53 protein-coding genes (1 of these 53 running past the window's edge) are annotated in these 56,906 nt (G+C 67.4%); 40 read left to right on the plus strand and 13 right to left on the minus strand.

Going from position 1 to position 56,906, the window contains the following annotated elements:
* A protein-coding gene (locus AC5RUO_RS11495) for a heparan-alpha-glucosaminide N-acetyltransferase domain-containing protein (RefSeq protein WP_494010429.1) crosses the window boundary here: on the minus strand, positions 1 to 980 show its 5' portion. It extends 256 nt beyond the left edge of the window; only the first 980 of its 1,236 coding nucleotides appear in the window; the start codon lies at positions 978 to 980; the stop codon falls past the left edge of the window.
* 143 nt (positions 981 to 1,123) lie between these two features.
* Between AC5RUO_RS11495 and AC5RUO_RS11500 the strand changes: the two genes are divergently transcribed.
* The 8 genes from AC5RUO_RS11500 (at position 1,124) to AC5RUO_RS11535 (ending at position 9,940) form a co-directional block, all read left to right on the plus strand.
* A complete protein-coding gene (locus tag AC5RUO_RS11500; protein WP_494010428.1) occupies positions 1,124 to 1,468 on the plus strand; it encodes a hypothetical protein in 345 nt (114 codons plus the stop codon).
* Between the two features lie 104 nt (positions 1,469 to 1,572).
* Positions 1,573 to 2,385: a carbon-nitrogen hydrolase family protein gene (locus AC5RUO_RS11505; RefSeq protein WP_494103556.1), complete on the plus strand. Its 813-nt coding sequence runs from the start codon at positions 1,573 to 1,575 to the stop codon at positions 2,383 to 2,385.
* Positions 2,386 to 2,443: 58 nt separating this feature from the next.
* Positions 2,444 to 3,352, plus strand: coding sequence for a 4-hydroxy-tetrahydrodipicolinate synthase (dapA, locus tag AC5RUO_RS11510; protein ID WP_494010426.1), 909 nt, complete (start codon positions 2,444 to 2,446; stop codon positions 3,350 to 3,352).
* 40 nt (positions 3,353 to 3,392) lie between these two features.
* The gene (locus AC5RUO_RS11515; protein ID WP_494010425.1) at positions 3,393 to 5,084 is read left to right on the plus strand and encodes a ribonuclease J; all 1,692 of its coding nucleotides are present in this window, start codon (positions 3,393 to 3,395) and stop codon (positions 5,082 to 5,084) included.
* Between the two features lie 159 nt (positions 5,085 to 5,243).
* Positions 5,244 to 8,144: an FtsK/SpoIIIE family DNA translocase gene (locus AC5RUO_RS11520; RefSeq protein WP_494103557.1), complete on the plus strand. Its 2,901-nt coding sequence runs from the start codon at positions 5,244 to 5,246 to the stop codon at positions 8,142 to 8,144.
* A gap of 22 nt (positions 8,145 to 8,166) precedes the next feature.
* Positions 8,167 to 8,811, plus strand: coding sequence for a CDP-diacylglycerol--glycerol-3-phosphate 3-phosphatidyltransferase (gene pgsA, locus AC5RUO_RS11525; protein ID WP_494103558.1), 645 nt, complete (start codon positions 8,167 to 8,169; stop codon positions 8,809 to 8,811).
* Positions 8,808 to 9,287, plus strand: a complete 480-nt coding sequence (locus AC5RUO_RS11530; protein WP_494051577.1) for a CinA family protein — start codon at positions 8,808 to 8,810, stop codon at positions 9,285 to 9,287. The genes pgsA and AC5RUO_RS11530 overlap by 4 nt, the downstream gene beginning before the upstream one ends.
* A 200-nt stretch (positions 9,288 to 9,487) precedes the next feature.
* Positions 9,488 to 9,940, plus strand: a complete 453-nt coding sequence (locus tag AC5RUO_RS11535; RefSeq protein WP_494010421.1) for a helix-turn-helix domain-containing protein — start codon at positions 9,488 to 9,490, stop codon at positions 9,938 to 9,940.
* Positions 9,941 to 10,041: 101 nt separating this feature from the next.
* Here the strand turns inward: AC5RUO_RS11535 and AC5RUO_RS11540 are convergent, their stop codons facing one another.
* Positions 10,042 to 10,569: a MarR family winged helix-turn-helix transcriptional regulator gene (locus AC5RUO_RS11540; protein WP_494010420.1), complete on the minus strand. Its 528-nt coding sequence runs from the start codon at positions 10,567 to 10,569 to the stop codon at positions 10,042 to 10,044.
* Positions 10,570 to 10,610: 41 nt separating this feature from the next.
* On the opposite strand from AC5RUO_RS11540, the gene AC5RUO_RS11545 reads away from it, so the two are divergent.
* The 6 genes from AC5RUO_RS11545 (at position 10,611) to dapF (ending at position 16,250) form a co-directional block, all read left to right on the plus strand.
* Positions 10,611 to 10,835, plus strand: coding sequence for a DUF3046 domain-containing protein (locus AC5RUO_RS11545; protein ID WP_494010419.1), 225 nt, complete (start codon positions 10,611 to 10,613; stop codon positions 10,833 to 10,835).
* Positions 10,836 to 11,045: 210 nt separating this feature from the next.
* Entirely contained in the window at positions 11,046 to 12,101 is a 1,056-nt protein-coding gene (recA, locus tag AC5RUO_RS11550) for a recombinase RecA (RefSeq protein WP_494010418.1), read from the plus strand.
* 144 nt (positions 12,102 to 12,245) lie between these two features.
* Complete coding sequence (locus AC5RUO_RS11555; protein ID WP_494103586.1) at positions 12,246 to 12,731, plus strand: regulatory protein RecX; 486 nt, start codon at positions 12,246 to 12,248, stop codon at positions 12,729 to 12,731.
* 41 nt (positions 12,732 to 12,772) lie between these two features.
* Positions 12,773 to 14,332, plus strand: coding sequence for a tRNA (N6-isopentenyl adenosine(37)-C2)-methylthiotransferase MiaB (miaB, locus tag AC5RUO_RS11560; protein WP_494010417.1), 1,560 nt, complete (start codon positions 12,773 to 12,775; stop codon positions 14,330 to 14,332).
* A 3-nt stretch (positions 14,333 to 14,335) separates the two neighbouring features.
* Positions 14,336 to 15,232 (plus strand): tRNA (adenosine(37)-N6)-dimethylallyltransferase MiaA, encoded by an 897-nt coding sequence (miaA, locus tag AC5RUO_RS11565; RefSeq protein WP_494010416.1) that lies wholly within the window; start codon positions 14,336 to 14,338, stop codon positions 15,230 to 15,232.
* A gap of 73 nt (positions 15,233 to 15,305) precedes the next feature.
* The gene (gene dapF / locus AC5RUO_RS11570; protein ID WP_494010415.1) at positions 15,306 to 16,250 is read left to right on the plus strand and encodes a diaminopimelate epimerase; all 945 of its coding nucleotides are present in this window, start codon (positions 15,306 to 15,308) and stop codon (positions 16,248 to 16,250) included.
* Here the strand turns inward: dapF and AC5RUO_RS11575 are convergent.
* Entirely contained in the window at positions 16,231 to 16,845 is a 615-nt protein-coding gene (locus AC5RUO_RS11575; RefSeq protein WP_494010414.1) for a class I SAM-dependent methyltransferase, read from the minus strand. The two genes, dapF and AC5RUO_RS11575, sit on opposite strands and share 20 nt — an antisense overlap.
* Positions 16,846 to 17,294: 449 nt before the next feature.
* On the opposite strand from AC5RUO_RS11575, the gene hflX reads away from it, so the two are divergent.
* Together hflX and AC5RUO_RS11585 are read left to right on the plus strand one after the other, a co-directional pair.
* The gene (gene hflX / locus AC5RUO_RS11580) at positions 17,295 to 18,875 is read left to right on the plus strand and encodes a GTPase HflX (protein WP_494051583.1); all 1,581 of its coding nucleotides are present in this window, start codon (positions 17,295 to 17,297) and stop codon (positions 18,873 to 18,875) included.
* Complete coding sequence (locus AC5RUO_RS11585) at positions 18,868 to 20,925, plus strand: ATP-dependent DNA helicase (protein ID WP_494010412.1); 2,058 nt, start codon at positions 18,868 to 18,870, stop codon at positions 20,923 to 20,925. The genes hflX and AC5RUO_RS11585 overlap by 8 nt, the downstream gene beginning before the upstream one ends.
* A gap of 72 nt (positions 20,926 to 20,997) precedes the next feature.
* On the opposite strand, the gene lexA is transcribed toward AC5RUO_RS11585, so the two are convergent.
* Positions 20,998 to 21,732, minus strand: coding sequence for a transcriptional repressor LexA (lexA, locus tag AC5RUO_RS11590; RefSeq protein WP_494010411.1), 735 nt, complete (start codon positions 21,730 to 21,732; stop codon positions 20,998 to 21,000).
* Positions 21,733 to 22,204: 472 nt separating this feature from the next.
* Between lexA and AC5RUO_RS11595 the strand changes: the two genes are divergently transcribed.
* From AC5RUO_RS11595 to AC5RUO_RS11630, 8 genes are all read left to right on the plus strand, one after another.
* Complete coding sequence (locus AC5RUO_RS11595) at positions 22,205 to 22,618, plus strand: LysM peptidoglycan-binding domain-containing protein (protein WP_494103559.1); 414 nt, start codon at positions 22,205 to 22,207, stop codon at positions 22,616 to 22,618.
* 113 nt (positions 22,619 to 22,731) lie between these two features.
* Positions 22,732 to 23,850: a histidinol-phosphate transaminase gene (locus AC5RUO_RS11600; protein ID WP_494103560.1), complete on the plus strand. Its 1,119-nt coding sequence runs from the start codon at positions 22,732 to 22,734 to the stop codon at positions 23,848 to 23,850.
* A 63-nt stretch (positions 23,851 to 23,913) separates the two neighbouring features.
* Entirely contained in the window at positions 23,914 to 24,540 is a 627-nt protein-coding gene (hisB, locus tag AC5RUO_RS11605; protein WP_133349866.1) for an imidazoleglycerol-phosphate dehydratase HisB, read from the plus strand.
* Positions 24,537 to 25,301: an imidazole glycerol phosphate synthase subunit HisH gene (gene hisH, locus AC5RUO_RS11610; protein WP_494010408.1), complete on the plus strand. Its 765-nt coding sequence runs from the start codon at positions 24,537 to 24,539 to the stop codon at positions 25,299 to 25,301. The genes hisB and hisH overlap by 4 nt, the downstream gene beginning before the upstream one ends.
* Positions 25,302 to 25,460: a hypothetical protein gene (locus tag AC5RUO_RS11615; protein ID WP_494010407.1), complete on the plus strand. Its 159-nt coding sequence runs from the start codon at positions 25,302 to 25,304 to the stop codon at positions 25,458 to 25,460. It abuts the gene before it with no gap.
* Positions 25,461 to 25,501: 41 nt separating this feature from the next.
* The gene (gene priA / locus AC5RUO_RS11620) at positions 25,502 to 26,248 is read left to right on the plus strand and encodes a bifunctional 1-(5-phosphoribosyl)-5-((5-phosphoribosylamino)methylideneamino)imidazole-4-carboxamide isomerase/phosphoribosylanthranilate isomerase PriA (protein ID WP_494051589.1); all 747 of its coding nucleotides are present in this window, start codon (positions 25,502 to 25,504) and stop codon (positions 26,246 to 26,248) included.
* Between the two features lie 26 nt (positions 26,249 to 26,274).
* A complete protein-coding gene (locus AC5RUO_RS11625; RefSeq protein ID WP_494103561.1) occupies positions 26,275 to 27,153 on the plus strand; it encodes an SseB family protein in 879 nt (292 codons plus the stop codon).
* A gap of 56 nt (positions 27,154 to 27,209) precedes the next feature.
* Positions 27,210 to 28,511, plus strand: coding sequence for an MFS transporter (locus AC5RUO_RS11630; RefSeq protein ID WP_494010404.1), 1,302 nt, complete (start codon positions 27,210 to 27,212; stop codon positions 28,509 to 28,511).
* A gap of 157 nt (positions 28,512 to 28,668) precedes the next feature.
* On the opposite strand, the gene AC5RUO_RS11635 is transcribed toward AC5RUO_RS11630, so the two are convergent.
* A complete protein-coding gene (locus AC5RUO_RS11635; protein ID WP_009358637.1) occupies positions 28,669 to 29,055 on the minus strand; it encodes a DUF1844 domain-containing protein in 387 nt (128 codons plus the stop codon).
* A 388-nt stretch (positions 29,056 to 29,443) separates the two neighbouring features.
* Here AC5RUO_RS11635 and infC point away from each other — a divergent pair, with 388 nt between their 5' ends.
* The 4 genes from infC to AC5RUO_RS11655 all read left to right on the plus strand — a co-directional run bounded on the left by infC (position 29,444) and on the right by AC5RUO_RS11655 (position 32,274).
* Complete coding sequence (infC, locus tag AC5RUO_RS11640; protein WP_494010403.1) at positions 29,444 to 30,481, plus strand: translation initiation factor IF-3; 1,038 nt, start codon at positions 29,444 to 29,446, stop codon at positions 30,479 to 30,481.
* Between the two features lie 120 nt (positions 30,482 to 30,601).
* On the plus strand, positions 30,602 to 30,796 hold the full coding sequence (rpmI, locus tag AC5RUO_RS11645) for a 50S ribosomal protein L35 (RefSeq protein ID WP_009358635.1): 195 nt from the start codon (positions 30,602 to 30,604) through the stop codon (positions 30,794 to 30,796).
* A 115-nt stretch (positions 30,797 to 30,911) separates the two neighbouring features.
* On the plus strand, positions 30,912 to 31,304 hold the full coding sequence (gene rplT, locus AC5RUO_RS11650; RefSeq protein WP_009358634.1) for a 50S ribosomal protein L20: 393 nt from the start codon (positions 30,912 to 30,914) through the stop codon (positions 31,302 to 31,304).
* Between the two features lie 61 nt (positions 31,305 to 31,365).
* On the plus strand, positions 31,366 to 32,274 hold the full coding sequence (locus tag AC5RUO_RS11655; RefSeq protein WP_494010402.1) for a TrmH family RNA methyltransferase: 909 nt from the start codon (positions 31,366 to 31,368) through the stop codon (positions 32,272 to 32,274).
* Between the two features lie 113 nt (positions 32,275 to 32,387).
* Here AC5RUO_RS11655 and AC5RUO_RS11660 read toward each other — a convergent pair whose 3' ends face one another.
* Positions 32,388 to 32,663: a GlsB/YeaQ/YmgE family stress response membrane protein gene (locus AC5RUO_RS11660; protein WP_258805493.1), complete on the minus strand. Its 276-nt coding sequence runs from the start codon at positions 32,661 to 32,663 to the stop codon at positions 32,388 to 32,390.
* Between the two features lie 232 nt (positions 32,664 to 32,895).
* The gene (locus AC5RUO_RS11665) at positions 32,896 to 34,104 is read right to left on the minus strand and encodes an MFS transporter (RefSeq protein ID WP_494103562.1); all 1,209 of its coding nucleotides are present in this window, start codon (positions 34,102 to 34,104) and stop codon (positions 32,896 to 32,898) included.
* A gap of 164 nt (positions 34,105 to 34,268) precedes the next feature.
* Between AC5RUO_RS11665 and AC5RUO_RS11670 the strand changes: the two genes are divergently transcribed.
* Positions 34,269 to 34,718 (plus strand): (deoxy)nucleoside triphosphate pyrophosphohydrolase, encoded by a 450-nt coding sequence (locus tag AC5RUO_RS11670; protein ID WP_494010400.1) that lies wholly within the window; start codon positions 34,269 to 34,271, stop codon positions 34,716 to 34,718.
* Positions 34,719 to 34,788: 70 nt separating this feature from the next.
* Here the strand turns inward: AC5RUO_RS11670 and AC5RUO_RS11675 are convergent, their stop codons facing one another.
* Genes AC5RUO_RS11675 through AC5RUO_RS11685 form a run of 3 tightly spaced genes read right to left on the minus strand, consistent with a single transcriptional unit; the run spans position 34,789 to position 37,107 of the window.
* Complete coding sequence (locus AC5RUO_RS11675; protein ID WP_494103563.1) at positions 34,789 to 35,889, minus strand: Rv2578c family radical SAM protein; 1,101 nt, start codon at positions 35,887 to 35,889, stop codon at positions 34,789 to 34,791.
* 46 nt (positions 35,890 to 35,935) lie between these two features.
* Positions 35,936 to 36,616, minus strand: coding sequence for an SIMPL domain-containing protein (locus AC5RUO_RS11680; protein WP_494103564.1), 681 nt, complete (start codon positions 36,614 to 36,616; stop codon positions 35,936 to 35,938).
* Positions 36,613 to 37,107, minus strand: a complete 495-nt coding sequence (locus AC5RUO_RS11685) for a hypothetical protein (RefSeq protein ID WP_494103565.1) — start codon at positions 37,105 to 37,107, stop codon at positions 36,613 to 36,615. The genes AC5RUO_RS11680 and AC5RUO_RS11685 overlap by 4 nt, the downstream gene beginning before the upstream one ends.
* Positions 37,108 to 37,304: 197 nt before the next feature.
* Here AC5RUO_RS11685 and pheS point away from each other — a divergent pair, with 197 nt between their 5' ends.
* From pheS to AC5RUO_RS11700, 3 genes are all read left to right on the plus strand, one after another.
* Entirely contained in the window at positions 37,305 to 38,366 is a 1,062-nt protein-coding gene (pheS, locus tag AC5RUO_RS11690; RefSeq protein WP_494010396.1) for a phenylalanine--tRNA ligase subunit alpha, read from the plus strand.
* Between the two features lie 2 nt (positions 38,367 to 38,368).
* The gene (gene pheT / locus AC5RUO_RS11695; protein WP_494010395.1) at positions 38,369 to 40,912 is read left to right on the plus strand and encodes a phenylalanine--tRNA ligase subunit beta; all 2,544 of its coding nucleotides are present in this window, start codon (positions 38,369 to 38,371) and stop codon (positions 40,910 to 40,912) included.
* Positions 40,913 to 40,977: 65 nt separating this feature from the next.
* Positions 40,978 to 41,646 carry a 4'-phosphopantetheinyl transferase family protein gene (locus tag AC5RUO_RS11700; RefSeq protein ID WP_494103566.1) on the plus strand — a complete coding sequence of 223 codons (669 nt, stop codon included), beginning with the start codon at positions 40,978 to 40,980 and terminating at the stop codon, positions 41,644 to 41,646.
* Here the strand turns inward: AC5RUO_RS11700 and AC5RUO_RS11705 are convergent.
* The 3 genes from AC5RUO_RS11705 to AC5RUO_RS11715 all read right to left on the minus strand — a co-directional run bounded on the left by AC5RUO_RS11705 (position 41,643) and on the right by AC5RUO_RS11715 (position 48,066).
* Positions 41,643 to 43,016: a M1 family metallopeptidase gene (locus AC5RUO_RS11705; RefSeq protein ID WP_494103567.1), complete on the minus strand. Its 1,374-nt coding sequence runs from the start codon at positions 43,014 to 43,016 to the stop codon at positions 41,643 to 41,645. The two genes, AC5RUO_RS11700 and AC5RUO_RS11705, sit on opposite strands and share 4 nt — an antisense overlap.
* A gap of 17 nt (positions 43,017 to 43,033) precedes the next feature.
* The gene (locus tag AC5RUO_RS11710) at positions 43,034 to 46,921 is read right to left on the minus strand and encodes a Pls/PosA family non-ribosomal peptide synthetase (RefSeq protein ID WP_494103587.1); all 3,888 of its coding nucleotides are present in this window, start codon (positions 46,919 to 46,921) and stop codon (positions 43,034 to 43,036) included.
* A 179-nt stretch (positions 46,922 to 47,100) separates the two neighbouring features.
* A complete protein-coding gene (locus AC5RUO_RS11715; RefSeq protein ID WP_494103568.1) occupies positions 47,101 to 48,066 on the minus strand; it encodes a quinone oxidoreductase family protein in 966 nt (321 codons plus the stop codon).
* A 133-nt stretch (positions 48,067 to 48,199) separates the two neighbouring features.
* Here AC5RUO_RS11715 and argC point away from each other — a divergent pair, with 133 nt between their 5' ends.
* From argC to argH, 8 genes are read left to right on the plus strand one after another with little or no spacing between them, the layout of a single operon-like run.
* Positions 48,200 to 49,231, plus strand: a complete 1,032-nt coding sequence (gene argC / locus AC5RUO_RS11720) for an N-acetyl-gamma-glutamyl-phosphate reductase (RefSeq protein WP_494010391.1) — start codon at positions 48,200 to 48,202, stop codon at positions 49,229 to 49,231.
* On the plus strand, positions 49,228 to 50,394 hold the full coding sequence (gene argJ, locus AC5RUO_RS11725) for a bifunctional glutamate N-acetyltransferase/amino-acid acetyltransferase ArgJ (protein ID WP_494103569.1): 1,167 nt from the start codon (positions 49,228 to 49,230) through the stop codon (positions 50,392 to 50,394). Before argC ends, argJ begins: the two co-directional genes overlap by 4 nt.
* A gap of 40 nt (positions 50,395 to 50,434) precedes the next feature.
* Positions 50,435 to 51,394 carry an acetylglutamate kinase gene (gene argB / locus AC5RUO_RS11730; protein WP_494103570.1) on the plus strand — a complete coding sequence of 320 codons (960 nt, stop codon included), beginning with the start codon at positions 50,435 to 50,437 and terminating at the stop codon, positions 51,392 to 51,394.
* Positions 51,391 to 52,644, plus strand: coding sequence for an acetylornithine transaminase (locus AC5RUO_RS11735; RefSeq protein ID WP_494103571.1), 1,254 nt, complete (start codon positions 51,391 to 51,393; stop codon positions 52,642 to 52,644). The genes argB and AC5RUO_RS11735 overlap by 4 nt, the downstream gene beginning before the upstream one ends.
* Positions 52,641 to 53,642: an ornithine carbamoyltransferase gene (gene argF, locus AC5RUO_RS11740; RefSeq protein WP_494103572.1), complete on the plus strand. Its 1,002-nt coding sequence runs from the start codon at positions 52,641 to 52,643 to the stop codon at positions 53,640 to 53,642. The genes AC5RUO_RS11735 and argF overlap by 4 nt, the downstream gene beginning before the upstream one ends.
* Positions 53,642 to 54,172: an arginine repressor gene (locus tag AC5RUO_RS11745; RefSeq protein ID WP_009359387.1), complete on the plus strand. Its 531-nt coding sequence runs from the start codon at positions 53,642 to 53,644 to the stop codon at positions 54,170 to 54,172. The genes argF and AC5RUO_RS11745 overlap by 1 nt, the downstream gene beginning before the upstream one ends.
* 44 nt (positions 54,173 to 54,216) lie before the next feature.
* Positions 54,217 to 55,422 (plus strand): argininosuccinate synthase, encoded by a 1,206-nt coding sequence (locus AC5RUO_RS11750; RefSeq protein ID WP_493974002.1) that lies wholly within the window; start codon positions 54,217 to 54,219, stop codon positions 55,420 to 55,422.
* The gene (gene argH / locus AC5RUO_RS11755) at positions 55,419 to 56,894 is read left to right on the plus strand and encodes an argininosuccinate lyase (RefSeq protein WP_494103573.1); all 1,476 of its coding nucleotides are present in this window, start codon (positions 55,419 to 55,421) and stop codon (positions 56,892 to 56,894) included. Before AC5RUO_RS11750 ends, argH begins: the two co-directional genes overlap by 4 nt.
* The last annotated feature ends 12 nt before the right edge of the window (positions 56,895 to 56,906 follow it).

Genomic DNA, 56,906 nt, shown 5'->3' on the forward strand with positions numbered 1-56,906 from the left:
AGGTCCACCCATTCGGCCAGCCGTCCCAGCAGCAGGCAGGCGCCGATGACGGCCGCTGCCACGGCTGAAGTGTGCAGCAGGTCCAAGGTAGTTGCCGAGTGCGGCGCAGCGGACGCCAGCCACCACCACGATCCTTCCTGCGGGATGCCCGTCAGGTTCACCTGGAGCACGCTGTCCAGCGGGTAGCCGGGCGAATTGAGGACCTGCTCAAGCGCGGCCCGCCCGCCCCAGCTTTCCATCGCCGTCACACCCAGGGCCTTGGCTGCCACGGCCACTGCCGACCCCAGCACCAGGAGCGCCACCGGGACCACCGCCTTGTGGAGCATGAGGCGGCCGATCACCAGGCCCACCAGCAGGTAGGAAAGCCACTGGAACACCGGGTAATAGCCGGTGAAGAACAGGTCCGCGAGCAGGCGGCCGGGTGTGCCGAGGTCTTCCCATTTCGGGTTGTGGCCCAGCCTTAGCGGCGGTTCGGCGGCAAGCAGCCAGGGCCGCAGCAGGTAGGCGAGTACGGGGGACGCCAGGATCCAAGCCGCGGCCCAGGCGCAGAGATGCTTCAGCCGCAGGCCCAGGAAGGGCAGGACACAAAGGAACAGCACGGCGTAATGGACCAGGATGATCGCAAGGCTTACTTCCACCCCGCCCAGCGTGAGTCCGACGGCGGCAATCACCAGGGCGCGCAGGGCAACGCCCCGGCGCGCGGCTGAGAGTTCGCCGCCGTCCAGGGGCTTGTGCTTTCCGGTGGACAGGGCGAGCCCCACCCCCGCCAATACAGCGAACAACGCGGCGGCCCGGCCCGAAAACGTCAGGCCGATCCAGGTGGGCGTGAGGTCCGCATTCGACTCGAAGGTGGGCAGCAGGTGCGTGGCCATCATTCCCAGCAGTGCCAGGCCGCGGGCAGCGTCGATGCCGTAGAGCCGTGCGGGAACGGACGCGCCCCGGGTCTTCCTGGAGGCTTTGGCCGGGGTGCGGGAGCTCATGAGCCGATCGTCTCACACCTGCCTTTGAACTAGCTGTCAAGTGCCAAGGCGCAACAACGTTTGCAGCGGCGCGCAGGGGGAGTGGAAATGGCAGGCCCGGCGGAGCCTTGTATTCGAATATATGTTCGAATACGATGGGCCGCATGCACACCCCAATGCGCGGTATTCCAGGAGATGGACCAGAAGGCATCGAGTCCGGGAGTGCCGGCGTCCTCAAAGCCATGAGTCCGGGAGTGGTGGATTTCCTCTTCCGGCAGATGGTCGCCGGTCGGCCGGCCGAAGATGTCCAGTGGGAACAGGAAGGCATCAGCCTTTCCAGCCAGCCGGAGGGGGCCGAGCTGGCCCGCCGCCTCGCCGAGACTGACATTGAGGCACTGACGCCCCTGGAATTGTTCCATTACGTCAGGGCGGCCCAGCGGCTTGCCTCCTGGGCGGAGGGCCTCCGGCAGGCAGCTGTGGGACGCTACTGCGGTTCCCCGCGGGATTAGGCCCGGCCGGGGGGTCCCGGCGTCCCGGGAAGGGCAGCGGGTCCCGGCGCAGAATGCCTGCCGGAGCCCGGCGACAGGTTTCAGACCGCGCCTAGGATGGGAACGTGACTGAGCTGCCATCCGTCTTCATGGAACCTGCCGGGACCCTGACCGTGGCCACCGTCCAGTACGAGGCCGTGGAAGGCGTGGCCGAGAATGTGGGCCAGCATGTGCGCCTCATTGAAGACGCCGAAGCGCACGGTGCCCGGCTGGTCTTGTTCCCGGAGCTGTCGCTGACCGGCTACCGCCTGGACCTGCTGTCCCGGAACGAAACCTGGATCGCTCCCGAAGACGCCCGGCTTGGCCCCATCCGTGAAATCTGCAGGCGGACTGGAATCACGGCCGTGGTCGGCGCCCCCTGCCGGGAGGCGGGCGGTACGCCCCGCCTGGCCTCGCTGGTTCTGCATCCGGACGGCAGTACACAAAGTGCCTTCAAGTCCCATCTTCACGGCCAGGAAAAGGAGCTGTTCGTGCCGGGGGACGGGCCGCACGTCATGGTCCTCGACGGCTGGCGGATTGCCCTCGCGTTGTGCTTTGACGCCGCTTTCCCGGAGCATGCCGGCGCTGCCGCTGCGGGGGGAGCGGACGCCTACTGCATTTCCGCGCTGTACACCCGCGGTGAAGAGCGCCGGCTCGACCTCCACCTTGGGGCACGCGCGATGGACCACCGGATGTTCACCCTGCTGGCCAACCTCGCCGGCAAAACCGCGCTGGGCGAGTCGTGCGGGCTGAGCGGAATCTGGAGCCCGGACGGGATGCCGTTGAAGCGTGCTTCAGGAAACCGGACCGAGGTGGTCGCCGGCCTCCTGCAGCGCAGCACCCTCCTGCGCCTCCGGCATGGTGAACGGGCATTCGGCGGCGGGCCGCACGACATTTGACGTGCATCACGCCCGTGGCATTGTCCTAACCAGCGGGGGACAGGGTAACGTTTTTTCCATGGCTGACTCTTCCGCGCACATCCCTGCCCTCGGTACCCTCCTGACCGCCATGGTCACGCCGTTCACCAAGGACGGCGCAGTGGACTACGAGCAGGCGGCTGCGCTGGCCACAAAGCTCGTGGACGACGGCTGCGACGGCCTGGTGGTCACCGGAACCACCGGCGAGACCTCCACCCTCACGGACGAAGAGAACCTCGGCATGTTCCGCGCCGTCAAGGAAGCCGTGGGCGGACGTGCGGCCATCATCGCCGGCACCGGCACCAACGACACAGCGCACTCGGTCCACCTTTCCCAGCAGGCTGCAGCCCTCGGCGTCGACGGACTCCTGCTGGTCACCCCGTACTACAACAAGCCCAGCCAGGCAGGCGTGCGCGCCCACTTCGAAACCATCGCCTCCGCCGTCGACGTCCCGGTGATGCTGTACGACATCCCGGGCCGCTCCTCCATCGCGATCGAGCCGGACACCATGATCCGCCTGGCGCAGCACCCCAACATCGTGGCCGTGAAGGACGCCAAGGCCGACCTCGTCGCCGCCACCCGCGTCATGGCCGAAACCGACCTCCTCTTCTACTCCGGCGACGACGGACTGACCCTGCCCTGGATGGCGCTGGGCGCCGTCGGCCTGGTGGGCGTCACCACGCACGTGGCAACCCGCCGGTTCCGCGAGCTCATCGATGCCGTCAACGCCAACGACCTCGGCACCGCCCGGAAGATCAACTTCGAGCTCCAGCCGGTAGTCCGCGCCACCATGACCCGGGTCCAGGGTGCCGTTGCGGCCAAGCAGATTCTTAAATGGCAGGGAGTCCTGCCCAACTCGATTGTCCGTTTGCCCCTCGTGGAGCCGGACGAAGCCGAGATCGAAACCATCCGCGGGGATTTGGCGGAAGCGGGGCTGGTCTACTCCTGAAGGTGAAGACCGGCACCCTTCCCCTGGAAAGTAGTGCAATATGACCCAAACCGCCCTAACCGGCCTTGTCACCCCTCCCCGCCTGCCTGCCGGCACGCTGCGGATCGTTCCGCTCGGCGGCCTGGGGGAGATCGGCCGGAACATGGCCGTGTTCGAAATCGACGGCAAACTGCTGGTCGTGGACTGCGGCGTCCTCTTTCCGGAGGAGACCCAGCCTGGCGTGGACCTGATCCTCCCCGACTTCTCCTACATTGAGGACCGGCTGGACGATATTGTGGCCGTTGTCCTCACTCACGGCCACGAGGACCACATCGGCGCTGTCCCGTACCTGCTGAAGCGACGGAGCGACATTCCCCTGGTGGGCTCGCAGCTGACCCTCGCCCTGATCGAGGCCAAGCTTCAGGAGCACCGCATCCGGCCTTACACCCTCACGGTGGAGGAAGGCCAGGTGGAGAAATTCGGGCCGTTCGAGTGCGAATTCGTCGCCGTCAACCACTCCATTCCCGATGCCTTGGCCGTGTTCATCCGCACCGCGGGAGGCACCGTCCTGCATACCGGCGACTTCAAGATGGACCAGCTCCCGCTGGACGGCCGCATCACTGACCTGCGGCATTTCGCCAAGCTCGGCGAAGAGGGCGTGGACCTGTTCATGTCCGACTCCACCAACGCGGACATCCCCGGCTTCACGACGGCGGAAAAGGAAATCGGCCCCACGCTGGAACGGCTCTTCGCCCAGGCCAGCAAGCGGATCATCGTGGCCTCCTTCTCCTCCCACGTCCACCGGGTCCAGCAGGTCCTGGATGCGGCGGCGAAGCACAACCGCAAGGTCGCGTTCGTGGGCAGGTCCATGGTGCGGAATATGGCCATTGCGGAGAAGCTCGGCTACCTGGATGTGCCGCCAGGCCTGATCGTGGACATCAAGAACATCGACAACCTGCCGGACAACCGCGTGGTGCTCATGTCCACCGGGTCCCAGGGCGAGCCCATGGCTGCCCTGTCCCGGATGGCCAACGGCGACCACCGCGTGGTGGTGGGTGACGGCGACACCGTCATCCTGGCCTCCAGCCTGATTCCGGGGAACGAGAACGCCGTGTTCCGGATCATCAACGGCCTCCTTAAGCTGGGCGCCGACGTGATCCACAAGGGCAACGCCAAAGTCCACGTTTCAGGGCATGCCGCGGCGGGTGAGCTGCTGTACTGCTACAACATCCTCGAGCCCTTGAACGCCATGCCCGTGCACGGCGAAACCCGGCACCTGCTGGCCAATGGCAAGATCGCCATCGAGTCCGGCGTGCCGGAAGCCAGCGTCATCCTCGCGGACAACGGCACCGTGGTGGACCTCAAGGACCACCGGGCGGACGTCGTGGGCCAGGTGGAGGTCGGCTTCGTGTACGTGGACGGTTCCAGCGTTGGCGAAATCACTGACGCCGACCTCAAGGACCGGCGGATCCTGGGCGACGAAGGGTTCATTTCCATCATCACCGTGATCCACCGCGCCACAGGCAAGGTGGTGTCCGGGCCGGAAATCCACGCCCGCGGCGTTGCCGAGGACGATTCCGTCTTTGACGACATCATTCCCAAGATCAACGCTGCGCTGGAGGAAGCCGTCCTCAACCACGCCGACCACACCACGCACCAGCTCCAGCAGGTGGTCCGGCGGGTGGTGGGCACATGGGTCAACCGCAAGCTGCGCCGCAAGCCCATGATCATTCCGGTGGTGCTCGAGGCCTGATTGGCCCTGGCACGGCAGCGCCACCTGACGTGCCCGTCCAACTCATTGCCCGCAGGGCCCGGTTCAAGGAACCGGGCCCTGCGGCGTCCTCGGCAGGCATGGGCGGCCCCGGCCCTGATATCCCCGGAAAACCGGCCTTGCTCCGGTAGCGTGGCTACTATGGCCACACGTACTACCTCCGCGCGCAGCGGAACAGCCAGGGGCAGCTCCAGCAGTAAATCCGGCAGTTCCACGGGCCGCGGTTCCGGCTCGGCCGCAGCCAAGTCCGGCCGGGGTGGAGGCTCCACCAGCACGGCCCGCACGCGGCAACTCCCCGCCGTCGAACACCACCAGCCGTGGCTGCTGCGGGTGGTGGGGGGCGCGTGGCTCGGCGTGGGCCACCTGGTGGGCGGGGGAGTGCGGCGGATCGGCCACGACGTCAGCGACCTCCCCGCCGAAGAGCGGCGCGACGGCGCAGCCCTGTTCAACCTTGCCCTCGGCGTCTTCATCGCCACCTTTGCCTGGTGGGGGCTGACCGGCTGGTTCCCGGATACCGTCCATGCCGTGGTCAACGGCACCTTCGGCTGGATGTCCCTGTTGCTCCCGCTAATGCTCTTCGCCTGCGCCTTCAGGCTCTTCCGCCAGCCCACCGACGGCCGCGGCAACAACAGGGTGGGCATTGGCTTCCTCATCATGACCTTCGCCGGCTGCGGGCTTGCCCACGTCCTGGGCGGGCAGCCGACGGTGGCGCAGGGTTTCGACGGCCTGCGCCAGGCCGGCGGCATGCTGGGTTTCCTGGCGGCCACCCCGCTGGCAGCCATCCACCCGGCCGTGCCGCTGGTCCTCTACGGGCTCCTGGCATTCGTATCGCTGCTGATCATCACCGCCACGCCTTTCACCGCCATCCCCCGGCGGCTGCGCGGTGCCTACGAGCACCTGATGGGCATCGACCTGATGGACCAGGACCAGCAGGACAAGCACGACCGCAGCTACCTTGAACGCCCGGCGCCGGCTGCGCCTAAGAAGAAGAAACGGCGCCTTTTCGGCAAGGACGAGGAGCCAGACGCCGGCCTCGACGGCTACGTGGGCGACGAAGCGTTCGAACACGCCGTGATCGATGACGACGAAGGCGATTCCCCGGCTCCACGCCCCGCCCCCGGCGTCCGCCGGCCCACCCAGGCCGAGATCGCCGTCGAGAAGATCAAGGCCGCCCAGGGCTTGGGTGCGGCCGGCGCTGCAGCTCCCGCGGATGCCACCGAAGCCATCCCGATGATTACCCCGGGTATGGCGGCCGGTGCTGCGCCGGCACCCGCGAACGCACCCCAGGTTCCCTCCACCCCGGTGGCGCCTGCGCCGCCACCCACCCCGATTCCACAGCGCACGGAACAGCTGTCCTTGGCCGGGGACGTGACGTACACGCTTCCGGCGTCGGACTTCCTGACACCCGGCTCCATTCCCAAGGAGCGCACGGAAGCCAATGACGCCGTCGTGGCAGCCCTCACCGACACCCTCCAGCAGTTCAACGTGGACGCCACCGTCACCGGCTTCAGCCGCGGCCCCACCGTCACCCGCTACGAGATCGAGCTGGCGCCAGGCACCAAGGTGGAGCGGGTCACCGCCCTGTCCAAGAACATCTCCTACGCAGTCGCCTCCAGCGACGTGCGGATCCTGAGCCCGATCCCCGGCAAGTCCGCCATCGGCATCGAGATCCCGAACACGGACCGCGAAACGGTCTCCCTGGGTGACGTCCTCCGCAGCCAGAACGCCCGGCGCACCGACCACCCCATGGTGATGGGCGTGGGCAAGGACGTGGAGGGCGGTTATGTGGTGGCCAACCTCGCGAAAATGCCCCATCTGCTGGTGGCGGGCGCCACCGGGGCCGGCAAGTCGTCCTTCGTGAACTCCATGATCACGTCCATTCTCATGCGGGCCACCCCGGACGAGGTCCGAATGGTGATGGTGGACCCCAAGCGCGTGGAACTGACCGCCTACGAGGGCGTACCCCACCTCATCACCCCTATCATCACCAACCCGAAGAAGGCCGCCGAGGCACTCCAATGGGTAGTGCGCGAGATGGACGCCCGCTACGACGACCTCGCCAACTACGGGTTTAAGCACATCGACGACTTCAACAAGGCCGTCCGCGCGGGCAAGGTCCAGCCGCCGCCGGACTCCAAGCGCGTCATCCGGCCCTACCCCTACCTGCTGGTGATCGTGGACGAGCTCGCGGACCTCATGATGGTGGCACCGCGGGACGTCGAAGACTCGATCGTCCGCATCACCCAGCTGGCGCGCGCCGCCGGCATCCACCTGGTCCTGGCCACTCAGCGTCCGTCCGTGGACGTGGTGACCGGCCTCATCAAGGCCAACGTGCCCTCCCGCATGGCCTTCGCAACCTCGTCCGTCACGGACTCCCGCGTGGTGCTGGACCAGCCCGGCGCGGAGAAGCTCATCGGCCAGGGCGACGCGCTCTTCCTGCCCATGGGCGCCTCCAAGGCCATGCGCGTCCAGGGCGCCTGGGTCTCCGAGTCCGAGATCCACAAGGTGGTGGAACACGTCAAGACACAGCTGCAGGCCGTGTACCGCGACGACGTTGCCCCCGAGGCGGAAAAGAAGCAGATCGACGACGACATCGGAGACGACCTCGAGGTGCTGCTGCAGGCCACTGAACTCGTGGTCACCACGCAGTTCGGCTCCACGTCCATGCTCCAGCGCAAGCTCCGTGTCGGTTTCGCCAAGGCGGGCCGCCTCATGGACCTGCTGGAATCCAGGGGAGTGGTGGGTCCGTCTGAAGGCTCCAAGGCCCGCGACGTCCTGGTGAAGCCGGACGACCTCGCCGCAGTGCTGGCGGCCCTGAAGGGACAGGAGACTCCTGCCGCCGCAGACTCCCAGACTGCCGCCCTCAGTGACAACGCCAACGCAAACATCGCCCAGGGCGGCTACGCCGAGGACCTGGTGGCCGCGGACCTGGACCAGCGGAAGCAGAAGGCTCAATATTACGACGGCTCCGATACCGCGCCGGGAGGCTACGGCGATGACGACGACGGGTCCGAAGACGCATGGTCCCTCACCGGGCGCTAGCCGGGGAATGTAGCCTAGACAAGTGACTAGCACCGATGCAACCGCCGCCGGCCCTGGCCGTGCCGGGGTCTGGAACCTTCCCAACGTCCTGACCATGATCCGCATCGCGCTGGTGCCGTTCTTCGTCTGGTTCCTGGTCGCCGACGCGCCAGGACTCCGCAGCGAGTCCGGGCTGTGGCGCTGGGCGGCGGTGCTGGCGTTCGCCGTCGCGATCTATACAGACAAGCTCGACGGCGATATCGCAAGGAGCCGGAACCTCGTCACCGATTTCGGCAAGATCGCCGATCCCATCGCCGACAAGCTGCTCATCGGCTCGGCGCTGGTCATGCTGTCCCTCCTTGGTGAGCTGCCCTGGTGGGCAACGCTCGTAATCCTGGTCCGGGAGTGGGGGATTACCGGGTTGCGGTTCTTCGTGATCCGCTACGGCGTGATCCCCGCATCGCGCGGGGGCAAGCTCAAGACCGTGGTGCAGACCGCCGCCATCTTCCTCTACCTCCTGCCGCTGGGGGCCTTCGCGCCCTGGCTGGCCTGGGTTGCGTTCGCCGTGATGATGGCGGCCGTGGCCATCACGGTCTGGACCGGCGTCGAGTATGTCGTTCAAGCGCTCCGCCTCCGGTCCCGGGGCAGGAAGCAGGCCCGCGCCAACCTTGGACAGGAAAAGCCATGACCAACCTCCATCACCTCGCGGCGCAGGCAGTCCGGCAGGCACTCGAAGAGGGGCGCACAGTAGCCACTGCGGAATCACTGACCGCAGGCATGGTGACGGCTGTCCTGGCGGATACGCCAGGTGCGTCCGGAATGCTGCAGGGGGGCGTGGTCGCCTACCAGAACTCCGTGAAGGAGTCCGTCCTCAAGGTCCCGTCTGACCTGTTGGCCCGGGCCGGTTCCGTGGACGGGGACGTGGCCCGCGCCATGGCCGAAGGTGCACGGACAGTACTGGACGCGCATGTGGGCCTTGCCACTACCGGTGTTGCGGGGCCGGACGGGCATGACGGGAAGCCGGTGGGCACCGTATACGTGGGGGTGGCCACCGCTGCCGGAACAGCGGCCTTTGAATATTCGTTCGAGGGGAACCGCGCGGAAATCCGCGGACTGGCGTGTGGGGCAGCCCTCGAGCGGCTCCTCGAAGCGCTGTCCGGCTGAGGCGGGGGCGTTCCAAGGCGGCCCAGTTCCATGCCATTGGAACAGGCCAAGTTACCGGACGTAAAGTTACGGGGAACAAAAGCCGGTACCGATTAGTTATTACATTGTGTCGCTTCCGAAGAGCGGAGGCGCCTAGGATGAAATGACCACACGGTTCGCTTCAGGGCGGACCGGACCAATGAGGGAGCAAGGCGATACAGATGGTAAAGCAGCCCGTATCCGTAAACGGCGTTGTCCGCTGGAAGGATGTGGGCCTCGCCGATCAGGGTAAGAGCGAACAGAAGGAGCGCAAGATGGTTGTACTTCGTCACGAAATTGGTGATGTCCTGCGCGATGTCCGCCAGCGTCAGGGGCGTACGCTCCGTGAAGTTTCGCACAGCGCCCGTGTCTCCCTTGGATACCTCAGCGAAGTGGAGCGCGGCCAGAAGGAAGCGTCATCGGAATTGTTGTCCTCGATCTGCTCGGCACTGGACGTTCCGTTGTCCAGCATGCTCCGCGAGGTGAGCGATCGCGTTGCAGTGGCCGAAGGCGTCACCGTGCCGGACACCGTTCCGCAGGAATTCTCGCAGCGTTACGGCCGCGACCTTGAGCGCGACCTCGACACTGAACTTAACGGCGAACTTTCCGACGGTCTGCTCTCCGGCGCCCGCTAAGGGCAGCCCCACCCGTTGGTGGGCCTTGGATTGTTGTGAAGCCCCCGGCCACAGGCCGGGGGCTTCCGTCGTTCACGTGCAAACCCGTACAGGGGGTTCCGTCAGCCTTCCTGGCCGGCTGCTGCGCCGGGAGCGTCCTTGGGGAAGCCGTCCCGCTCGTACGTCGCGTTAAGCTTGGCCATGTACCGAGCCAGTTCCTCGAGGTCCTGGACCGGCCACTCGCCGAGCCGCTCCCGGAAGACCTGCCGCCGGGCATCCTGCACCTGGTGCATCTTCTCCTCGCCCTTCGGCGTCAGCCGGATTGACTGGGCACGCCCGTCGAGCGGGTCGGCTTCCTTGGACACCAGGCCGATGCTCTCCAGGAACGCAATCTGCCGGCTCACCGACGGTTTTCCCACTCCGATGCTCATAGCCAGTTCAGTCAGGCGGATAGGGCCCTCGCGGCGGATCACGGTCAGCAGGCCGTAGGCTGCGGGCTCCATGTCCGGGTGCACCTGCCGGGACAACTGGTTGGTGATGGCCCGGCCCCGCCGCCATAGGAGGGTGAGCTGGTGTTCAACGTTGTTCAGCGCAGCATCTGTGGTGGCGTCGGCGCCGTGGTCCGGCAGGGCGTCGGGGGAGTTGCTCATGGCAACAATTCTAAGGTCCGTAGCCGTGAGAGAATTTTCTGATGCGACTCAGTGACTACTGGCGGCTGATGGATGACGAGTTCGGCGCAGGCTACTCCCGCGTGCTGAGCAGCACCCTGGTCCTGGCGGGCGTTGGCGGCAGGACAGCAGACCAGGCACTAGCTGCCGGCGTCGAACCGCGGAAGGTATGGCTGGCCGTCTGCGACGTCCAGGACGTTCCTGCCGAACGCCGGCTGGGCCGCGACATCAAGCCGCTGCGGGACTGACTGCTCAGCCTCGGTAACCGCCGGTATTTTCCCCTGACACGCCGCCAAGCTGTTCGAATACCTGTTCGGATAAAGCTATGCTTTTTCGAAACGGGTTATCCACATAGCCGCCGTTACCCGGCCGGAATGTCAGTGGGTCCCCCTAGCGTCAGAGATGACCAATAAACGGCCGCGAAGGCCACCATCGAGAAAGCATTAGAGGTGTCAACCATGGCGGCAGCCCCGGATCGTGCAAAAGCGCTGGAAGCAGCGCTGGCCCAGATTGACAAGCAGTTCGGCAAGGGCTCGGTCATGCGCCTGGGCGATGAAGTCCGTGCGCCCATCGAAGTGATCCCCACCGGCTCCATCGCCCTGGACGTCGCCCTGGGAATCGGCGGACTGCCGCGCGGCCGCGTGATCGAGATCTACGGGCCGGAATCCTCCGGTAAGACCACCGTCGCCCTGCACGCAGTGGCCAGCGCCCAGCGCGCCGGCGGCATCGCAGCCTTCATCGACGCCGAGCACGCCCTGGACCCGGACTATGCCGCGAAGCTCGGCGTGGACACCGATGCACTCCTGGTCTCCCAGCCGGACACCGGTGAGCAGGCGCTGGAGATCATGGACATGCTGGTCGGGTCCGGCTCGCTGGACATCATCGTCATCGACTCTGTTGCCGCCCTGGTGCCGCGCGCGGAAATCGAAGGCGACATGGGCGACAGCCACGTCGGCCTGCAGGCCCGGCTCATGAGCCAGGCCCTGCGTAAGATCACCGGCCGGCTGAGCCAGACCAAGACCACCGCCATCTTCATCAACCAGCTGCGCGAAAAGATCGGTGTCTTCTTCGGGTCGCCGGAAACCACCACCGGTGGTAAGGCCCTGAAGTTCTACGCCTCTGTCCGAATCGACGTACGCCGCATCCAGACGCTAAAGGAAGGCGCGGATTCGGTGGGCAACCGGACCAAGGCCAAGATCGTCAAGAACAAGATGGCCCCGCCCTTCAAGGTTGCCGAGTTCGACATCATCTACGGCCAGGGCATTTCCCGCGAGGGCGGCATCATCGACATGGGCGTGGAGCACGGCATCATCAAGAAGTCCGGCTCCTGGTTCACTTACGATGGCGACCAGCTGGGCCAGGGCATGGAGAACTCCCGCCGGTTCCTCCGTGACAACCCGGAGCTGGCAGCCGAACTTGAGCGGCTGATCAAGGAAAAGCTCGGCGTTGGCGTGAAGCCGGCGGAGGCGGAGTCCAAGGACTCCCCGAAACTGAAGGCAGTCGACGGGTTCTAGCAGTTGGCCGGATTTGAACAGGAGCGGCCCCGCAGCAGCCGGGGCCGCCCGCGGCGGGCCCGTCAGGCACCCCCTTCAGTGGGGGAGCAGGGCGGGCCCGGCGACCCCCACGCACCCAATTTCGGCGATTCCGAGCCCGATCCCGTGTCCGTCGCACAGGCCATCGTCTACCGGCAGCTGACAGCCTCTGCAAAGAGCCGGCTCCAACTGGCGCGCAAACTGGCCGAACGGAACATTCCCGAAGACATCGCAGAGGCAGTACTGGACAGGTTCCAGGAAGTCCGGCTCATCGACGACGCCGAATTCGCCGATATGTGGGTCCGCAGCCGTTCCCAGTCCCGGAAACTGGCCAAGGGTGCGCTCCGGCGTGAGCTCACTGAGAAGGGCATCGACCAGGACACGGCCACCGCCGCCCTGGAGCAGCTGACGGACGCCGATGAAGAGGCTGCCGCCCGTTCCCTGGTGGAGCGGAAGATCCGGCCGGGAACGGACCTGACAGACCGCGCCGAACGCGACAAGGCGGTCCGTCGCCTCGCATCCATGCTTGCCCGCAAGGGCTACCAGCCCTCCCAGGCGTTCCGGATCGTGAACGAGGTCCTCGAAGCCCGCGGAGCCCCGGACACCGACTAGGGCCAAGAAACCGTACTTGTAACAGCCGGTACCCTTAATAGGTGAGTTTGACCATTCCTTCCTCCTTTTCCGGTGCCCAGCCCTCCGAAGAGGCCGGGTCCCTGCCGCACGACGCAGCGCCCAAGGCACGCACCTACCAGGTGCGCACTTTCGGCTGCCAGATGAACGTGCACGACTCCGAGCGCATGGCGGGCATGCTCGAGGATGCAGGCTATGTTGCTGCTGACGGCGAGCAGGCGGACGTGGTGGTATTCAACACCTGTGCGGTCCGGGAAAACGCCGACAACAAGCTCTACGGCAACCTCGGGATCCTGGCGCCGGTCAAGGCTGCCAATCCCGGCATGCAGATCGCGGTGGGAGGGTGCCTGGCCCAGAAGGACCGCGAAACCATCCTGAAGAAGGCGCCCTGGGTGGACGCCGTCTTCGGAACCCATAACGTCGGCGCCCTGCCCGCGCTGCTGGACCGCGCCCGGCACAACAACGAGGCGCAGCTGGAGATCCTGGAATCCCTGGACGTGTTCCCGTCCACGCTTCCCGCCAAGCGCGACTCGGTCTACTCCGGGTGGGTCTCCATCTCCGTGGGCTGCAACAACACATGCACGTTCTGCATCGTCCCGGCTCTTCGCGGCAAGGAGAAGGACCGCCGTCCCGGGGACATCCTCGCGGAGATCCAGGCACTTGTGGACGACGGTGCCATCGAAGTCACGCTGCTGGGCCAGAACGTCAACTCCTACGGCGTGGAATTCGGCGACCGGCAGGCATTCTCCAAGCTCCTGCGCGCCTGCGGCCAGATCGAGGGCCTGGAACGCGTCCGTTTCACCAGCCCCCACCCCGCAGCTTTCACCGACGACGTGATCGATGCCATGGCGGAAACACCCAACGTCATGCCGCAGCTGCACATGCCGCTGCAGTCCGGTTCGGACAGCATCCTCCGGGCCATGAAGCGCTCGTACCGGTCCACGAAGTTCCTGGGCATCCTGGACAAGGTCCGGGAGAAGATCCCGCATGCGGCCATCTCGACGGACATCATCGTCGGATTTCCGGGCGAAACCGAGGAAGACTTCCAGGCCACCCTGGACGTCGTGGAACAATCGCGGTTCGCCACAGCCTTCACCTTCCAGTACTCCAAACGCCCCGGCACCCCGGCCGCCGACCTGCCCGACCAGCTGCCGAAGGCCGTTGTGCAGGAGCGGTTCGAACGGCTCACCGCGCTGCAGGACCGAATCGCCGCCGAGGAGAACCGCAAGCAGCTGGGCCGCCGCGTAGAAGTGATGGTCACCGCCCAGTCGGGCCGCAAGGCGGAAGAAACCCACCGGCTGTCCGGCCGGTCCCAGGACCAGCGCCTGGTGCATTTTTCCGTTCCGGACGGTGCGCCCGCACCACGCCCGGGAGACCTCGTTACGGTCACCATCACTGAGGCTGCCGCCTTCCACCTAGTCGCGGACCCCACGCTGGAGGACTACAGCCTGCGGCGCTCACGGGCCGGTGACGCCTGGGACAGGTCGCAGGCAGACTCCTGCGGCGCCCCGGCACCCGCTGCGGGCGCCGGCCGCAAGGGCGTCTCCCTGGGCATGCCCTCACTGCCGCTGCGCACTCCCTGACAGGTGGGCACTCCGCCAGTCATCGCCGTCGTCGGTCCCACCGGTTCCGGCAAATCGGACCTCGCCGTCAGCCTTGCCCTGGAGCTGGACGGCGAAGTCATCAACGCTGACGCCATGCAGTTCTACCGCGGCATGGACATCGGAACGGCAAAAGTCACCGTGGCGGAGCGCAGGGGAGTCCCGCACCATCTCCTGGACATCCTGGAGGTGACGCAGGAAGCGAGCGTCTCGGACTTCCAGCAGCAGGCCCGGCAGCTCATCGACGAAATCCATGCCCGCGGAAAACGGGCCATCCTGGCCGGCGGGTCCGGGCTCTACGTCCGGGCCGCGCTGGATGTCCTGGACTTTCCGGGCACCGACCCACAGCTGAGGCAGCAGCTCGAAGCGGACCTCGCCGCCACCGGCACCGCTGCCATGCTGGCCAGGCTGCGGGCCGTGGACCCGGTCTCGGCAGGCCGGCTCTCCGATGACCGGCGCATCATCCGGGCACTGGAAGTCCACCAGCTCACCGGCCGCCCTTTCAGCTCCTTCATGCCCCGCCGCGAGTACATCCACCCCGCCGTGCAGGTGGGCCTGGCGGTGGACCGGGACATACTCCGGGAACGGCTGGCCCTGCGGGTGCACGCCATGGTGGACAAGGGGCTGCTGGCCGAAGTCCGCCGGTTGGACGCGCAGGGCCTCCGCCATGGCAAGACAGCATCCCGCGCTCTCGGCTACTCCCAGTTCCTGCAGGTTATCGACGGTGAAGCGACCGTCGCAGAGGCAGCGGAAAGCACCATCGTGGCCACCCGCCAGTTCGCCCGCCGCCAGCTCACCTGGTTCGGGGCGGACCCCCGGATCAGCTGGCTGGACTGGCAGGACCCGCAACTGGTGGAGCGTGCCGCCGACCTCTGCCGCTGACGGGTTCCCGCCGGCGCTTCAGTGCCGGCAGCCGGTTTCGGGCCTGCCGCAGCCGGCCGGTAACCTTGGAAGCATGGACGCAACCCTCGCAGAGACCACCGGCCCCGCCTTCCGCACGCTGGGCGGGCTGCGCTTTTCGAAGGGGCATGGTACGGGCAACGATTTTGTCCTGGTGGCCGATCCCGAGGGTGCGCGCACCATCACCGCGGTCCAAGTGGCCGGCCTGTGCGACCGGCACCGCGGCATCGGCGGAGACGGCCTGATCCGCGCGGTTCCCTCCCGCCTGCTCCCCGAAGGCCGCGACCTGCTGGCCACGGTCCCTGAGGCCGAATGGTTCATGGACTACCGGAACGCCGACGGCTCCCTGTCCGAGATGTGCGGCAACGGTGTCCGTGTCTTCGTCCACTTTCTCCGGGCCGAAGGCCTGATTGACCTTCCCGACGGCGGTGCGCTGACCATCGGCACCCGCGGCGGGGCCAAGACCGTGGTCCGTACGGGGGATGAGTACGCCGTGGACATGGGCCCCTGGGAGTTCATCTTCCCCGGTGAAGCCACAGCGAAAGCCATGGATTCGCTGGTCACCGCGGACGGGCTGGAGGTCCCGCGGCCCGCGCTGTCCGTCAGCATGGGCAACCCGCACACCGTTGTGGCCCTCGCAGAACTCTCCGAACTCGCGGGGACCCGGCTCTTCACGGCACCCACCGTCGAACCCGTTCCTGCCAACGGCACCAACGTGGAGTTCGTTGTCCCGGCTGAACCGCTCGTCCACGACGGCGTTGGTTCAGTCACCATGCGCGTCCACGAGCGGGGTGTCGGCGAGACCCAGTCTTGCGGAACGGGAGCCTGTGCTGCCGCCGTCGCCATCCGCCACTGGGCCGGCGCAGAGGCTCCGGACACCTGGCGGGTCCACGTGCCAGGCGGGGTAGTAGGCGTGAAATTCTTCGCCGGACCGGCCGGCCACGAGCATGTGGAACTTAGCGGCCCGGCCGTCATCGTGGCTACCGGGACGCTTTCCTGACTTTCAGGATGCGGAAGGACTTGGACGTGGACTCGCGGGTCACGCTGAAGGAATCGTCCAGCTCCCCGGCGAGCCAGCGCTGGAGGGAATCCGAGCCCAGGTTCTTCTGAACCACCAGCCACGCAGATCCACCGGGCGCGAGCCGCGGCAGCCACAGTTTCAGCAGCGAGTGAAGCTCGTCCTTGCCGATCCTGATAGGCGGATTCGACCAAATCGTGTCAAACCTCAGGTCCGGATCAACTGCCTCGGGCGTGCTGGCCACAACGTTCGCCAGCCCGAGAGCGGCAGCATTTTCATTGGTCAGCGTGATGCAGCGTTCGTTCACGTCCACGGCGTACACATGTGCGTGCGGGGCACGCAGCGCCATGGTGAGCGCGATGGGTCCCCAGCCGCAGCCGATGTCCAGCAGATTGCCGGTGGGCGCGGGCGCCGGAACCTCAGCCAGGAGGACCGCCGTCCCCTTATCGATGCCGTCAGGGCTGAAGATGCCGCTGGAAGTCTGCAGCCTGCGTGTTTCGCCGGCGAGCTCTACTGTGAGGGGCTTTCTGGTGAAGGGGCCGGCGGGGGATGCGCTGAAATAGTGTGCGGACTCCATAACTGGCCAGAGTAGTTCCCCTTGCGGCGTAAAGGGAAACTGCGGACGCGGGGCCTCTGCTAGGGTGGAGGGCATGTTCCTGATCTTCGAGTAGCCGGTACGGGCACCGCCCGTCCCGCAGTCCGTCCTCCAGCGACGGCCAGTCCCACGGCGACGCAGGTTTTCATCACCTTCCGCTTGTGCACCGGACCAGACCCAACATGTCTGTTCCGGCAGCCGGACAATACTCGAAAGTCAGCATCCGCTGGTCTTTTCGCCGATTCTCCGGCACGTTCCCGTTCCGCCGCCTTCCGTGATGCGGCACCCGCGCCCGCGGCCGCCTTCCGGCGCGCCGGCGCCCAACATCCCAGGAGAACTGCATGACCGCAGGCCGTCAGCCCAGCGCGAATACTTCCCCACAGACCAGCAATCGGCACTATTCTGGAACTGCCGAATCTTCAAAGGAGACCATGACCAGCCAGCCCAACACCGGATCCGAACCAGCCGCCCAGGACATGAGCCCTGCGGAAATCCAGGCTGTGATCGACCGGATTCTCTCCAAGGACGTACCGGCCAGGAATCTCAGCACGCCCCGCGGAGAAGAACGCGGCAACGGCAAGCCCGTGCTGGGTGCGGCACAGGCCATCTCCCGCCTGGACGAAGAGCACACCACGTTCGACGGCGACCAGCAGGACCTTGAGGAACGCCGCGCCCTCCGGCGCACCGCCGGCCTCTCCACGGAACTGGAAGACGTCACCGAAGTCGAATACCGCCAGCTGCGCCTGGAGCGCGTGGTCCTGGCCGGGCTTTGGTCCGAGGGAACCCTTGCCGACGCCGAAAACTCGCTCCGCGAGCTCGCGGCACTTGCCGAGACAGCCGGTTCAGAGGTGCTGGACGGCCTGGTGCAGCGCCGGGACAAGCCGGATCCCGGCACGTTCCTGGGCTCCGGAAAGGCCCAGGAACTCAAGGACATCGTGATGTCCACCGGCGCGGATACCGTGATCGTCGACGCCGAACTTGCCCCGTCCCAGCGGCGCGGGCTTGAAGACATCGTCAAGGTCAAGGTCATCGACCGCACTGCCCTGATCCTGGACATCTTCGCCCAGCACGCCAAGAGCCGGGAAGGCAAGGCGCAGGTTGAGCTCGCGCAGCTCGAGTACCTGCTTCCCCGCCTCCGCGGCTGGGGTGAGTCGATGTCCCGCCAGGCCGGTGGCCAGGTGGGCGGCGCGGCCGCCGGCATGGGCTCCCGCGGCCCCGGTGAGACGAAGATCGAACTGGACCGCCGGCGGATCCGCACCCGCATGGCCAAGCTGCGGCGCGAAATCGCCGCGATGAAGCCGGCCCGCGAAACCAAGCGCGCCAACCGCCGTCGTAATGCCGTTCCCTCCGTGGCCATCGCCGGTTACACCAACGCCGGGAAGTCTTCCCTGCTGAACCGCCTGACGGACGCGGGCGTGCTGGTCGAAAACGCCCTGTTCGCCACGCTGGACCCCACGGTGCGCAAGGCCGAAACGGCGGACGGTCTGGGGTACACCTTGGCGGATACGGTCGGTTTTGTCCGGTCCCTGCCCACCCAACTGGTGGAGGCCTTCCGTTCCACGCTGGAGGAAGTGGCTGACGCCGACCTCATCCTGCACGTAGTGGATGCCTCGCACCCGGATCCCGAAGGCCAGATTGCTGCCGTCCGCAAGGTCTTCAGCGAGGTGGATGCGCGCAAGATCCCGGAGATCATCGTGCTGAACAAGGCCGACGCAGCGGACCCCTTCGTGGTGGAGCGGCTTAAGCAGCGCGAGCCGCGCCACGTGGTGGTTTCGGCGCGTACCGGTGAGGGGATCGCGGAACTGCTCCGCGTAATCAGCGAATCCATCCCGCGGCCCAGCGTCAAGATGGAACTGCTCCTTCCCTACAACCGCGGCGACCTGCTCAGCAAACTGCACGACTCCGACGCTGAAATCATCAGCCTTGACCACGTCGAGGCAGGTACCCGGGCCGTCGTCATGGTCCGGGAAGGCCTGGCGGCCGAACTGGAACCCTTCGCCGCGAATGACTGACCTCGTGGCCGGCGAAGCCACGGACACGGCCGGCGGGCAGTTCGTCATCGAGCTGCTCGACCGGGCCGTTGCCGCCATGGGCGGGCAGAGCCGCACCGGGCAGCACGAAATGGCCAGGCAGGTGGCGCGCGCCATCGAAACGGGGAACCACCTGCTGGTTCAGGCGGGAACCGGCACCGGCAAGTCCCTCGCGTACCTGGTTCCGCTGATTGCCCACGCCCTCGAAAGCAACAAGCCTGCCCTGGTTTCGACCGCCACGCTGGCATTGCAGACGCAGATCGTGGGCCGGGACCTGCCCCGCCTCCTTAAGGCGATCACTCCTGCCCTGGACCGGCCGGTGAAGGTGGCACTGGTCAAGGGCCGTTCCAACTACGTCTGCCGGCACAAGCTCGAAGGGGGGTTCCCGTCGGAGGAGCCCGCAGAGGGGCAGCTGTTTTCGCTGGGGGAGGACAACAGTGTTCCGCATTTTGCCGCAACGGTCGGCGGTCCCGCGTCGCAGCTTGGCAAGGAGGTGGTGCGGCTGCGCGAGTGGGCGGAGAAGACCGCCACCGGCGACCGTGACGAACTCCTTCCCGGTGTGACCGACCGCGCCTGGCGGCAGGTCTCGGTGACCTCGATGGAATGCCTGGGTTCACAGAAGTGCCCCCTGGCTGCGGAATGCTTCAGCGAGCTGGCACGCCAGGATGCGGCGGAGGCCGACGTCGTGGTCACCAACCACGCCATGCTGGCTGTCAGCGCCTTCGAAGGCCTGGCCGTCCTGCCAGAGTATGACGTTGTGGTGGTGGACGAGGCCCACGAGCTGCAGGACCGGGTCACGGGAGCCGTCACCGGCCAGCTCTCCGTTGCCATGGTCCACGCCGCCGCCGCCAGCGCTCGGAAACACACGGCCATCACCGTGGACGCCCTCAACGCCGCCGCCGCCAACCTGGAAATGGCCCTCGCGGGCGCGCCGAACGGGCTGCTGCCCAACGGCCTGAACGACGAACAGCTGGACTGCATCGACCAGCTGCGTGAGGCCTGCCGCGCGGCGCTGTCCGATTCCAAGGGGGACAGCAGCACGACGCCCGACGGCGGGAGGCAGCTTGCCCGGTCCCGCCTGATGCTCATCCTGGAATTGTGCGAGCGGCTGCTTGCGGCCCGGGACAACAGGGAAGTGGTGTGGTTCTCGCGTGCCAGTTCCTTCGACCCCGGCCAGGGGTATTCGCAGCCTGACGAGTCCGCGCCCGTGCTGGTCAACATCGCGCCGCTGTCCGTGGCAGGCCGGTTGCGGGAGGGCCTCTTTGCCGATCACACCGTGATCCTGACATCCGCCACCCTGGCCATCGGATCAGCGTTCGAGCCCGCCGCCGGGGGTCTCGGCCTGGTGGGAGACGGCGCCCCCAGCTGGACCGGCGTGGACGTGGGCTCGCCCTTCGACTACCCGAAACAGGGCATCCTGTATGTTGCCGGCCACCTGCCCAAACCGGGCCGTGGCGCGTCGCCGGAATCGCTGGCCGAACTGGAGGCGCTCATCCGCGCATCCGGCGGCGGGGCGCTCTGCTTGTTCTCCTCACGGCGCGCCGCCGAGGAAGCAGCTGAGGCGCTTCGCCCCAAGCTCGGTGTGACAGTCCTTTGCCAGGGCGATTCCACCATGACGGCCCTGGTCAAGCAATTCGCGGACGAACCGGACACCTGCCTGTTCGGAACCATGTCCCTGTGGCAGGGAGTAGACGTCCCGGGCGGATCGTGCCGGCTGGTGGTCATTGACCGCATCCCGTTCCCGCGGCCTGATGATCCGCTCATGACGGCGCGGTCCCGTGCGGTGGCGCAGGCAGGCGGCAACGGGTTCATGTCGGTGTCCGCAACCCATGCCGCCATCCGGCTGGCCCAGGGGGCAGGCCGCCTGATCCGGTCCACCGGCGACAAGGGAGTGGTGGCGGTGCTGGATTCACGCCTTGCCACCGAGCGCTACGCCGGATTCCTGCGGGGGGCGCTGCCCCCGTTCTGGGCCACAACGGACCGGAAGACAGCGGTAGCAGCCCTTGAGCGGCTGGCCGCGGAGGCCAACTGACAGACGGCACCCGCCCGTGTACCGGGAAGGTGCCGTCTTTTTCGAACTATGGAGTTGTTGGTCCTGCTCTCCCTAGAGCGAGCGCAGGACCGAGACCACTTTGCCCATGATGGTGGCGTGGTCGCCAAGAATCGGTTCGTACTGGGTGTTCTGCGGGAGCAGCCAGGTATGGCCGTCACGCTGGCGGAAGGTCTTTACCGTGGCCTCATCGTCCAGGAGCGCCGCCACGATATCGCCGTTGGCGGCATCCGCCTGGCGCCGCACCACCACCCAGTCACCGTCGCAGATGGCGGCGTCCACCATGGAATCGCCCGCCACCCGAAGCATGAACAGCTCGCCCTGTCCCACCAGCTGGCGGGGGAGCGGCATGACGTCCTCCACCAGTTGGTCGGCCAGGATGGGACCGCCGGCGGCGATCCGGCCGACCAGTGGCACCATGGCGGTGTCCACTGCGGTGGGCAGCTCCGTTACTGTGGCAGCCGCATCCTGGGGCAGTGAAACCGAAGGACCGCCGGTCTTTGCGGGTCCGCCATCCAGCGTGAGAGGCGTGAGTACCTCCATGGCCCGGGGCCGCTTCGGATCCCGCCGGAGGTAGCCCAGCTTCTCCAGCTGGGAGAGCTGGTGGGTGACACTGGACAGGCTGGCAAGGCCAACGGTGTCGCCAATTTCGCGCATCGAGGGCGGGTAGCCGTTCTCGTTGACCGAGCGCTGGATGGTTTCCAGAATTTTCTTCTGCCGCGGCGTGAGCCCCTTCGCGGCCCTTTTCGGCTGCGAGGCTGTCCTGCCCCCGGTGGCTGCTGCTGCCATATTCGCCAATGCCTTTCGGTTGCCACCGGGCTTTCCAAGGCTCCGGACTGGGTGACTTGCCCTTTTGTCAGACCCTGCTGATCAGCTTCAAGGGTGGTTGTTTCCTGTTTCAAAGCTAGGCCAGCCACTTTGCTTTTTCAAACATTTGTTCTAGCGAGTCTCGACATTATTCGTTGATAGGTGCTAAAACTGGAGAAGGCAAAAGTTCGAATATGTGTTCTAGTCAAGTGCTCGCTATTCGAAAGACGTTCGAATACTGGAGCCGAAATGTCAGTGGTGCCGGGCAGGCTGGAGCCTGTACAGCAGCGAGGCGCCAGTCTCCGCCCCCAGGCGGTGAACGCACTAAGGCGGTGAACGCACCAAGGCGGTGGACGAATACAGGTAGTAAACGCAGTACAGGCAGTACCGGCACTACATGCAACACAGCACGGTTTTTCCCAGGCAGCACAGGACGGTCCAGGAGGGCTCAGACATGTCAGCTATATCCGCTTCGCAGGCAAACGCTCCGCAGGCCCCTGCCCGGCAGGCTTTGCAGCACGCCACGCCCGGTACCCCGGGGGGCCCGGCGCCCCTGCCTCCCCTTCGCCTGACCCGGCGGGGGAAGATCGTCCTGATCGGTATCCCGCTCGTGCTGCTGGCGGCCCTGCTGCTGTCCCTGGCAGGGTTCTTTAACTCGCCGGCCAAGGCCTCCGACACTGCTGAAGACCTCACGGTGACTCCCACGGTGACCGTTACAGTCCAGTCCGGACAGTCGTTGTGGTCCATCGCTGGAACTGTCGCCCCCGACCGTGATGCCCGGGATGTGGTTGCTGACATCGTCCAGCTGAACAACCTCCCTGCAGGGGCGGTCTTGCCCGGTCAGCAGTTGTACGTCCCCACCAGCTGAGGCAGCGTCCGCCCCAACATGCGCCGGGTGCGGCCTTGCCGCAGGCCGCACGCCCGGCGCGAACACCGGCTGTCACATTTTCCGGTCTCCGTGACGGCCACTAAACTGTTCAGGTGAGTGACCAGCTAGAGCGTCTGAACCGGCTTCCCCTCCGCAGCAACCTCCGCGGGCTGACCCCCTACGGGGCGCCCCAGCTGGATGTCCCCATCCTCCTGAACGTCAACGAAAACTCGCACGGCGTTCCGGCCGACGTGCGGGCTGCCATCACCGCAGCCGTTGCCGAGGCCGCCACCAGCCTCAACCGGTATCCGGACCGGGAGTTCACCGAGCTCCGCCGGGCGCTGGCAGAGTACCTGGGCCACGGACTGGACGAGTCCAACCTGTGGGCCGCCAACGGTTCCAATGAAGTGCTCCAGCAGATCCTCCAGGCTTTTGGCGGTCCCGGCCGCACAGCGCTTGGCTTCCCGCCCACGTATTCCATGTATCCGCTGCTGGCCAGCGGAACGGATACCGAATACATCAAGGGCGAACGCGCCGGCGATTACGGGCTGAGCGCCGAATCCGCGGCCCGCCAGGTGAAGGACCTCCAGCCCAACATCGTCTTCCTCTGCTCACCCAACAACCCCACCGGCACCGGTCTCGGGCTGGATGTGGTGGAAGCCGTCTACGAGGCCGGAGCAGCAAGCGAAACCATCGTCATTGTGGACGAGGCCTACCACGAGTTCGCCCACGACGGCACCCCCAGCGCATTGACCCTCCTGCCCGGACGGGAGCGGCTGATCGTTTCCCGCACCATGAGCAAGGCGTTTGCCCTCGCGGGTGCACGCCTCGGCTACATGGCGGCAGCCCCCGAAGTCACGGATGCCCTGCGCCTGGTCCGCCTGCCTTACCACCTGTCCGCCGTCACGCAGGCAACAGCCCTGGCGGCCCTGCAGCACCGCGAAGCCCTCATGGCCGACGTCGAAGACATCAAGAAGCAGCGCGACCGCATCGTCACCGAACTGACGCGGCTGGGACTCAAGCCCGCAGCCTCGGACTCCAACTTCGTCTTCTTCGGCGGCCTGGAGAACCCCCGCCAGGTCTGGCAGGAACTGCTGGACGCGGGCGTGCTGATCCGCGACGTCGGGATCCCCGGCCACCTCCGCGTCACGGCAGGAACTGAGACCGAAACCACAGCATTCCTCACCGCCCTGGAAAGCATCCTTGCCAGCCAGGCTGCGCTTCCCGCCTAGACTTGAAGTACCGGCGCTGGACGCCGTGCCAAACTCCTTCTCCCGCAAAAAGGACACCTGACCATGAGTTCCACCGGATCGAACACGGCCGCGGCCCGGACCGCGCGCATGGAGCGCGCCACCAGTGAGTCGTCCGTGCTCGTGGAGATAAACCTCGACGGTACCGGCGTCTCGGACATCGACACGTCCGTGCCCTTCTACGACCACATGCTCACGGCGCTCTGCAAGCACTCGCTCATCGACATGACGGTCAAGGCCACCGGGGACATCCACATCGACGTCCACCACACCGTGGAAGACGTGGCCATCACGTTCGGTGAGGTGCTGCGCACCGCGCTGGGGAACAAGGCGGGGATCCGCCGGTTCGGCGAAGCCACCGTTCCCCTTGACGAGGCACTGGCCCACGCCGTCGTGGACGTGTCAGGCCGGCCCTACCTTGTGCACGGCGGCGAGCCCGCGGGCCAGGAGTACCACCTGATCGGCGGCCACTTCACTGGCTCCCTGACCCGCCACGTCTTCGAGGCGATCACCCTGCACGCCGGCATCTGCCTGCACATGAACGTCATCGCCGGCCGCGACCCGCACCACATCGTGGAGGCCCAGTTCAAGGCGTTTGCGCGCGCCCTGCGCGCAGCCGTGGAACCGGACCCCCGGGTGGAAGGCATCCCCTCCACCAAGGGTGCCCTGTGAGCGGCCAGGTCCTGAAGGACGGCGCAATTATCGATCCGTCCGCCAGCCGGAAGCTGCCTTCCCCCGAAGGAAAGCCCACCGTCACGGTGCTGGACTACGGTTCGGGGAACGTCCGTTCGGCCGTGCGTGCTTTGGAACGGGCCGGCGCCGAGGTAGTGCTCAGCGCCAAGCCCGAGGACGTCCTGAACGCCGACGGCCTGGTGGTCCCGGGCGTCGGCGCCTTCGAAACCGTCATGCGCGAACTGAAGGCCGTCGACGGCATCCGCCTCATCGGACGGCGGGTTGCCGGGGGCAGGCCCGTCCTCGGTATCTGCGTCGGCCTCCAGGTGCTCTTCGAGGCCGGCGTGGAACACGGCACGGAGGCAGAAGGCATTGGGGAGTGGCCCGGCAAGGTGGAACTCCTGCCCGCCGATGTGGTGCCGCACATGGGCTGGAACACCGTCAAGGTACCGGAAGGCTCAAAGCTCTTTGCCGGCGTCGAGAACGAACGCTTCTACTTCGTGCATTCCTACGGGGTGCAGGAATGGAACTTCGACGTCATCCAGCCGCGCATGGCGCCGCCCCTGGTTACCTGGTCCGAGCATGGTGCCCCGTTCATCGCCGCCGTCGAAAACGGCCCGCTCTGCGCCACGCAGTTCCACCCCGAGAAGTCGGGGGATGCCGGCGCGCGCCTGCTGCGGAACTGGGTGGAGGCCCTGCACCGGCCCGCGGCCCAGCCTGCCTCCGGCAGCCAGTCGGACCCGGCCGGCGGTCCCGCCTAGATGTGGTCCATTGTCCTGATGGGGCTGGCCGGCCTGCTGGTAGGGGGAGCCCTGTCCTTCCGGCAGCAGCACAAGCCGCTGTGGACACAGATATCGTTCTACGTCCTGGCGGGCATGTCCCTGCTGGCCGCCTACCTGCTGACGCTGCCGGCCACCTGAACGCGCCCCGCCAACCCCCGCACCCAACCCTGAGGAAGAACATGACCACCGCAAACGATCTGCCGGTCCTTGAACTGCTGCCCGCCGTCGACGTCGTGAACGGGCAGGCCGTCCGGCTGGTCCAGGGGGAAGCGGGCAGCGAGACGAGCTACGGCACACCGCTGGAGGCCGCCACCAACTGGCAGCAGCAGGGTGCCGAATGGGTGCACCTGGTGGACCTGGACGCGGCCTTTGGCCGGGGGTCCAACGCCGAGCTGCTGCGGGAAGTGGTAGGCCGGCTGGACATCAAGGTGGAACTCTCCGGCGGCCTGCGCGACGACGAATCCCTTGAGGCCGCCCTTGGCCTCGGTGTAGCCCGCGTCAACCTCGGCACCGCCGCGCTGGAAAACCCTGAATGGACCCGGCGGGTCATCGAGCGCTTCGGCGACAAAATCGCCGTCGGCCTCGATGTCCGCGGAACCACCCTCGCAGGGCGTGGCTGGACCAAGGAAGGCGGGGACCTCTGGGAGGTCCTGGACCGGCTCGAGGACGCCGGCTGCGCAAGGTACGTCGTCACGGACGTCACCAAGGACGGAACGCTGCAGGGCCCCAACGTCGAACTGCTGCGCCAGATGGTGGAGAAGACGGGGAAGCCCGTGGTGGCCTCCGGCGGCATCTCCAGCCTGGACGACCTGAAGGTGCTGCGCTCCCTGGTTCCCCTCGGCGTCGAAGGCGCCATTGTGGGCAAGGCACTCTACGCAGGCGCCTTCACGCTGCCCGAAGCCCTCGACGTCGCCGGCCGCCGCTAGGCCGCGGACAGCACGGAAGCAGCCGTATGGCCAGCGAACCAGGGACACCCCCGTCACGCCCACTGCCCGGGCACATTGCGGCCGCGCTGGCCGGCGCCGGGGGAGCAACGGATTCGGCAGGCAGGCCGTGGGCCGGCCGCAGCCTCGCCGGTGACGACGCGAAGATCCACAACTTCGAGGACGACGACGGAACGGCCGACGCCGGTTACCTCACCGCGGTGGCCGGCCTCCGGGCAGGCACGGGCAGCGAATCGTCCGTCGTCGCCTCCCTCGCCACGGCACGCGTCTTCATCCCCATCGTGGCCCAGCTGGCCGAAGAGGAAGAGTCGTCCCATGGCCTGCAGGCCGACAAGCAGGCGGACATGGCCCTGGTCACGCTGAAAGCCGCGGACGGCAGGACCGCCATGCCCGCCTTTACGTCGGCCGCGGCGCTTTCCGCCTGGCACCCCGAGGCCCGCCCGGTTGCCGTCTATGCCGCTCGTGCGGCGCTGTCCGCAGTGGCCGAGGGCGCGGAACTCCTGGTGCTGGACCCGGGCGCCGACGTAACTTTCGTGGTCCGCCGGCCCGCGGTCTGGGCCCTTGCCCAGCAGCAGGACTGGGTTCCCTCGTACCTGGACGCTGGCCTTGCCGAAGAAATGGGACGGGCGGCAGGCAGCTTCCCTGCGGTCCGCCGGATCGAATTGCTGCCCGGCAGGGGAGTGGCGGCGCGGGCGGCTGACGGGACAGCCATTCCGGGCGGTGGAGCCGGACCCGAACTGCAGGTGGTTCTCTACCTCGAAGAAGGCCTGGACGCTGCCGGCGTCCAGCAGCTGGTGGCCGGACTCCAGGCGGAGTGGTCGCGGAATGTATTGTTTGGGGAGCGCGTCGACTCAATCGAGATCAAGCTGCGGCGCGCAGCAGAGTAGCCGGCAGCCAGGCGGGATGATCCCCGGTCCGCTGCGGCAGACGTAAGGACCACCTCGTGAATTTCGCCCTCTACCGGGAGCTGCTGGCCGTCCGGCCCATCCGGAGGCTGCTCCTCGTGGGCATGATTGCCCGGATACCCCACTCGGCGGCCGGCGTGCTGCTGACCCTCCACATCGTCCTGACGCTCGGGCAGGGGTACGCTGCCGCCGGTGCCGCGGCCGCGGTCATGACCATTGGAATCGCCCTGGGCGCCCCTTGGCGTGGCCGCAGGGTGGACACCGCCGGGCTGCGCAAAGCTCTGGTCCCGTCCGTCATCTCCGAGGCAGTGATCTGGTCCATCGTTCCGCACGTGTCCTACCAGTGGCTCCTCCCGCTGGTCTTCGTGGGCGGTCTGCTGACCCTTCCCATCTTCAGCGTGGTGCGCCAGTCCCTCGGCGTGCTGGCCGACGGCGACCAGCGGCGAACCGCCTACGCCCTTGACGCGATCACCACCGAAATGGTGTTCATGATCGGCCCGGCCGCCGGTGCGGTGGTCGCCACCAGCGGCTTCACCACGGCGGGCCTGACGGTCGTGGGCCTGGCGACGTCGCTGGCGGGGCTTTTCCTGATATGGTTCAACCCGCCCACCCGCAGCCCGGAACAGGCACCAGGACAGAAGGAAGAGAGCGAGGCTGACCAGCGCCATGCAGCAGAGGCTGCCATGGTGGCCGCTGCCCCGGCCCACCTGCAGGAAGCGGCCGCCGAACTGGGTCCTGCCGCCTCCCGGGCGCCGTCCGGCCTCCGCGGCAAGGTCAGCCACAACTTCGCCTGGTTCACGGCAACCGTGGCTGCGCTTTTCGCCGTGGCCGCGGGCGCCGGAATGGTCCTCAGCGGCACCGACGTAGGCATCGTGGCAGCCCTGGAAACAGGGGGCCGGCAGAGCGAGATCGGCATCGTCTTCCTGTTCTGGTGCGCGGCCTCGGTGGTGGGAGGGCTGTTGTACGGTGCCATGCACCGGCCGGTGCCACCGATCCTCCTGCTGCTCGGCATGGCCGCCCTCACCATCCCCATGGGGTTTGCCTCGGACACCTGGACGCTGGCACTGCTGTCCGTCCTGCCGGGGCTGCTGTGCGCTCCGGTGCTGTCCGCGGCCTCGGAGAAGGTGGCGGACCTCGTTTCCGAGGAACGCCGCGGCGAGGCAATGGGCTGGTACGGCTCAGCGCTCACCGCGGGCGTCGCGCTCGGCTCGCCGCTCGCCGGGGTGTTCATCGACGTTATGGGCTCCTCCGGCGGCTTCGTGTCCGTGGGAGTCGCCGGCGTGGTCCTCTGCCTGGTGGGCCTGGTCCTCCAGCTGCGCCGCCGGAAGGCTGCGGCCTGAGCCGCCCCCCTATTTCTCCCCCCGAGTTTTTGTCCAGATATGGTGTTTTCCGGGGCCTGCAGGTCGACTTATCTGGACGAAAACTCCTGGGAACGACGACGGCGGACCGGCCCCGGAAGGCCGGCCCGCCGTCGCGGTTTGCCGGGAGCGTGCTGCCTTAGTTGACGGCCCCCGTGTACTTCTCGCCCGGACCCTTGCCCGGGGCATCCGGGATCAGGGACTCTTCGCGGAAAGCAAGCTGGAGCGAGCGCAGCCCGTCGCGCAAGGGTCCTGCGTGCTGCGAACCGATCTCCGGTGCAGCGGCAGTCACCAGGCCCGCCAGGGCAGTGATCAGCTTGCGCGCCTCGTCCAGGTCCTTCAGCTCCGCGGCGTTTTCCTCGGCGGCAAGGCCAAGCTTGACCGCGGCGGCGCTCATCAGGTGGACAGCGGCGGTGGTGATGACCTCGATGGCCGGCACTTCGGAAATATCCCGGATCTGTTGGGAGACATCGGCGCCGGAGCCGGCGGAGTCGAAAACGTATGAATTACTGTCTGGCGTGCTCATACTGGTAAGCTTGACACAGACCAACTGGATGTCGTTATTTCAAAGACGAGGTTCCCACCGGCGCTTTCCGGCGCTGACGGGAATTTTTTCTGTAGAATGGCATGCAGTTTGCAAGCGGAGTTCTCTCCCACCCGCGTCAGCCGCTGTTCCAAAGGTTCACCAGAACACTTCCGGAACTCAAGGTTGCCGGGTACTGGTTGGGCATAGCCCGGTTGTACGCCGGAACCATGCTTGCGGTCCCCTTGTGGGGCTTGCATGTACCAGCCGCCAAGAGGCCTTCGATTGCTCCGGCAATTGGGGGCCTTCTCTATTTGCCGGATTCCACAACAAAAACAGGAGCTTTAACATTAGCGAGCCAAGAATCAATGAGCGTATCCGCGTCCCCGAGGTGCGGCTGGTCGGCCCTGCAGGTGAACAGGTAGGCATCGTCCGTATCGAGGATGCCCTGCGTCTGGCTGCCGAGTCCGACCTTGATCTCGTTGAAGTTGCACCTCAGGCGAAGCCTCCGGTGTGCAAGCTGATGGACTTCGGCAAGTACAAGTACGAGGCCGCAGTCAAGGCACGTGAAGCCCGGAAGAACCAGACGAACACCGTTCTGAAGGAAATCCGTTTCCGCCTGAAGATTGACACCCACGACTACGAGACCAAGCGCGGACACGCATTGCGCTTCCTTGGTGCCGGGGACAAGGTCAAAGCCATGATCCAGTTTCGTGGCCGCGAGCAGCAGCGCCCGGAAATGGGTATCCGCCTGCTCCAGCGTTTTGCCGACGACGTCGCCGAGGTCGGCGTAGTCGAGTCCAGCCCCCGCATCGACGGCCGGAACATGGTCATGGTGGTCGGCCCGCTGAAGAACAAGGCTGAAGCCAAGGCCGAGGCGCGCCGCGCAACGCAGCGTGCGGAAGCGAAGGCGCAGAACGAAGCCAAGGCAGCCGGCCGGATCGACGTTTCCGGCCAGGACCAGGCACCCATGACGCAGTCACTGGCCGACCTGCTGCCTGAAGGTTTCACGACGTCGACTGAAGCGGAAGCACCCGCCGAAGCTCCGGAGCAGACGCCGGCCCCCGCCGTCGAGCCTGCAGCCGCAGCCGAAGCACCCGCGGAAGCTCCGGAAGCACCCCAGGAGGAGGCTCCCAAGCAGGAAGCCCCCAAGCAGGAGGCTCCGAAGCAGGAAGCCCCCAAGCAGGAGGCTCCGAAGCAGGAAGCCCCCAAGCAGGAGGCTCCGAAGCAGGAAGCCCCCAAGGCTGCCGTGCCGGCTCCCAAGCCGGCAGCAACGGAAAAGTCCGAGGCTGCTCCGGCGGCTGCGGCTCCCAAGCCGGCAGCTGTTCCTGCGCCGCCGAAGCCGGTGGCTAGGCCTGCGGCGCCGAAGCCTGCTGCACGCCCTGCCCCCAAGGCAGTGCCGAAGCCGGCTGGCAAGAAGACCACTTAGTTCACAGCTGCCGTAGGTTCCGCCCGACGGCAGACAGCAACCAGCATGCCGCCCTTCACAGGTCGGCTGCGTGATACAGCTGCAGGCATAGCCTGCGGAAACGTAAGGAGATCGGTTCCCATGCCGAAGATGAAGACCCACAGTGGTGCTAAGAAGCGCTTCAAGCTGACCGGCAGCGGCAAGCTGCGCCGCCAGCAGGCTAACCGCCGCCACTACCTGGAGCACAAGTCCAGCCGTCTGACCCGCCGCCTTGCTGGCGACAAGATTGTCTTCAAGGGCGACGCCAAGGTCATCCGGAAGATGCTCGGCATCTAATTTCCAAGTTCTTTGGCTGGCACTGACTGGTGCCGGCCACCTGTAAAAAAGCCTTCTCAGGCCGCCGGAACTCCGGCAGTAGATGCTTGGGATCAGATTTTGAAGGAGTACGCACGTGGCACGTGTGAAGAGGGCGGTCAACGCCCACAAGAAGCGCCGGGTTGTCCTTGAACGGGCGAAGGGCTACCGCGGACAGCGGTCGCGCCTCTACCGCAAGGCCAAAGAGCAGCTGCTGCACTCGTTTGTGTACAGCTACGGCGACCGCAAGAAGAAGAAGGGCGACTTCCGCCGCCTCTGGATCCAGCGCATCAACGCTGCCTCCCGTGCGAACGGCCTGACCTACAACCGCCTCATCCAGGGCCTGAAGGCTGCTGAGGTTGAGGTTGATCGCCGCATGCTTGCAGAGCTGGCTGTCTCCGACGCCAACGCTTTCGCTGCGCTGGTCCAGGTCGCCAAGGACTCGCTGCCGGCCGACACCTCCGCCAAGAAGGTTGTTGCTGCCAAGTAGCACCCGGCCCCGTCCCAGGGGCAGTTCAGGAACCGGTGGCAGCAGCCACTAGAGTTCTTCTATGAACAAAACCGGGCGCCCGCAAGACTTTCCACTGTCCAACCCCCGAGCTGATCGGGTCAGGGACGTGGCAAAGCTTGCAGGGCGCCCGGCCCGTTTAAAGCGTGGGCACTTCCTGGCCGAGGGGCCGCAGGCCGTGCGCGAGGCGTTGAAACTGCACCAGGAGCGCCTTGCCGCAGGAGCCCCCGGCGTGGTCTCCGAGGTGTTCGCCAGCGAGGCATGCCTGGACCGCTTTCCGGAATTCGAGGAGCTGGCCGCGGGAACCAACGCCCGTCTCGCCACGGACGAGGTCCTTGCCGCGATGGCGGACACCGTCAACCCGCAGGGCATCATCGCCGTGTGCCGCTTCCTGGACGTGGCACTGGAAGACGTGCTCGACGCCGGGCCCCGCCTGATCGCCGTGCTCTGCCAGGTCCGCGACCCGGGGAACGCCGGAACAGTCCTGCGGGCGGCCGACTCGGCCGGGGCCGACGCGGTTGTCCTCACCGCTTCCAGCGTGGACATCTACAATCCCAAGGCCGTCCGCTCGACAGCCGGTTCCCTGTTCCATCTGCCGGTGGTGCTGGGGGCGGATGCTGCAGCAGTTGCTGCGGCCTGCAAGGCCAGGGGGATCGGCATCCTGGCTGCTGACGGCTATGGCACCCTGAACCTGGACGCGCTGCAGGACGAGAACGCCAGGCGCAGGCTTACCGGTGCCGGTCCGGAATCCGCGTACGACCTTGCTGCAGCCACCGCCTGGTTGTTCGGCAACGAAGCGCAGGGACTCTCCCCGGACGAGCTGGCACTGGCTGACCACCGGGTTGCCGTTCCCGTTTACGGTGCTGCGGAAAGCCTCAACCTGGGCACCGCCGCCACAGTGTGCCTCTACGCGAGTGCGCGTTCACAGCAGCCGGCCGCAGTCACCACCTGACGGTTCGGGGTCCCCATCTGATCCTGGTGCTTTGGGGGCATGCCGGGCACAAGTAAAGGCCCCGGAAACGTCCGGGGCCCTTGGTGCCAATGAACTTCACTTGACGGGACGCATCAGGGTGCGCGGGTGGCCTTCCCGCGTCCGGTGATGGCCCCGTAGATGCCGGCAACAACAAGGCCGCCGACGATAGCGAGAATCCAGGTGCCGAGGTCAAAGAAGGCCAGATCGCCCCGGTTGAACACGAGGCTGCCGATCCAGCCGCCAACGATGGCGCCCACAACGCCCAGTACCAGGCTGGTGACCCAACCGCCGCCGACCCGTCCGGGCATGACCGCCTTGACGATGGCACCTACGATGAGGCCGAGAATAATCCAAGCAAGAAAACCCATGTCTCCTCCTTACGGTTACCGGGATTTAATCGTCCCGATGAGCCTCAAGCTAACATAACGGCCCCTTGATGTCAGCAGGATTAGGGCCACTTCCGGCGCCCGCTTGAATCTGCCCTACGGGCGCCGGGAGTCCATTGGAGCCCGTTCATGGGGCACGGGGTGGAGGCTGTTCCGTGACCTTGCCGGTTGGGGCCAGGATTGTTGGGAGTTCCCTTTCGGTTACGGCCCGGGCTCAGGCAGGCAAGGGCTTCCGGCGTTCCAGCATGCCGCTGAGAATGGCGACGCCGAGTCCCAGGATGGCGAGGACGGCACCAACCAGGGCCGGTGCCACGTAGCCCCAGCCCAGCGCGATGACCAGTCCGCCCAGGAAGGCACCCAGGGCATTGGCGACGTTCAGGGCGGCGTGGTTCAGGGACGACGCCAGCGAGGGGGCATCCGGGGATGCGTCCAGCAGCCGGGTCTGCAGGGCGGGGATCAGCATGGACCCGGACGCGCCCACCACGAACACCATGGCAAAGGCCGACCAAGGCCAGTGTGCGGCCACCGCATAGACCACCAGTGCCACTGAGATGGCGGGCAGCACCTTGTAGAGGGTGCCCATGACCGACTTGTCAGCGATCCGCCCGCCCACGATGTTTCCAGCCACCATGCCAAGCCCGTAGAGCGCCACCACCAGGGGAATCAGGGAGGACGGGATCCCGGCAACCAGGGTCATGGTGTGCGCGATGTACGTGTAGGTGGCAAAGAAGCCGCCGAATCCCACCACACCAATCAGGATGGCCAGCCACACCTGGAGCCGCTTCAGCGCACCGAGTTCCCGGATGATGCTCGCGTCGGGGTGCGCGGCCTGGAACGGGACGAAGCGCCACACCAGGGCCAGGGTCAGCAGCCCGATGAAGCCCACCAGGACAAAGAGCAGCCGCCAGCCGTAGGTCTGGCCCAGCCAGGTGGCGAACGGCACGCCAACCACGTTGGAAATGCTGAGCCCCGCCATCACCATGGAGATGGCCCAGCCGCGCCTGGTGGGCGGAACCAGGGAGGCGGCGATGACCGCCGCCACGCCGAAAAAGGCGCCGTGGGGCAGGCCGGCAGCGAAGCGGGACACCAGCATGGTCCCGTAGTCCGGTGCCAGGAAGGAGGTCAGGTTTGCCACGGTGAAGAACAGCATCAGGCCGAGGGCAAGATGCTTGCGAGGAAGCCTGGCACCCACGGCGGCGAGCAGGGGCGCCCCCACCACCACGCCCAGCGCGTAGGCGGAGATGAGGTGCCCGGCCTCGGGGGTGCTGATGCCCAGGCCCTGTTCCACTTCCTTCAGCAGGCCCATCATGGTGAATTCGGTGACGCCGATGCCCACGCCGCCCATGGCAAGGGCAATGATGGCCATGGCCAGGTTGGGGGAGGTGGTGGGGGCTGCCGTGGACGTGGAGAGGGCGCTGCTCATATGCCTGCTTTTCGAAGGGGGTTGCTGACGGAACTGGTGCTGCCACGGCGGTGGGGCGGGAAGGACGGGGTCCGAAGGCGGAAACCCCGGAGGGGGAAGCTGTATTCCCCGTCCCGGCAGGTAGGGACTCCGGGTGCTCCCATTGTCCCCCATAGAATGGGGCGGTGACTGAACTGATACGGGTTGTGGGCGGAGCCATCGTGGACAGCCTGGCTGAACCGGCGATGCTGCTGGTGGCACGGCGAAGCGCGCCCGAAAGCCTTGCGGGCATGTGGGAGTTCCCCGGCGGCAAGGTGGAGCCGGGCGAGGACGCCGAGACGGCACTCGTGCGGGAACTGCTCGAGGAGCTGGGCGTGGGGGTCAGGCTGGGCAACGAGTTGCCCGCCGCAGATACCGGCGGCTGGCCGCTGAATGAGCGCGCCGCCATGCGGGTGTGGTTCGCGGAGGTCACCCGTGGAGAACCCCGGCCCCTGGAAGACCACGATGAACTTCGCTGGGTACCGCTTGCCGATCCTGCCGCCGTGCTTGGCCTGCCCTGGATCCCCGCGGACTTCCCGATTGTCCGAGCGCTGCTCGACAAGGTGTCAGTGCCTGCCGGCGGGACCCGGAACTAGCACGGGCACACTCTGGGCCCCCAATTTGTGCAACACCGGGAAACGCGGGGCACCCGGGGATTGGGCAGGCCTAGAAAAGGGTTGGCTGCCCGGCCTGTCCGCCGGGCCGGGCGGGTCCCGCCTCCGGGCTTCCTGAAGCTTCCGGAATGATGCCTGCCGGATACTCCGCTTCCTCTCCACGGGGATCGTCCAGGTCCCGGTGGCTGAATCCGGAGGAATGCGTGAACCCGTGCCTGGCCTTGAAATAGCGGACCTTGGCGGCAAGCCAGCCCCGGTACTCCTTGGATGCATAGGATCCGGCGCCGTACAGCTGACGGTAGCGGGCCACCAGTTCGGGATGGTTTGCGGCAAGCCACTTCAGGAACCATTCGCGGGTACCGGGCTTCAAGTACAGGGCTCCGGCCGTCACGCCCGTTGCGCCTGCCGCCGCCAGCGAGGCGAAGAGCGCGTCCAGCGCTTCGTCGCTGTCCGAAAGCCAGGGAAGGATAGGCATGGCCATCACCCCGCAGGGGAGGCCGGCCTCGCGAAGCCGGCCCACCAGCTTGAGCCGTGCACGCGGCCCCGGGGTTCCCGGCTCGATCGCTTCGGAAAGGGCCTCGTTGGTCATGGCCAGCGATATTCCGAGCCCCACCGGAACCTGGGTGGCGGCACTTTTCAGCAGCGGGATATCCCGCGCCAGCAACGTGCCCTTGGTGAGGATGGACAGGGGAGTGCCTGAATCGGCCAGTGCGGAGATGATGCCGGGCAGGAGCTTGTACCGTCCCTCGGCCCGCTGGTAGGGGTCCGTGTTGGTGCCCAGCGCCACCTGCTGCCGTGTCCACGACGGTTTGGCCAGTTCCTTACGAAGGACCTCAGCCGCGTTCACCTTGACCACCACCTGGCTGTCAAAGTCCAGGCCGGCGTCGAAGTCCAGGTAGGTGTGGCTCTTGCGCGCAAAGCAGTAGACGCAGGCATGGCTGCAGCCGCGGTAAGGGTTGACCGTCCATTCAAATGGCATGCGTGAACCTGGCGGAACCCTGTTGAGCACCGATTTTGCAGTGACCTCATGGAAGGTGATCCCGGCGAATTCCGGGGTGGTGACCGAGCGAACCAGCCCCGCCAGTGGGAGGAGGGCGGGACCCGGACCGCCGGCTTCCGTGGCCGGAACCAGTGCTTGGGCGTCCCATCTCATAGCCCCATTCGAAAACATGTTCGAATAAATGTCAAGGCCGGCGGATCTAGGCGGGCGGCAAACTTTCGAGTTCCCAGGCCACCGTTACCGCCGTTTCCAGCCGGTTTGTCCCGGGCTCCACCGCGATGGCCTCGGCCGCGCTGGCGCGCTGGAAGCCTGCCAGGGGAATCGGTACCTGTCCGGCGGCGTGTTCGGTCACGGACAGCACGCGGCCCAGCCTTGCTGAGGCCAGGCCGGCGAACTGGCGCGCAGCCCGCAGCGCGTCTTCCCAGGCGGCCGCCCGGGCGCGCTCCCTGGCCGCCGAATCATCGGCAAGGGTGAGTTGAAGGTTGTTGAGGCGCACGTCGTTGCCGCCTGCCCTGACAGCTTCGGCGATGAGCGCGGACACGGCGGCGGCATCCCGCAGCCGGACAGCAAGCGAGCTGGAGGCCACATAGCCTGTCACCTGCTGCCCTTCGCCCTCGCGCCACACGTAATCCGCCCGCACATTCAGGCCGGTGGTTTGGATGTCCGGCGCCGCCACGCCCCGGGCGCGCAGGGCTTCGGTAACCGATGCCAGGGCTGCGCCCGCACCGGAATAGGCGGCGTCGACCGAAGCGGCCCGGGTTTCCACGCCCAGGGTAACGAACGTCAGGTCAGGGGCTGCTTCCGCCCGCCCGGTTCCTGTCACCGTGACCGTGCCGGCAGGGCCCTTCTGTTCCAGGCTGTCCGCGGCGCCCACGGTCACGCCCCTGCTTCCCGGTGGCCCGCGGTCCTGCGCTGCAAACCGGGCCGGGTGGAGGCGCGGGAAGGGTAGCCGCCGGCGGCCAGTCCCGCGTGCCGTTCGAAGAGGTTCGCGGTCCCCGGATTCCCGGTCTGCAGGACGGACCAGCCCGCGGCCAGAAGATACAGGGGAAGGAAAGGAACGCCACCGCACCAGGCGTACTGCGTGCAGTGCCGCTCCTCGTGGCCCAGCAACCCGGGCATGGACAGCAGGTCCTCAGCCGGGCCGCGGCACAGCACCACGTTGCCAAGGGTGAAGGCGCGGGCGAAGGGCAGGCGCCAGCGGTATCCGCCGGCCAGCACCAGTCCGCGCGGTCCGGCGACAGGCCGTATACGCGCAACGGCGGCAACCGCGAGTCCCAGCACGGTGCTGCCGTTGGCGAGGTTGACTGCCCGCCGCAGCCGCTGGGCAGCGGTCAGGGGCGGTAGGGATCCCGGGCGCCGCCGCAGTGTCATGAGGCCATGGTAGCCGGAGGGTTCAATTAGACTGGAGGGCAGTGCCTGCCGGTTTCTCCGGCGGGCCCTGACCTGGTCATTGAATGAACTGAATTTGAGGGCATTCATCCATGACCTGCCAGTGACGGACGCGCCGCCGGGAAACCGTGCAGGTGCTCTGCTCGCCGGCAGCCACGACTCGTAGCTAAGAACAGTAGATGACTGAAACTTTGCCGGGCGCCGCTGCACCGAACCCCACGGATGAAGCCGCCATCAACGCCGCTGTAGACCAGGCCATCACCGCCATTGCCGGTGCGGCCACCCTTGAAGAGCTGAAGGCGGTGAGGCTCGCGCACACGGGGGAGAAGTCCCCGCTCAGCCTTGCCAACCGTGAGATCGGCAAGCTGCCGAAAGACCAGAAGGCGCTCGCCGGTAAATTGATGGGCGCGTCCCGCGGACGGGTTAACAAGGCGCTCGCCGACCGCACGGCCGTGCTGGAAGCGGAAAACGATGCGCGGATCCTCCTCGAGGAGACCGTGGACGTCACGGCGGCTCCGCGCCGCCGTCGCGCCGGTGCCCGGCACCCGCTGTCCACGCTTCAGGACCGCGTGGCGGACATTTTCGTGGGCATGGGCTGGGAAATCGCCGAGGGCCCGGAAGTCGAGTCGGAATGGTTCAACTTCGATGCCCTTAACTTCAAGCCGGACCACCCGGCGCGTGAAATGCAGGACACCTTCTTCGTGGAGCCCCCCGAAGCCCACCTCCTGATGCGCACGCATACCTCGCCGGTACAGGTGCGCTCCATGCTGGAGCGCGAGGTGCCCATCTATGTGCTCTGCCCGGGCAAGGTGTTCCGGACCGACGAACTGGATGCCACCCACACCCCGGTGTTCCACCAGTTCGAGGGCCTGGCGATCGACAGGAACCTCAGCATGGCCGACCTCCGCGGCACGCTGGAGCACTTCGCCCGCCAGATGTTCGGTGACGAGGCCCAGATCCGGCTGCGTCCCAATTACTTCCCGTTCACCGAGCCGTCCGCCGAGCTGGACATCTTCCACCCCGGTGCCAAGGGCGGCCCGCGCTGGATCGAATGGGGCGGCTGCGGCATGGTCAACCCCAACGTGCTCCGCGCCGCGGGCATCGACCCGGACGTCTATTCAGGTTTTGCCTTCGGCATGGGCATCGAGCGCACCCTCATGTTCCGCAACGAGGTGGGCGACATGCGCGACATGATCGAAGGCGATGTACGTTTCAGCGAGCACTTCGGGATGGAGATCTAACAGTGCGTATCCCACTTTCCTGGCTGCGTGAATTCGCAGAGGTACCGGCCGGAGCAACGGCTGAAGACGTCATGGCCGAGCTGGTCAAGGTCGGGTTCGAAGAAGAGGACGTGCACCGTCCCACCGATGCCCTGCAGGGTCCCATCGTGGTGGGCCAGGTCCTGAGCCTGGTCAAGGAACCGCAGACCAACGGCAAGACCATCAACTGGTGCCAGGTCCGGGTTGTCCCGGAAGGGCAGGAGCAGAAGCTCACCGGCAAGGGCATCGACCCGTCCGGCGTGCAGGGAATCATCTGCGGCGCCCACAACTTCGTTGAAGGCGACAAGGTTGTGGTCACCCTTCCAGGCGCCGTTCTGCCCGGCAACTTCCAGATCTCCGCCCGGAAGACCTACGGCCACCTGTCCGCCGGCATGATTGCCTCGGTGCGGGAACTGGGCATCGGCGAGGACCACGACGGCATCCTGGTGCTGTCCCGCATCGGCCTGGACCCCGAGGTCGGCACCGACGCCATGGAGCTCCTGGGCCTCTACGACCAGGCCGCCGAAATCAACGTCACCCCGGACCGCGGCTACGCCTTCTCCATCCGGGGGGTGGCCCGCGAGTACGCGCACGCCACCGGCACCGCCTTTACCGATCCTGCGGCGAAGGTCCAGGTCCCGGCGGAGCTCTCCGGCGGCTACGGCGTCAAACTGAACGACGACGCGCCCATCTACGGCAAGCCCGGCTGCGACCGCTTCGTGGCACGCACCGTCCGTGGCGTGGACGCCACCCGCCCCACCCCGCCTTGGATGGTGTCCCGGCTGCGGCTGGCCGGCATCCGCTCCATCTCGCTGCCGGTAGACATCTCCAACTACGTCATGCTCGAACTGGGCCAGCCCACGCACTGCTACGACCTGGACAAGCTCTCCGGGGACATCGTGGTGCGGCGCGCCGCCGCCGGCGAAAAGATCACCACCCTGGATGACAAGGAGCGCACCCTCGACGCCGAGGACCTGCTCATCACCGATGACTCGGGTGCCATCGGCATCGCCGGCGTGATGGGCGGGGCGGCAACCGAGGTGGGCGATTCGACGTCGAACATCCTGGTGGAGGCCGCGCACTTCGACGAGGTGTCCATCTCCCGGTCCCGGCGCCGCCACAAGCTGCCGTCCGAAGCGTCCAAGCGGTTCGAGCGCGGCGTCGACTGGCAGGTGGCCGGCGTGGCGGCCCAGCGTGTGGTGGACCTGCTGGTGGAGCTTGCCGGCGGCACGGCAGACACGACCGGCACGGACGTGGGCACCGCCCCGGACACCGTGACCATCGAGCTGCCTGCAGGCTTTGCCGCGGCCCGGATCGGCATCGACTTCACCGAGGAACAGATCGTCACGTCCCTGGAGGACCTGGGCGCGGCCGTCGTGAAGAACGACGGCGGCTGGACCGTGACTGCCCCGAGCTGGCGCCACGACCTGGAGACCAAGGAAGACCTTTCCGAGGAGATTGCCCGGCTGGTGGGTTACGACAAGATCCCCGCCACCTTGCCCGTGGCCCCTCCGGGCCGCGGCCTGACCCGGGTGCAGCAGCAGCGCCGCCGCCTTATCCAGGCGCTGGCGGACGCCGGGCTCACCGAGGTGCTGTCCTACCCGTTCGTCTCCAAGGCAGCCAACGACACTTTCGGTGTGGCCGAGGAAGGTGCTGCCCGCAGCGCGGTGAAGCTGGCCAACCCGATCAGCGAGGAGCAGGGCTACCTGCGCACTTCCATCCTGCCGGGACTGATCGAGGTGGCCAAGCGCAACCATTCACGCGGCTTCCGGGACCTGGCGCTGTTCGAGTCCGGCCTGGTATTCCTGCCCGGCGGGACGGTGGGCACCCCATCCATCCCGCCGCTGGGCGCCAAGCCCGCCGATGAGGTGCTGGATGCGCTGTACGACGGCGTTCCGGCCCAGCCGTTCCACGTCGCAGCGGTCCTCACCGGGCACGATTCGCCGGCAGCAGCCGCCCACGCACCCCGGGCCTGGGACTGGGCGGATGCGCTGGACGTCGCCCGCCTGGCCGGTGACGTGCTCGGCGTCGAGCTGGTGGTGACGCAGGGCAGCCACCAGGCGTTCCACCCGGGCCGTGCTGCACGGCTGTCGCTGCGCAGCGGCGAAGTGGTGGGCTACGCGGGCGAGCTGCACCCCAAGCTGCTTGCTGCCGCGGACATGCCCGCGCGGTCCGTGGCGCTGGAACTCAACGCCGACGCGCTGTTCGAGGCCGCGCCGGATGTCATTGTTGCCCGCCACATTTCCCCGTTCCCGGTGGCCACCCAGGACGTGGCGCTCGTGGTGCCCGCCGATGTCCCCGCGGACGACGTGCTGGCTGCGCTCCGCGAGGGAGCCGGCGAACTGCTGGAGGACGTTGCACTCTTTGACGTCTATGCCGGCAAGGGGATCGAGGACGGCAAGAAGTCGCTGGCCTTCGGGCTGCGCTTCCGCGCCGCGGACAGGACGCTGACGGCCGACGAAGCTTCGGCTGCGCGCGAAAGTGCAGTGGCCCTCGCCGCGGAACGGTTCGGGGCAGTGCAGCGCTAGCGGCGGCCAGGGCAGTCTCTCAGCAGGGCAGCCTTGCACAGGCGGCTTTTCAGGGGCGGGGCGGCGTGGCGCCGGATCTAGTGGTGCGTGCCGTCCCGCCCTTTGCTGTGCCCGGGGAAACCGAACGGGTCCGACGGGACGCCGAAGCGGTCCTGGATGGCCCTGAGCTGGCGCGCGCCCGGGCCATGGAACCGGAGGCGCGGGACCGGTTCCTGGCCGGGCGGCTTGAGCAGCGGCTGTTCGTGGCCGGCCTCCTGGGGGTGGGCCCCGAACGCCTGGCCGCCAGTTACAGCTGTCCTGCCTGCGGCACTGGACCGGACGTCAGCCACGGGCGGCCGGGCTACCTGCTCGACGGCGTTCCGGCACCGGTGGCGTTCAGCGCCTCCCGGGCTGCCGGGTGGACCCTGCTCGCTGCCATGGTCGATGCTGCGCCCGGATTCCGGCTGGGCGTGGATATTGAGGATCCCGCACGGACCGGCTTTGCCGGTTTTGCGGCGCTGGCGCTTACCCCCGCCGAGCAGTGGGCAGTGCGGCACCTTTCCGGAAGTGCCCTGCTCACGGAGCGGGCCCGCCTGTGGGCCCGCAAGGAAGCCTGGCTGAAAATGACCGGGGAAGGACTGCGGACGGTACCGTCCGATGTGGATGTCCTGGCGCGTGCCGGGGTTCTGGACCTGCCCTGCGCTGAAACCGGCCTGCCTGCGAACCTGGCGGCCGCCGTCGCACTGTCAGGCTAGGAAACCCTGGCCAGCGGCAGCGGCGGCAGCGGTTCCTCGTAGAGCCACGGGTGCAGCAGCGCCTCGGCGTCGACCGCCGTGGCCCGGTTGACCGCGAGGATGAAGTCGGGCGTGCCAACCGACCCGTACCGGTGCGCAGCGGTCCATTCCTGCAGCAGGGCAAAGAACGCGAGGTCCCCGCACGCCATCCGGACGGTGTGCACTGCCAGCGCCCCCCGCTTGTATACCCGGTCATCGAACATGTGCTCCGGGCCCGGATCGCCCACCAGGATGTCCTGCGCGTCAGCCCGCAGCCGGTGCCATGCGGCTTCAGCCCGCGCGGCCACCGGCATGATGCCCGCTTCCTCCGACCAGATCCACTCGGCATAGCAGGCAAAGCCCTCGTGCAGCCAGATGTCCTGCCAGGTTGCCGCCGTCAGCGAGTTTCCAAACCACTGGTGCGAGAGTTCGTGCGCAATCAGCCTCTGCGACTCCCAGTCCGGGTCCAGGTGGTTCGGGCCCAGGATGGACAGGCCCTGCGCCTCCAGCGGGATTTCCAGTTCGTCCTCCGTCACCACCACGGTGTGGCCGGGGAACGGGTAGGGGCCGAAGCAACGGGCAAAGGAACGCATCATGGCCGGCTGCAAGGCAAGTCCTGCCCGTGCCTTGTCTGCGAGGGCCGGGGCAACGGCCAGGAGTTGCGGCACGGTGGAACCGGCCCGGCCCGGGTCCAGTTCGAGCAGCCCGTACCGGCCGATCTGCACGGTGGCAAGGTAGCTGGCCATCGGCTCCGCCTGCTCGTAGACCCAGGTCTCGCGGCTGGAGCGCGTGGTCCGGGACTGGAAGACGCCGTTGCAGACCGCGCGGTAATTCGCGTCCGTAGTGACCGTGAACCGGTAGCTGGCCTTGTTCCGGGGGTGGTCGTTGCAGGGGAACCAGGAGGGAGCTCCGTTGGGCTGGCCCGCCACGAGGACGCCGTCGGACAGCTCCTCCCAGCCCACCTCGCCCCAAAGTCCCCGCCGGGGTGCCGGGTTGCCCTCGTAGCGGATATCCAGCGTGAAGCGCTGCCCGGGCCGCAGGCCGGCTTGCCCGGCCACCACCAGCTGGCCGGCGCGCTGGCTGAAGCGCCCCGCCTTCCGCCCGTCCAGCTGCACCTTGGTGGCACGCAGGTTGCCGGCCAGGTCCAGGACAATGGCCGACGCCGGCGCCTGGACAACGCCGTACAGCACCGCCCTGCCGCTGAGCCGGTTGCTGCTGACTTTGTAGTCAAGCTCCAGTTCGTAGCGTTCAACCCGGTAGGCGTTGCTTCCCGCCCCGGGCAGGTAGGGATCGGGAACCGCGGGAAGGGTCGCTGCCGGGACGCTTCCGCCGGCTCCTGCTGGAAAACTCATCAATACCTTTGGGTTGTTCAAAGCTGTGCGGGACCGCTCCAGGGACTGACCGGGTTGCCCATCCAGTACGTCCCGGCCGGTACTGTTTCGCCGCGCATCACCAGCGATGCCGGGCCCACAGTGCCGCCGGCCCCAATAGCGGCTTGCGGAAGGATCACCCCGTGCGGGCCCATGGTTGCCCCGTCCTCGAGCGTAACAGCGTCCATGCTCATTACGCGGTCGTGGAAGAGGTGGGTCTGCACCACGCAGCCACGGTTGACGGTGGCGTTCCGGCCGAGGGTTACCAGGTCGGCTTCCGGCAGCCAGTAGCTTTCGCACCAGGTGCCCGCGCCGATTTTGGCGCCAAGGGCACGCAGCCACCAGACCAGTGCGGGGGTACCCGTGGCGGCGCGGGCGAACCACGGCGCGCTGACCATTTCGATGAAGGTGTCCACCACCTCGTTGCGCCAGATGAAGGAACTCCACAGCGGGTGTTCGCCGGCCTGGATCCGGCCCACCAGTACCCACTTGGCAAGGACGGCCGCCCCGGCCGCCACCGCACCGGCCAGGAGCATGACCACGCCGCTGAGGAGGGCGGCCACCCCGTAGTTGAACGCCGTGGCCAGCTGGTCAAAGGCCAGGATGATGCCGGCGGCAATCGCTACCGAGAGCATCACCGGGACAAACCTGCAGAGCTCCCACAGGGCGCGCGCCACCTTCAGCCGGAGCGGCGGCTGGTAGGTGCGGGTATCGTCCGAGGCGATGGCGGTTCGGCGCAGCCGGACCGGGGGGCTGCCCAGCCATGACGTGCCGGACTTTGCCTTTGCCGGGGTGGCGGACAGGACCGCCACCAGCGAGTTCTTGGGCACGCTCCGCCCGGCAGCGGTCATGCCCGAGTTGCCCAGGAAGGAGCGTTTGCCGATCTTGGCCGGCGCCACCCGCAGCCAGCCGCCGTCAAGCTCGTACGAGGCCACCATGGTGTCATCCGCCAGGAAGGCCCCCTCGCCAATGGTCGTCATCGAGGGGATCAGCAGCACCGTGGACGCTTCCACGTTCCGGCCGATCTTCGCTCCCAGCAAGCGCAGCCACACAGGGGTGAAAAGGCTGGCGTAGAGGGGGAACAGCAGGTCCCGCGCCATGTCCAGCACCCGTTCCGTGGCCCAGACCTGCCAGCCCACGCGGCTGCGGACCCGGTGGTAGCCCTCGGTGAGGCCTATGCTCAGGAGCCGGGTTGTGGCCAGGACCAGCAGGGCGTTGCTGAGGAACCAGGCCAGGGCGCACAACGGCAACGCCAGGGCCAGCTGCGGCAGCGCAGCCGAGAGCGATGTGCTGCCCTGGATGAACAGATACGCCACGCCCACGGCGGCGGCAGCGGAAAGATAGGGGAGAACCGCCAGGCAGGCGGATGCGCCGGCGAACCCGGCGGACCACAGCCTGGCCTGAAGCGGGGTCCGGGCAGGGGCATCAGGCAGTGACCGCTTGGCCTTGCCGCGCCGCTGCGCGGGGGACCCGGCCACCAGATGGCCTGCCTTCACCTTGCCGAGCACGGCGGAACCGGCCTCCACCTGGGCGCCCGCTCCGATGGAGGCACCGGGCATCAGGGTGCTGCGCGCGCCCAACGTGGCCCCGGCGCCGATCCGGATGGCACCGATGTGCACGTTGTCGCCGTCGATCCACCAGCCGGACAGGTCAACCTCGGGTTCGACGTTGGCGCCGCTGCCCAGGGACAGCAGGCCTGTGACGGGCGGCAGCGAGTGGAGCTGGACGTCCCTGCCGATCCGGGCTCCCAGTGCCCGCGCGTAGGAGGGGATCCACGGTGCGCTGGCCAGGCTGATGGCGCCGGACAGGTCCTGGATCTGCTCGGCCAGCCAGAGGCGCAGGTGAACCCGCCCCGAGCGCGGATAGGTTCCGGGTTTGACGCCTCGAAGCAGGAACCTGGCAGCGGCCACCGAGATCAGCATCCGGCCGGGAGGGCTGACAAAGACCAGCCAGGAAGCCGCCACCCACCACCAGGAGACCGTGGCTGCCGCGGTGAACCCGGCCAGCGCGGCAAGGATGTTGTTGCCGGCCATGAGGAAAGTCAGCCAGCGCATCCCCACCAGCACATGCAGCGGTACGCCCATCAGGGTCTGGAAAACCTGGGACTTCCGTGCGGTGGGCCGGACCTGGCGGTCGGGTGCGGGGGCGGTGGCGCCGTCCGGAAGGGACAGCCGGGCTGCCTCCACCAGGGCGCCGATGCGGGGGGTGGCGTAGATGTCCGCCACGGTGATGGTCGGGTACCGCACGCGCAGCGCCGATACCAGCTGGGCTGCGGAGAGCGAACCGCCGCCGTAGGCGAAGAAGTCGGCGTCGAGGGAGGTCACAGGGCTACCCAGGACGGCGCTCCACTGCTCCACGATCCAGGCAGCGTCTTCGGGCAGGTTCAGCGGCGCGGCGTCCGCCTCAGCGGCGCCCGCGCCGGGCAGGGGCCAAGGCAGGGCATGGCGGTCCACTTTGCCGCTGGTTTTGGTGGGCAGCGAGTCCACCACCGCGAGCATCGGAACCAGCGCTGCCGGCAGGGTGGCGGCCAGCTGCCCGCGGGCAGCGGCCAGGTCGAGGTCCTGCCCCGAAACCGGGGCAAGGTAGCCCACCAGGATCTGGTTTCCGGCTGCGGTGGTCTGGACGGCGGCGGCAGCGCCGGCAACGCCGGGAAGGGCCTGCAGCGCCGCATCAACCTCGCCCAGCTCAATCCTGCGGCCGCCGAGCTTCACCTGCTCGTCGGCCCGGCCCTGGAAGACCAGGCCCGCCTGCTCAAACCGGACCAGGTCCCCGGAACGGTAGGCACGCTCCCAGCCCAGGCTCGGCATCGGCGCGTATTTCTCTGCGTCCTTGGCGGGGTCGAGGTAGCGGGCCAGCCCCACGCCGCCAATAATCAGCTCCCCCACTTCGCCCTCGGCCACCGGCACGGCGTCCGGGTCGACGACGGCCAGGTCCCAGCCGTCGAGTGGCAGGCCGATCCGGACAGGTCCCGGACCGCCCAGCGGGGCGGCGCAGGCTACCACGGTTGCTTCCGTGGGGCCGTACGTGTTCCAGACCTCCCGGCCCTCCACCGCAAGGCGCCCGGCCAACTCCGGCGGGCAGGCCTCCCCGCCGAAAATCAGCAGTCGGACGTTCTCAAGCGATTCGGCGGGCCAAAGTGCCGCAAGCGTGGGAACGGTTGAGACGGCGGTGATCCCGTGGTTGATCAGCCACGGGCCGAGGTCCATGCCGGTGCGCACCAGCGCCCGGGGTGCGGGGACCAGGCATGCCCCGTGGCGCCAGGCAAGCCACATCTCCTCGCAGGACGCGTCGAAGGCCACCGAGAGTCCGGCCAGGACCCGGTCCTGGGGGCCGAGGGGTTCATCCCGCAGGAAGATCCTTGCCTCGGCATCCACAAAGGCTGCTGCCGAGCGGTGGCTGACGGCAACGCCCTTCGGCGTGCCGGTGGATCCGGAGGTGAAGATGACCCAGGCGTCGTCGTCGGGGGCAGGCGGCCGGGCACCGGCAAACGGTGCCGTACGGCCGGCGGGCACGAGGTCCACGCCGCGGAGCACGCCACCGGCTTCCAGGACACCGGCCACCCTGGCTTCCCCGAAGACCAGGCGGGCGCGCTCCTCCGGATCGTCCGCATCCACGGGTACGTAGGCCGCGCCCACCAGGAGCACCGCGAGGATGGCAACATACAGCTCGTTGGTCCCCGACGGGATCCGCACGCCAATCTTGTCCCCGGCGCCGAGGCCGGCCTGGTGGAGCCGCCGGGCCGCCGCCCGGACTTCAGCCATCAGCTGGGCGTAACTGAGCGGGCGGCGGCCGTCGTCCAGGGCGGATGCCTCCGGGTAGCGGGCCGCAGTGTCCTGCAGGATGTCGATCAGCGTCCGGGCCGGGGGAGCGGCCAGGGACCCCGGCATCTGGGGCGGATACGTGGAAGGGACATCCTCAAGGGGGACCTGCTGCTGAGTCACTGGGGCATTTTGCCTGTACCAGATGAACAGAAGATGTACCCGCCGGCCAAACTCGGCGTTCCTGCGGTCCGGCCGATCACCTCTTGTTCATTCAGCAGGTGCCGTGGGCCACTGCGGAGCGGCGGCTACGGAACCAGGAGCACCTTGCCCGTGGTGCGCCGGCCCTCCAGGTCCCGATGGGCCTGTGCCGCCTGGGACAGCGGATAGCGGGCACCGACCCGGACCTTCAGGCTTCCGTCAGCCGCAGCTGCGAAGATCTCGTCCGAGCGCCAGCGCCGCTCGGCAGCATCCCTCAGATGGTGGGCGATGGTGGGCCTGGTGAGGAACAGGGATCCGCCGGAATTGAGCCGTTGCGGGTCAACGGGAGGAACGGGGCCGGAGGCTGCGCCGAAGAGCACCAGCGTGCCGCGCACCCGAAGGGCGTCGAGGGAGCCGTCGAAGGTGTCCTTTCCCACGCCGTCGTACACCACGTCTGCGCCCCTGCCGCCGGTGATGTCCCTGACGTGCTGTGCGAACCGGTCGTACCGCACCACATGGTCAGCGCCGGCCCCCCGTGCAAGCTGCTCCTTTTCCTCGCTGGAGACGGTGGTGACCACTTCTGCGCCCCTGGCCTTCAGCAGCTGGATCAGGAGCAGCCCCACGCCGCCTGCGCCGGCATGCAGCAAGACGGTGTGCCCGGGCTCCACCTTGAAGGTGGAATTCATCAGGAAGTGCGCCGTCATCCCCTGCAGGGGAAGTGCTGCCGCCGTGAAATCGTCCAGACCGCGGGGAACGGGCAAGGCGGTATCCTCGGCCACCAGCATGTAGTCCGCATAGCAGTCGAATCCCTCGGCAGTGGCTACCCGGTCGCCAACGGAGAAGGCGGTAACCCCTTCACCCACTGCCTCCACCGTTCCTGCGGCTTCCGATCCCGGGGTGAAGGGGAACGGGACCTTGTAGGTGCCGCTGCGCTTATACGTGTCGATGAAATTGACGCCTGCCGCCCGCACCTTCACCAGCAGCTGCCGGGGACCCGGCACGGGGGGTTCCGCTTCCTCGTAGACGAGGACTTCCGGTTCGCCTGCCTGCCGTGCGACGATTGCGTGCGTCATTGCTCCCCTTTCCAGGAGCCGGCGCTTCCGGCTCCCGATGCTGTCACCATCCTAGGGATACCCCGAAGCGGGGAAGCAAGGTAATGCATAAATATCGGCACTCATGCATAACTATTGCTGTATAGTCGGGGGCATGACTATTTCTGTTGCAGTGTCGGGCGCCAGCGGTTACGCCGGGGGAGAAGTCCTCCGACTCCTGGCCGGACACCCGGACGTCACCATCGGCGCGATCACGGCGCACAGCAACGCGGGCTCGCGCTTAGGCGAATTGCAGCCGCACCTGCACGGGCTCGCCAGCCGAATCCTGGAAGACACCACTGTGGACAACCTGTCCGGCCACGACGTCGTCTTCCTCGCCCTGCCGCACGGCGCTTCCGCCGAAATCGCCGCCCAGCTGCCGGAAGGGACGGTGGTGATCGACGCCGGTGCCGACCACCGCCTGCAGGACCCGGCCGCGTGGGAAAAGTTCTACGGCTCCGCCCACGCGGGCACGTGGCCGTACGGCCTTCCCGAGCTCCCCGGCCAGCGCGAGGCGCTCAAGGGCGCCACGCGGATTGCAGTGCCCGGCTGCTACCCGACGTCGGCCCTGCTGGCGCTGACGCCCGGGTTCGCCGCCGGTTTGCTGCAGCCCGACGACGTCGTCATCGTGTCCGCGTCCGGCACCTCCGGCGCGGGCAAGGCCGCGAAGGTCAACCTTATCGGCGCGGAAGTGATGGGCTCCATGAGCCCCTACGGCGTGGGCGGCGGGCACCGCCACACTCCCGAGATAGAGCAGGGACTGTCCAATGCCGCGGGCGAACAGGTCACTGTGTCCTTCACGCCCACGCTGGCACCCATGAGCAGGGGCATCCTCACCACCGCAACAGCCAAGGTGAAGTCCGGCATCACGGCAGAGCAGCTCCGGCAGGCCTGGGCCGACGCCTACGACGACGAGCCGTTCGTGCACCTGCTGCCCGAGGGTCAGTGGCCCGGCACCAAGAGTGTGCAGGGATCGAACCACGCCGCCATGCAGCTGGCCTTCGACGGCCACACCGGCCGCGTCATCGCCACCTGCGCCATCGACAACCTCACCAAGGGCACTGCCGGTGGCGCTGTCCAGTCCATGAACATCGCACTCGGCCTGCAGGAAACCGCCGGCCTTGACCTGCAGGGAGTAGCCCCGTGACCGTCACCACGCCCCAGGGATTCCGCGCCGCCGGCGTCACCGCCGGACTCAAGGCTTCCGGCAAGCCGGACCTCGCGCTGGTGGTCAATGACGGCCCGTCCAAGGCCGCCGCAGCCGTGTTCACCAGCAACCGGGTGGCTGCCGCTCCCGTCCACTGGTCCCGCCAGGTGGTCGCCGATGGCCGGGTGGATGCCGTGGTGCTCAACTCCGGCGGTGCCAACGCCTGCACCGGGCCCACCGGTTTCCAGAACACCCACAGCACCGCCGAGAAGGCAGCCGAAGTCCTGGGAATTTCGGCCACCGACGTTTTTGTCTGCTCCACCGGCCTGATCGGCGAGCAGCTGCCCATGGACAAGATCCTGCCCGGTGTTGAGGCCGCTGCCGCTGCCCTCAGCACCGACGGGGGACCGGAAGCCGGCGAAGCCATCATGACCACCGATTCCGTCCCCAAGTCAGCGCTGTTCATCGGCACTGACGCGGGCGGGCAGGAATTCAGCATCGGCGGCATCGCCAAGGGCGCGGGCATGCTGGCCCCCGGCCTTGCCACCATGCTGGTGGTGCTGACCACCGACGCAGCTGTGCAACCGGAACTGCTCGACCTGGCCCTCAGGGACTCCACCCGGGTCACCTTTGACCGCGCCGATTCCGATGGCTGCATGTCCACCAACGACACCGTTGTCCTGCTGTCCTCCGGAGCGTCCGGAGCAGTTCCGGCCGCCGAGGTTTTCACCGCAGGCCTGACCAAGGTCTGCGCCGAGCTGGCACGGAAACTCATCGCAGACGCAGAAGGCGCCAGCCACGACATCGCCATCCGGACCTTCAACGCTGCCAGTGAAACCGACGCCGAGACCGTCAGCCGCTCGGTTGCCCGGTCCAACCTCTTCAAGGCCGCCATCTTCGGCAAGGACCCCAACTGGGGGCGCGTGCTCTCAGCAGTGGGCACCACGGACGCAGCGTTCGAGCCGGACCAACTCAACGTGGCCATGAACGGCATCCAGATCTGCCGCAACGGCAGCATCGGTGACGACCGGAGCCTGGTGAACCTGGAGCCGCGCGAGGTCCTGGTGGAAATCGACCTGCAGGCCGGTGACGCAGAAGCGACCATCTGGACCAATGACCTCACCCACGACTACGTGCACGAGAACAGCGCCTACTCCAGCTAGCACCGTTTCAGCCATCGCCGATCCCCGCGGAAGAGACAGCATGAACACCCAGACGCGCGAGACCACCAGCATGTCCGACGCCCAGGCCAAGGCCGCCACCCTGGTTGAGGCGCTGCCCTGGATCCAGCGCTTCGCCGGCACCACCATGGTGATCAAGTACGGCGGCAACGCCATGGTCAATGACGAACTCCGCCGCGCGTTCGCCGAGGACATCGTGTTCCTCCACCATGTGGGCATCCATCCCGTGGTGGTTCACGGCGGCGGGCCCCAGATCAACTCCATGCTGGGCCGGCTGGGCATCGAATCAGAGTTCAAGGGCGGCCTGCGCGTCACCACGCCGGAGGCCATGGACGTGGTCCGGATGGTCCTCACCGGACAGGTGGGCCGCGAACTGGTGGGGCTCATCAACTCCCACGGCCCCTACGCCGTGGGCATGTCCGGTGAAGACGGCGGCCTGCTGCGCGCCGTGCGGACCGGGACAGTGGTTGACGGCGAAGAGGTGGACCTGGGCCTGGTGGGTGAGGTGGTGGGCGTCGACCCCGCCGGCGTGGTGGACATCCTCGACGCCGGCCGCATCCCCGTGATCTCCACCGTGGCCCCGGAAATCGTCGACGGCGGTGACGGCGTCGCAGGTGCCGCCAGGTTCCAGCCCACCGGCCAGGTGCTGAACGTCAACGCGGACACCGCGGCGGCGGCCGTTGCCTCGGCCCTGGGCGCGTCCAAGCTGGTCATCCTCACCGACGTCGAGGGCCTATACGCCAACTGGCCGGACAAGTCGTCGCTGATCTCCTCCCTCACGGCTTCCGAACTGCGGGACATGCTGCCCCGCCTCGAATCCGGCATGATCCCCAAGATGGCCGCCTGCCTCAAGGCCATTGACGAGGGCGTGGAACGGGCGCATATCGTGGACGGCCGGTTGCCCCATTCCATGCTGCTTGAAACATTCACCACCGCCGGAATCGGCACCCAGGTTGTTCCGGACGAGGAGATCAACGGATGAATACGATGGAAAAGTCACCAGTGACCGAACTCGTGGAAACCACCGGCCATGCCGGTTCCGAATGGCTGTCGCGGTATTCGTCCTCGCTCATGGGAGTGTTCGGCGCCCCGCAGCGCGTCCTGGTCCGCGGTGCCGGCTGCCTGGTGTGGGACGCCGACGGCAAGGAGTACCTTGACCTGCTCGGCGGGATCGCCGTCAACGCACTGGGCCATGCGCACCCGTTCGTCACGTCGGTCATCGCCAGCCAGCTCTCCACCCTGGGCCACGTCTCCAACTTCTTCACCAGCCCCACCCAGATCGCACTGGCCGAAAAGCTCCTGGTGCTGGCCAACGCGCCTGCCGGGTCGAAGGTGTTCTTTACCAATTCCGGCACCGAGGCGAACGAGGCAGCGTTCAAGCTTGCCCGCCGCAACTTGGGTGGCGGCAGCGTGCAGCGGACCAAAATCATCGCCCTCGAGGGAGCCTTCCATGGCCGGACCATGGGCGCACTTGCCCTGACCGCCAAGGAAGCCTACCGGGCTCCGTTCGAACCGCTGCCCGGCGGCGTGGAGCACATCCCGTTCGGCGACATCGAGGCGCTCAAAGCCGCCGTGGACGAAACCGTCGCGGCGGTCTTCCTCGAGCCCATCCAGGGTGAGGCGGGAGTACGGCCGCTTTCGGCGGAGTACCTCCGGGCGGCGCGGGAGCTGACTGCCAGGGTGGGCGCGCTGCTGATCCTGGATGAGGTCCAGACCGGCATCGGCCGGACCGGCAAGTGGTTCGCCAGCGAAGAGGCGGGAATCGTCCCGGATGCCATCACGCTGGCCAAGGGCCTGGGCGGCGGCTTCCCCATTGGCGCCCTGGTGACCATGGGTGAGCAGACGTCGTCGCTGTTGTCCGCCGGCCAGCATGGCACCACCTTCGGCGGGAACCCGGTGGCGACGGCGGCCGCCCTCGCCACGCTGCACGCGATCGAAAGCCAGAACGTCCTGGCCAACGCCACCGCGGTGGGGGAGCACCTCCGTTCCGCGCTGGCGGCGCTGCCGGGCGTCACCGAAGTACGGGGCGCCGGCCTGCTGATCGGCTTCGACCTGGACGCCGACGTCGCGCCCGCCGTGGTGCAGGCTGCCCTGGACGCCGGCTTCATCGTCAACAGCCCCGGCCCGCGCACCATCCGCCTGGCGCCCCCGCTGGTCCTCACCACGGCCCAGGCCGACTCGTTCCTCGCCGCTTTCCCGGCAATCCTCCAGACAGCTAAGGACGCCCAGTGACTCCCGCAACCCGGCACTTCCTCAAGGACACGGACCTGACCCCCGCCGAACAGGCGGAGGTCCTGGAGCTTGCCGCGCGCATGAAGGCGGCGCCCTACAGCGTCCAGCCCTTCGCGGCAGAGGGCAGCGGGCGCAAGACCGTTGCCGTCATCTTCGACAAGACCTCCACCCGCACACGGGTCTCTTTCGCCACCGGCATTGCTGACATGGGCGGCAATGCCCTGATCATCAACCCCGGTGAGGCCCAGATCGGCCACAAGGAATCCGTGGAGGACACCGCGAAGGTCCTGGAGCGCATGGTCTCCACTATCGTGTGGCGCACAGGCGCCCATGCCGGCCTGGTGGCCATGGCGGAAAATTCCAGCGTCCCGGTCATCAACGCACTTTGCGACGACTACCACCCCTGCCAACTGCTGGCAGACCTCCTGGCCGTGAAGGAGCACAAGGGGGAGCTCAACGGCCTCACCATGAGCTACCTGGGCGACGCCGCCAACAACATGGCCAACTCCTACCTGCTGGCCGGGGTCACCGCCGGCATGCACGTCCGGATCGCCGGCCCGGAAGGCTACCTGCCCGCCGCGGACATCGTGGCCGCCGCCGAGGAACGTGCCGCAGAGACGGGTGGCTCGGTGCTGATCACCACCGACGCCGCCAAAGCACTCCAGGGCGCCGACGTCGTGGCCACCGACACCTGGGTGTCCATGGGCCAGGAGGCGGAAAAGGAAGCGCGGCTGCAGCTGTTCCGGGAGTACTCCGTGGATGAGGAAGCCATGAAACTCGCCGCGGATGACGCCGTCGTGCTTCACTGCCTGCCCGCGTACCGGGGCTACGAGATCTCGGCGGGCGTCATCGACGGCCCGCAGTCGATCGTCTGGGACGAGGCGGAAAACCGGCTGCACGCCCAGAAAGCGCTGATGGCCTGGCTGATGCACCGCTCCGGCCTTGCCTTCGTTGACGGCCTTTCGCCGGTTGAAGGTACCGGGGAGAGCACGTTCTAGTGTCCGCCCAGCCCGTGTCACCGGGCTCCAGCCCGGCCACCAAGACTGCGCGGCAGGCACGCATCACCGCCATCCTGACCAACCAGTCGGTGCGTTCCCAGGCGGAGCTCGCCGCACTGCTCGCGGACGACGGCGTGCAGGTCACCCAGGCCACGCTGTCCCGGGACCTCGTGGAACTCGGGGCCGTGCGGGTCCGCGGCAAGGAGGGCGCCCTGGTGTACGCCGTCCCCGGCGAGGGGGGCGAGCGTGCCGCCAAGACCGGCGTGAGCCAGGAAATCCTGGACGCCCGGCTCGCCCGGCTATGCAGTGAGCTGCTGGTGACGGCGGAAGCGTCGGCCAACATCGTGGTGCTCCGGACCCCTCCGGGGGCCGCGAACTTCCTGGCTCTGGCCATCGACCATTCGGTCATGCCCGCCATCCTGGGGACCATCGCCGGTGACGACACCGTGCTGCTGGTGTCCCGGGATCCGCTGGGCGGCCCCGACCTCGCAGCCCGCTTCCTGCAACTGGCCGAGGAAGCCGGGCAATAAGCTTGAAGACAACATCAAACACCCCCCACTAAGGAGCATGTGAAGTGACTGAACGCATTGTGCTCGCCTACTCAGGCGGCCTGGACACATCCGTAGCCATCGGCTGGATCGGTGAAGCCACCGGCGCCGAGGTCATCGCCGTGGCAGTCGACGTCGGACAGGGCGGCGAGTCGCTCGAAACCATCCGCCAGCGCGCCCTGGGCTGCGGCGCCGTCGAAGCCTACGTGGCAGACGCGTCCGATGAGTTCGCCAACGAATACTGCGTCCCCACCCTGAAGGCCAACGCCCTCTACCAGGGCCACTACCCGCTGGTGTCCGCCATCTCCCGCCCGGTGATCGTCAAGCACCTGGTGAAGGCCGCCCGCGAATTCGGCGCCACCACCGTTGCCCACGGCTGCACCGGCAAGGGCAACGACCAGGTCCGCTTCGAAGTGGGCATCCAGACCCTCGGCCCGGACCTGAAGTGCATCGCACCGGTCCGCGACCTCGCCCTCACCCGCGACAAGGCCATCGCCTTCGCCGAGGAAAAGGGACTGCCCATCGAGACCACCAAGAAGAACCCGTACTCCATCGACCAGAATGTCTGGGGCCGCGCCGTGGAAACCGGCTACCTCGAGGACATCTGGAACGCCCCCACCAAGGACATCTACGACTACACCGCCACCCCGGAGTTCCCGCCGGCACCCGATGAGGTCATCATCTCCTTCGAAGCCGGCGTGCCGGTAGCGATCGACGGCGTCCGGGTCACCCCGCTGCAGGCCATCAAGGAACTCAACCGCCGGGCCGGCGCCCAGGGCGTGGGCCGCATCGACGTCGTCGAGGACCGCCTGGTGGGCATCAAGTCCCGCGAAATCTATGAGGCCCCCGGCGCCATGGCCCTGATCACCGCGCACAAGCACCTTGAGGACATCACCATCGAGCGTGAACAGGCCCGCTTCAAGGCCACCGTGGGCCAGCGCTGGGCCGAACTGGTCTACGACGGCCAGTGGTTCTCCCCGCTGAAGCGCTCCCTGGACGCCTTCATCGACGACACCCAGAAGTACGTCTCCGGCGACATCCGCATGACCCTCCACGGCGGCCAGGCCATCGTGAACGGCCGCCGCTCCGACACCTCCCTGTACGACTTCAACCTGGCCACCTACGACACCGGCGACACCTTCGACCAGTCCATGGCCCGCGGCTTCATCGAGCTGTGGGGCATGTCCGCCAAGGTGGCCTCCGGCCGCGACATCCGGGTCGCAGGGAAGTGACTCCCCAGCAGGGCCCACGAGCGCAGGGGTCCCCTGCCGAGCGCGGCGAGGCCGGGGTGCGCTCGGGGACGAATACAGGCGCGCTGTGGGGCGGCCGGTTCGCCGGGGGCCCCGCGGACGCCCTCGCCGCCCTGAGCAAGTCCACGCACTTCGACTGGCGGCTGGCCCGCTACGACATCGCCGGTTCCAAGGCGCATGCCCGCGTGCTGCACAAGGCCGGCCTGCTGGACGACGGCGAGCTGGAAGGCATGCTCGCCGCCCTGACGCAGCTGGACGAGGACGTAGCCTCCGGCGCCTACCTGCCGGCGGAGTCCGACGAGGACGTCCACGGTTCCCTGGAACGCGGCCTGATCGAGCGGGCGGGTCCGCAGCTGGGCGGCAAGCTGCGCGCCGGCCGGTCCCGCAACGACCAGGTGGCAACCCTGGGTCGGATGTTCCTGCGCGACCACGCCCGGATCATCGCCCGCGGCGTGCTGGACACCGTTGACGCGCTGGTGGACCAGGCCAAAGCCCACCAGGGCGTGGCCATGCCGGGGCGCACCCACCTGCAGCACGCCCAGCCCGTCCTGCTCAGCCACCATCTGCTGGCCCATGCCTGGGCCCTGCTGCGCGACGTGCAGCGGCTACAGGACTGGGACAAGCGGGCCGGTGTTTCCCCGTACGGGTCAGGTGCTCTGGCCGGGTCCTCGCTGGGGCTCGATCCCGAGGCGGTGGCTGCGGACCTTGGCTTCTACTCCGCGGTCCACAACTCAATCGACGGCACGGCGTCCCGCGATGTCTTCGCCGAGTTCGCCTGGGTGTGCTCCATGATCGCCGTGGACCTGTCCCGGATATCGGAAGAAGTGATCTTCTGGGCCACCAAGGAGTTCTCCTTCGTCACGCTGCATGACTCCTACTCCACGGGGTCCTCGATCATGCCGCAGAAGAAGAACCCGGACGTGGCCGAGCTGGCCCGCGGCAAGGCGGGGCGCCTGATCGGCAACCTGACCGGGCTCCTTGCCACCCTCAAGGGCCTGCCGCTCGCTTACAACCGCGACCTGCAGGAGGACAAGGAACCGGTGTTCGACGCCGCTGATACGCTGGAGCTCCTGCTCCCGGCCGTCTCCGGCATGATCGCCACGCTGACCTTCAATCGGGAGCGGATGGAGTCGCTGGCACCTCAGGGCTTTGCGCTGGCCACGGACATCGCCGAATGGCTGGTCCGGCAGGGCGTCCCGTTCCGTGAGGCGCATGAGCTGTCCGGTGCGGCGGTCAAGCAGGCCGAGTCCCGGGGCGTCGAGCTGTGGGACCTGACCGACGACGAGTATGCGGCCATCTCGGCCCACCTCACCCCTGAGGTCCGGACGGTCCTGTCCACGGAGGGGTCGCTGAACAGCCGCAACTCCCAGGGCGGAACGGCGCCGGCCGCCGTCGAACGCCAGCTGGCCGCCCTTGAAGGCGAACTCGCCGCCGTCCGGGAGTACGCAAGGTAACACCCCGACGCT

The organism is Arthrobacter sp. Y3221087 (genome assembly GCF_059089905.1).

Coding starts and splice junctions, on each gene's coding strand:
- AC5RUO_RS11595 (WP_494103559.1), top strand. CDS start 22,205: ATGTCAGCTATATCCGCTTCGCAGGCAAACGCTCCGCAGGCCCCTGCC.
- AC5RUO_RS11685 (WP_494103565.1), bottom strand. CDS start 37,107: ATGACACTGCGGCGGCGCCCGGGATCCCTACCGCCCCTGACCGCTGCC.
- AC5RUO_RS11735 (WP_494103571.1), top strand. CDS start 51,391: ATGAATACGATGGAAAAGTCACCAGTGACCGAACTCGTGGAAACCACC.
- AC5RUO_RS11540 (WP_494010420.1), bottom strand. CDS start 10,569: ATGAGCAACTCCCCCGACGCCCTGCCGGACCACGGCGCCGACGCCACC.
- AC5RUO_RS11675 (WP_494103563.1), bottom strand. CDS start 35,889: ATGAGATGGGACGCCCAAGCACTGGTTCCGGCCACGGAAGCCGGCGGT.
- dapA (WP_494010426.1), top strand. CDS start 2,444: ATGGCTGACTCTTCCGCGCACATCCCTGCCCTCGGTACCCTCCTGACC.
- AC5RUO_RS11715 (WP_494103568.1), bottom strand. CDS start 48,066: ATGACGCACGCAATCGTCGCACGGCAGGCAGGCGAACCGGAAGTCCTC.
- AC5RUO_RS11625 (WP_494103561.1), top strand. CDS start 26,275: ATGGCCAGCGAACCAGGGACACCCCCGTCACGCCCACTGCCCGGGCAC.
- AC5RUO_RS11535 (WP_494010421.1), top strand. CDS start 9,488: ATGGTAAAGCAGCCCGTATCCGTAAACGGCGTTGTCCGCTGGAAGGAT.
- AC5RUO_RS11500 (WP_494010428.1), top strand. CDS start 1,124: ATGCACACCCCAATGCGCGGTATTCCAGGAGATGGACCAGAAGGCATC.
- argB (WP_494103570.1), top strand. CDS start 50,435: ATGAACACCCAGACGCGCGAGACCACCAGCATGTCCGACGCCCAGGCC.
- AC5RUO_RS11520 (WP_494103557.1), top strand. CDS start 5,244: ATGGCCACACGTACTACCTCCGCGCGCAGCGGAACAGCCAGGGGCAGC.
- rpmI (WP_009358635.1), top strand. CDS start 30,602: ATGCCGAAGATGAAGACCCACAGTGGTGCTAAGAAGCGCTTCAAGCTG.
- AC5RUO_RS11515 (WP_494010425.1), top strand. CDS start 3,393: ATGACCCAAACCGCCCTAACCGGCCTTGTCACCCCTCCCCGCCTGCCT.
- AC5RUO_RS11635 (WP_009358637.1), bottom strand. CDS start 29,055: ATGAGCACGCCAGACAGTAATTCATACGTTTTCGACTCCGCCGGCTCC.
- AC5RUO_RS11705 (WP_494103567.1), bottom strand. CDS start 43,016: ATGAGTTTTCCAGCAGGAGCCGGCGGAAGCGTCCCGGCAGCGACCCTT.
- argC (WP_494010391.1), top strand. CDS start 48,200: ATGACTATTTCTGTTGCAGTGTCGGGCGCCAGCGGTTACGCCGGGGGA.
- AC5RUO_RS11545 (WP_494010419.1), top strand. CDS start 10,611: ATGCGACTCAGTGACTACTGGCGGCTGATGGATGACGAGTTCGGCGCA.
- pheS (WP_494010396.1), top strand. CDS start 37,305: ATGACTGAAACTTTGCCGGGCGCCGCTGCACCGAACCCCACGGATGAA.
- AC5RUO_RS11575 (WP_494010414.1), bottom strand. CDS start 16,845: ATGGAGTCCGCACACTATTTCAGCGCATCCCCCGCCGGCCCCTTCACC.
- dapF (WP_494010415.1), top strand. CDS start 15,306: ATGGACGCAACCCTCGCAGAGACCACCGGCCCCGCCTTCCGCACGCTG.
- hisB (WP_133349866.1), top strand. CDS start 23,914: ATGAGTTCCACCGGATCGAACACGGCCGCGGCCCGGACCGCGCGCATG.
- AC5RUO_RS11615 (WP_494010407.1), top strand. CDS start 25,302: ATGTGGTCCATTGTCCTGATGGGGCTGGCCGGCCTGCTGGTAGGGGGA.
- AC5RUO_RS11710 (WP_494103587.1), bottom strand. CDS start 46,921: ATGCCGGGGTCCCTGGCCGCTCCCCCGGCCCGGACGCTGATCGACATC.
- recA (WP_494010418.1), top strand. CDS start 11,046: ATGGCGGCAGCCCCGGATCGTGCAAAAGCGCTGGAAGCAGCGCTGGCC.
- AC5RUO_RS11665 (WP_494103562.1), bottom strand. CDS start 34,104: ATGAGCAGCGCCCTCTCCACGTCCACGGCAGCCCCCACCACCTCCCCC.
- AC5RUO_RS11655 (WP_494010402.1), top strand. CDS start 31,366: ATGAACAAAACCGGGCGCCCGCAAGACTTTCCACTGTCCAACCCCCGA.
- AC5RUO_RS11530 (WP_494051577.1), top strand. CDS start 8,808: ATGACCAACCTCCATCACCTCGCGGCGCAGGCAGTCCGGCAGGCACTC.
- priA (WP_494051589.1), top strand. CDS start 25,502: ATGACCACCGCAAACGATCTGCCGGTCCTTGAACTGCTGCCCGCCGTC.
- lexA (WP_494010411.1), bottom strand. CDS start 21,732: ATGGCAGCAGCAGCCACCGGGGGCAGGACAGCCTCGCAGCCGAAAAGG.
- AC5RUO_RS11660 (WP_258805493.1), bottom strand. CDS start 32,663: ATGGGTTTTCTTGCTTGGATTATTCTCGGCCTCATCGTAGGTGCCATC.
- AC5RUO_RS11585 (WP_494010412.1), top strand. CDS start 18,868: ATGACTGACCTCGTGGCCGGCGAAGCCACGGACACGGCCGGCGGGCAG.
- hflX (WP_494051583.1), top strand. CDS start 17,295: ATGACCAGCCAGCCCAACACCGGATCCGAACCAGCCGCCCAGGACATG.